The 57,671-nt window shown below is 64.3% G+C and carries 48 protein-coding genes and 5 tRNA genes (2 of these 53 running past the window's edge); 19 read left to right on the forward strand and 34 right to left on the reverse strand.

Translation table 11 applies throughout. The annotated features are described in order from the left end of the window. The 9 genes from bamA to rpsB all read right to left on the reverse strand — a co-directional run. Positions 1-2,021 carry the 5' portion of an outer membrane protein assembly factor BamA gene (gene bamA, locus B0G81_RS17145; RefSeq protein ID WP_106279641.1) on the reverse strand. 283 nt of this gene lie to the left of the window's left edge, so the window shows 2,021 of its 2,304 coding nt (coding positions 1-2,021); it begins with the start codon at positions 2,019-2,021; its stop codon lies off the left edge, out of view. 67 nt (positions 2,022-2,088) lie between these two features. Then, positions 2,089-3,474, reverse strand: coding sequence for an RIP metalloprotease RseP (gene rseP / locus B0G81_RS17150; protein WP_134137762.1), 1,386 nt, complete (start codon positions 3,472-3,474; stop codon positions 2,089-2,091). 7 nt (positions 3,475-3,481) lie between these two features. Continuing rightward, positions 3,482-4,687, reverse strand: a complete 1,206-nt coding sequence (locus tag B0G81_RS17155; protein ID WP_106279639.1) for a 1-deoxy-D-xylulose-5-phosphate reductoisomerase — start codon at positions 4,685-4,687, stop codon at positions 3,482-3,484. Positions 4,688-4,697: 10 nt separating this feature from the next. Then, positions 4,698-5,519, reverse strand: coding sequence for a CDP-archaeol synthase (locus B0G81_RS17160; protein ID WP_116117587.1), 822 nt, complete (start codon positions 5,517-5,519; stop codon positions 4,698-4,700). Continuing rightward, on the reverse strand, positions 5,513-6,295 hold the full coding sequence (gene uppS / locus B0G81_RS17165) for a polyprenyl diphosphate synthase (protein ID WP_134137763.1): 783 nt from the start codon (positions 6,293-6,295) through the stop codon (positions 5,513-5,515). Before uppS ends, B0G81_RS17160 begins: the two co-directional genes overlap by 7 nt. Positions 6,296-6,358: 63 nt before the next feature. Beyond that, complete coding sequence (gene frr / locus B0G81_RS17170; protein WP_012433445.1) at positions 6,359-6,919, reverse strand: ribosome recycling factor; 561 nt, start codon at positions 6,917-6,919, stop codon at positions 6,359-6,361. Between the two features lie 100 nt (positions 6,920-7,019). After that, entirely contained in the window at positions 7,020-7,733 is a 714-nt protein-coding gene (gene pyrH, locus B0G81_RS17175) for a UMP kinase (protein WP_012433446.1), read from the reverse strand. 221 nt (positions 7,734-7,954) lie between these two features. Continuing rightward, complete coding sequence (gene tsf, locus B0G81_RS17180) at positions 7,955-8,836, reverse strand: translation elongation factor Ts (RefSeq protein ID WP_106313372.1); 882 nt, start codon at positions 8,834-8,836, stop codon at positions 7,955-7,957. Positions 8,837-9,041: 205 nt separating this feature from the next. Then, positions 9,042-9,794: a 30S ribosomal protein S2 gene (rpsB, locus tag B0G81_RS17185; RefSeq protein WP_012433448.1), complete on the reverse strand. Its 753-nt coding sequence runs from the start codon at positions 9,792-9,794 to the stop codon at positions 9,042-9,044. A gap of 472 nt (positions 9,795-10,266) precedes the next feature. On the opposite strand from rpsB, the gene map reads away from it, so the two are divergent. Genes map through B0G81_RS17200 form a run of 3 tightly spaced genes read left to right on the forward strand, consistent with a single transcriptional unit; the run spans position 10,267 to position 15,702 of the window. Continuing rightward, positions 10,267-11,076, forward strand: coding sequence for a type I methionyl aminopeptidase (map, locus tag B0G81_RS17190; protein WP_116117591.1), 810 nt, complete (start codon positions 10,267-10,269; stop codon positions 11,074-11,076). Positions 11,077-11,106: 30 nt separating this feature from the next. After that, the gene (locus B0G81_RS17195) at positions 11,107-13,686 is read left to right on the forward strand and encodes a [protein-PII] uridylyltransferase (RefSeq protein ID WP_134137764.1); all 2,580 of its coding nucleotides are present in this window, start codon (positions 11,107-11,109) and stop codon (positions 13,684-13,686) included. Between the two features lie 6 nt (positions 13,687-13,692). Next, positions 13,693-15,702: a pseudouridine synthase gene (locus B0G81_RS17200; protein WP_134137765.1), complete on the forward strand. Its 2,010-nt coding sequence runs from the start codon at positions 13,693-13,695 to the stop codon at positions 15,700-15,702. Positions 15,703-15,825: 123 nt separating this feature from the next. On the opposite strand, the gene def is transcribed toward B0G81_RS17200, so the two are convergent. The 5 genes from def to B0G81_RS17225 form a co-directional block, all read right to left on the reverse strand. Further along, the gene (gene def, locus B0G81_RS17205; protein ID WP_134137766.1) at positions 15,826-16,359 is read right to left on the reverse strand and encodes a peptide deformylase; all 534 of its coding nucleotides are present in this window, start codon (positions 16,357-16,359) and stop codon (positions 15,826-15,828) included. Further along, positions 16,356-18,422, reverse strand: a complete 2,067-nt coding sequence (gene ligA, locus B0G81_RS17210) for an NAD-dependent DNA ligase LigA (protein ID WP_134137767.1) — start codon at positions 18,420-18,422, stop codon at positions 16,356-16,358. The genes def and ligA overlap by 4 nt, the downstream gene beginning before the upstream one ends. Before the next feature lie 191 nt (positions 18,423-18,613). After that, complete coding sequence (locus B0G81_RS17215; RefSeq protein ID WP_121307633.1) at positions 18,614-19,894, reverse strand: cell division protein ZipA C-terminal FtsZ-binding domain-containing protein; 1,281 nt, start codon at positions 19,892-19,894, stop codon at positions 18,614-18,616. A gap of 116 nt (positions 19,895-20,010) precedes the next feature. After that, the gene (gene smc, locus B0G81_RS17220) at positions 20,011-23,529 is read right to left on the reverse strand and encodes a chromosome segregation protein SMC (RefSeq protein WP_134137768.1); all 3,519 of its coding nucleotides are present in this window, start codon (positions 23,527-23,529) and stop codon (positions 20,011-20,013) included. A 148-nt stretch (positions 23,530-23,677) separates the two neighbouring features. Further along, positions 23,678-24,673, reverse strand: a complete 996-nt coding sequence (locus B0G81_RS17225; protein WP_134137769.1) for a DMT family transporter — start codon at positions 24,671-24,673, stop codon at positions 23,678-23,680. Between the two features lie 524 nt (positions 24,674-25,197). Here B0G81_RS17225 and dapC point away from each other — a divergent pair. The 6 genes from dapC to cls all read left to right on the forward strand — a co-directional run bounded on the left by dapC (position 25,198) and on the right by cls (position 31,773). Further along, positions 25,198-26,415 (forward strand): succinyldiaminopimelate transaminase, encoded by a 1,218-nt coding sequence (gene dapC / locus B0G81_RS17235; protein ID WP_134137771.1) that lies wholly within the window; start codon positions 25,198-25,200, stop codon positions 26,413-26,415. 69 nt (positions 26,416-26,484) lie between these two features. Continuing rightward, complete coding sequence (gene dapD, locus B0G81_RS17240) at positions 26,485-27,312, forward strand: 2,3,4,5-tetrahydropyridine-2,6-dicarboxylate N-succinyltransferase (RefSeq protein ID WP_012433460.1); 828 nt, start codon at positions 26,485-26,487, stop codon at positions 27,310-27,312. Continuing rightward, the gene (locus B0G81_RS17245) at positions 27,312-27,677 is read left to right on the forward strand and encodes an ArsC family reductase (RefSeq protein ID WP_134137772.1); all 366 of its coding nucleotides are present in this window, start codon (positions 27,312-27,314) and stop codon (positions 27,675-27,677) included. The genes dapD and B0G81_RS17245 overlap by 1 nt, the downstream gene beginning before the upstream one ends. 211 nt (positions 27,678-27,888) lie before the next feature. Beyond that, positions 27,889-29,028: a succinyl-diaminopimelate desuccinylase gene (gene dapE / locus B0G81_RS17250; protein ID WP_116117599.1), complete on the forward strand. Its 1,140-nt coding sequence runs from the start codon at positions 27,889-27,891 to the stop codon at positions 29,026-29,028. A 16-nt stretch (positions 29,029-29,044) separates the two neighbouring features. Then, the gene (gene prmB / locus B0G81_RS17255; RefSeq protein WP_106279611.1) at positions 29,045-29,929 is read left to right on the forward strand and encodes a 50S ribosomal protein L3 N(5)-glutamine methyltransferase; all 885 of its coding nucleotides are present in this window, start codon (positions 29,045-29,047) and stop codon (positions 29,927-29,929) included. A 392-nt stretch (positions 29,930-30,321) separates the two neighbouring features. After that, entirely contained in the window at positions 30,322-31,773 is a 1,452-nt protein-coding gene (gene cls / locus B0G81_RS17260; protein WP_106279609.1) for a cardiolipin synthase, read from the forward strand. Positions 31,774-31,784: 11 nt separating this feature from the next. Here cls and B0G81_RS17265 read toward each other — a convergent pair whose 3' ends face one another. Next, positions 31,785-32,264 carry a glutathione peroxidase gene (locus B0G81_RS17265; protein WP_106279607.1) on the reverse strand — a complete coding sequence of 160 codons (480 nt, stop codon included), beginning with the start codon at positions 32,262-32,264 and terminating at the stop codon, positions 31,785-31,787. A gap of 134 nt (positions 32,265-32,398) precedes the next feature. Here B0G81_RS17265 and B0G81_RS17270 point away from each other — a divergent pair, with 134 nt between their 5' ends. Next, positions 32,399-34,351: an ATP-binding cassette domain-containing protein gene (locus B0G81_RS17270; RefSeq protein WP_134137773.1), complete on the forward strand. Its 1,953-nt coding sequence runs from the start codon at positions 32,399-32,401 to the stop codon at positions 34,349-34,351. A gap of 12 nt (positions 34,352-34,363) precedes the next feature. Here B0G81_RS17270 and B0G81_RS17275 read toward each other — a convergent pair whose 3' ends face one another. Continuing rightward, positions 34,364-34,621 (reverse strand): hypothetical protein, encoded by a 258-nt coding sequence (locus B0G81_RS17275; RefSeq protein WP_134137774.1) that lies wholly within the window; start codon positions 34,619-34,621, stop codon positions 34,364-34,366. Between B0G81_RS17275 and B0G81_RS17280 the strand changes: the two genes are divergently transcribed. After that, the gene (locus B0G81_RS17280) at positions 34,608-35,651 is read left to right on the forward strand and encodes a CaiB/BaiF CoA-transferase family protein (RefSeq protein WP_134137775.1); all 1,044 of its coding nucleotides are present in this window, start codon (positions 34,608-34,610) and stop codon (positions 35,649-35,651) included. The two genes, B0G81_RS17275 and B0G81_RS17280, sit on opposite strands and share 14 nt — an antisense overlap. 207 nt (positions 35,652-35,858) lie before the next feature. Here B0G81_RS17280 and B0G81_RS17285 read toward each other — a convergent pair whose 3' ends face one another. From B0G81_RS17285 to alr, 3 genes are all read right to left on the reverse strand, one after another. Then, the gene (locus B0G81_RS17285; protein WP_134137776.1) at positions 35,859-36,137 is read right to left on the reverse strand and encodes a DUF2866 domain-containing protein; all 279 of its coding nucleotides are present in this window, start codon (positions 36,135-36,137) and stop codon (positions 35,859-35,861) included. 143 nt (positions 36,138-36,280) lie between these two features. After that, a complete protein-coding gene (gene radA / locus B0G81_RS17290; protein WP_106279602.1) occupies positions 36,281-37,657 on the reverse strand; it encodes a DNA repair protein RadA in 1,377 nt (458 codons plus the stop codon). Positions 37,658-37,760: 103 nt separating this feature from the next. Next, the gene (gene alr, locus B0G81_RS17295) at positions 37,761-38,831 is read right to left on the reverse strand and encodes an alanine racemase (RefSeq protein WP_106279600.1); all 1,071 of its coding nucleotides are present in this window, start codon (positions 38,829-38,831) and stop codon (positions 37,761-37,763) included. Positions 38,832-39,052: 221 nt separating this feature from the next. Between alr and lplT the strand changes: the two genes are divergently transcribed. Both lplT and thiD read left to right on the forward strand, forming a co-directional pair. Continuing rightward, entirely contained in the window at positions 39,053-40,360 is a 1,308-nt protein-coding gene (gene lplT / locus B0G81_RS17300; RefSeq protein WP_106279598.1) for a lysophospholipid transporter LplT, read from the forward strand. Between the two features lie 59 nt (positions 40,361-40,419). Then, positions 40,420-41,226 carry a bifunctional hydroxymethylpyrimidine kinase/phosphomethylpyrimidine kinase gene (gene thiD, locus B0G81_RS17305; protein WP_134137777.1) on the forward strand — a complete coding sequence of 269 codons (807 nt, stop codon included), beginning with the start codon at positions 40,420-40,422 and terminating at the stop codon, positions 41,224-41,226. A gap of 7 nt (positions 41,227-41,233) precedes the next feature. On the opposite strand, the gene B0G81_RS17310 is transcribed toward thiD, so the two are convergent. From B0G81_RS17310 to tsaB, 4 genes are read right to left on the reverse strand one after another with little or no spacing between them, the layout of a single operon-like run. After that, on the reverse strand, positions 41,234-42,196 hold the full coding sequence (locus B0G81_RS17310) for a DUF1853 family protein (RefSeq protein ID WP_134143150.1): 963 nt from the start codon (positions 42,194-42,196) through the stop codon (positions 41,234-41,236). Positions 42,197-42,231: 35 nt separating this feature from the next. Beyond that, complete coding sequence (locus B0G81_RS17315) at positions 42,232-43,452, reverse strand: uracil-DNA glycosylase (RefSeq protein WP_134137778.1); 1,221 nt, start codon at positions 43,450-43,452, stop codon at positions 42,232-42,234. Further along, a complete protein-coding gene (gene rimI, locus B0G81_RS17320; protein ID WP_012433475.1) occupies positions 43,439-43,933 on the reverse strand; it encodes a ribosomal protein S18-alanine N-acetyltransferase in 495 nt (164 codons plus the stop codon). The genes B0G81_RS17315 and rimI overlap by 14 nt, the downstream gene beginning before the upstream one ends. After that, positions 43,930-44,868 carry a tRNA (adenosine(37)-N6)-threonylcarbamoyltransferase complex dimerization subunit type 1 TsaB gene (gene tsaB, locus B0G81_RS17325; protein WP_134137779.1) on the reverse strand — a complete coding sequence of 313 codons (939 nt, stop codon included), beginning with the start codon at positions 44,866-44,868 and terminating at the stop codon, positions 43,930-43,932. Before tsaB ends, rimI begins: the two co-directional genes overlap by 4 nt. Positions 44,869-45,208: 340 nt before the next feature. Here tsaB and B0G81_RS17330 point away from each other — a divergent pair, with 340 nt between their 5' ends. The 3 genes from B0G81_RS17330 (at position 45,209) to aceA (ending at position 49,417) form a co-directional block, all read left to right on the forward strand. Then, positions 45,209-45,478 (forward strand): acyl-CoA-binding protein, encoded by a 270-nt coding sequence (locus B0G81_RS17330; protein WP_012433477.1) that lies wholly within the window; start codon positions 45,209-45,211, stop codon positions 45,476-45,478. Between the two features lie 532 nt (positions 45,479-46,010). After that, a complete protein-coding gene (locus tag B0G81_RS17335) occupies positions 46,011-47,651 on the forward strand; it encodes a DEAD/DEAH box helicase (RefSeq protein WP_134137780.1) in 1,641 nt (546 codons plus the stop codon). Positions 47,652-48,112: 461 nt separating this feature from the next. After that, a complete protein-coding gene (gene aceA, locus B0G81_RS17345) occupies positions 48,113-49,417 on the forward strand; it encodes an isocitrate lyase (RefSeq protein ID WP_106279587.1) in 1,305 nt (434 codons plus the stop codon). A 247-nt stretch (positions 49,418-49,664) separates the two neighbouring features. On the opposite strand, the gene B0G81_RS17350 is transcribed toward aceA, so the two are convergent. Together B0G81_RS17350 and B0G81_RS17355 are read right to left on the reverse strand one after the other, a co-directional pair. Next, the gene (locus B0G81_RS17350; protein ID WP_012433480.1) at positions 49,665-50,099 is read right to left on the reverse strand and encodes a universal stress protein; all 435 of its coding nucleotides are present in this window, start codon (positions 50,097-50,099) and stop codon (positions 49,665-49,667) included. 181 nt (positions 50,100-50,280) lie between these two features. Beyond that, complete coding sequence (locus B0G81_RS17355) at positions 50,281-51,183, reverse strand: LysR family transcriptional regulator (RefSeq protein WP_134137782.1); 903 nt, start codon at positions 51,181-51,183, stop codon at positions 50,281-50,283. 151 nt (positions 51,184-51,334) lie between these two features. Between B0G81_RS17355 and B0G81_RS17360 the strand changes: the two genes are divergently transcribed. Both B0G81_RS17360 and aceB read left to right on the forward strand, forming a co-directional pair. Next, on the forward strand, positions 51,335-52,150 hold the full coding sequence (locus tag B0G81_RS17360) for a haloacid dehalogenase type II (RefSeq protein ID WP_134137783.1): 816 nt from the start codon (positions 51,335-51,337) through the stop codon (positions 52,148-52,150). Positions 52,151-52,232: 82 nt separating this feature from the next. Then, on the forward strand, positions 52,233-53,843 hold the full coding sequence (gene aceB, locus B0G81_RS17365) for a malate synthase A (protein WP_134137784.1): 1,611 nt from the start codon (positions 52,233-52,235) through the stop codon (positions 53,841-53,843). Between the two features lie 209 nt (positions 53,844-54,052). On the opposite strand, the gene B0G81_RS17370 is transcribed toward aceB, so the two are convergent. Then, positions 54,053-54,454, reverse strand: a complete 402-nt coding sequence (locus B0G81_RS17370; protein WP_106279579.1) for a gamma-glutamylcyclotransferase family protein — start codon at positions 54,452-54,454, stop codon at positions 54,053-54,055. Positions 54,455-54,541: 87 nt separating this feature from the next. After that, positions 54,542-55,036: a ribonuclease E activity regulator RraA gene (gene rraA / locus B0G81_RS17375; RefSeq protein ID WP_134137785.1), complete on the reverse strand. Its 495-nt coding sequence runs from the start codon at positions 55,034-55,036 to the stop codon at positions 54,542-54,544. Positions 55,037-55,210: 174 nt separating this feature from the next. Between rraA and B0G81_RS17380 the strand changes: the two genes are divergently transcribed. After that, the gene (locus B0G81_RS17380; RefSeq protein ID WP_116117614.1) at positions 55,211-56,110 is read left to right on the forward strand and encodes a helix-turn-helix transcriptional regulator; all 900 of its coding nucleotides are present in this window, start codon (positions 55,211-55,213) and stop codon (positions 56,108-56,110) included. Positions 56,111-56,146: 36 nt separating this feature from the next. Here the strand turns inward: B0G81_RS17380 and B0G81_RS17385 are convergent, their stop codons facing one another. The 7 genes from B0G81_RS17385 to gltX form a co-directional block, all read right to left on the reverse strand. After that, positions 56,147-56,611 (reverse strand): GNAT family N-acetyltransferase, encoded by a 465-nt coding sequence (locus tag B0G81_RS17385; protein ID WP_116140486.1) that lies wholly within the window; start codon positions 56,609-56,611, stop codon positions 56,147-56,149. Positions 56,612-56,753: 142 nt separating this feature from the next. Next, positions 56,754-56,830: transfer RNA gene (locus tag B0G81_RS17390), tRNA-Asp, on the reverse strand. Between the two features lie 94 nt (positions 56,831-56,924). After that, positions 56,925-57,000, reverse strand: a tRNA-Glu gene (locus tag B0G81_RS17395). Positions 57,001-57,061: 61 nt separating this feature from the next. After that, positions 57,062-57,138: transfer RNA gene (locus B0G81_RS17400), tRNA-Asp, on the reverse strand. Between the two features lie 97 nt (positions 57,139-57,235). Continuing rightward, a tRNA-Glu gene (locus B0G81_RS17405) sits at positions 57,236-57,311 on the reverse strand. 155 nt (positions 57,312-57,466) lie between these two features. Further along, a tRNA-Ala gene (locus B0G81_RS17410) sits at positions 57,467-57,542 on the reverse strand. Between the two features lie 122 nt (positions 57,543-57,664). Further along, a protein-coding gene (gltX, locus tag B0G81_RS17415) for a glutamate--tRNA ligase (RefSeq protein ID WP_134137786.1) crosses the window boundary here: on the reverse strand, positions 57,665-57,671 show its end. It continues 1,403 nt past the right edge of the window; only the last 7 of its 1,410 coding nucleotides appear in the window; the start codon falls outside the window, past its right edge; its stop codon occupies positions 57,665-57,667.

Here is a 57,671-nt window from a genome sequence, read left to right on the forward strand (position 1 = left end):
ATCGGGTCGTTCGTCTTGGCGTCGCGCGGACCCAGCGAGCTCGGCTCGTAGCCCCGCACCGAACCGATACCGCCCGCATAGTAGTTCTTGAAAATCGGATAAGGCTTGCCGCCGAGGCCGTTACCGTAACCGCCCTGGAAGTTGAAGCCCAGCACGAACCCGCGCGAGAACGAATAATAGTACTGCGCGTTGATGTCGGCCTTGTAGTACTGCGTGCCGCCGATCGGCGTGCCGTATTCGGCGTTCGCCTGCGTGAAGTAGCCGCGGCTCGGCACCAGCGCGCTGTCACGCGCGTCGCGCGACCAGCCCACCGTGATCGGCACGTTGTTCGACACGCGGCCGAATTCATGCACGTAGTCGATGTAGCTCTGCGGCGTGTTCGCGTCGATATCCAGCTGGTTCTGCTCGAGGCCGGCGCCGAAGTACACCGTGTCGACTTCCGAGAACGGAATACCGAACTTCAGGTCGCCACCGATCGTGACGATCTTGAAGCTCGAATCCGTGGAGTAGTACAGCGGCTGGTACGTACGGTAGTAGACGTCGGTAATGCGCTTGATGCCGTCGACCGTGAAGTACGGGTCGACCTGCGTGACCGTCAACGTACGGTACGTCTTCGCGGTATTGATGTTCACCGAGAGACTCGTGCCCGAGCCGAACACGTTGTCTTGCGACACGCCGGCCGAGAGCACCACCTTGTCGGTCGACGAGAAGCCCGCACCCAGCGTGATCGCGCCGGTCGGTTTTTCGGCCACCTTGACGTCCACATCGACCTGGTCCGGCGTGCCTTCCACGGGCACCGTGGTCACGTCGACATCGGTAAAGTAGCCGAGACGGTTGATCCGGTCTTTCGACAGCGCGAGGCGGTTCGAATCGAACCACGAGCTTTCGAGCTGGCGCATTTCGCGGCGCACCACTTCGTCACGCGTACGCGTATTGCCGACCACGTTGATGCGGCGCACGTAGACGCGGCGGCTCGGATCCACCTGCAGCGTCAGGTCGACCTTATGGTTGGCCTGATCGATCTGCGGCTGCGCGTTGACCGTGGCGAACGCATAGCCGTATTCGCCCAGCTTGTCGACGATAGCCTTGGTGGTGGCCTGCAGCTTTTCAGCCGAGAAGCGGTCGCCCGGTTTGATCTTGATGAGCTTGGCCAGCTCCGGCTCGCGATCGAGCAGATTGCCCGCCAGCTTGATATTCGAAATCGTGTACGGTTCGCCTTCGTGCAGCGTGACCGTCAGATACATGTCCTTCTTGTCCGGCGTGATCGACACCTGGGTCGATTCGATGTTGAACTCGAGATAGCCGCGATTCAGATAATACGAGCGAACGTTTTCGAGGTCGCCGGTCAGCTTGTCTTTCGCGTACAGGTCGTTCTTCGTGTACCACGAGAACCAGTTCGGCGTGGACAACTGCATTTCGTCGCGCAGCGTGCCCGTGCTGAACGCCTTGTTGCCGATGAAGTTGATCTGGCGGATCTTCGCGCTCGGACCTTCGGCCACCGAGAACAGCACCGACACGCGATTGCGGTCGATCGGCGTGATCGTGGTGGTGACTTCAGCGGCGTAGTAGCCGCGCGTCAGATACTGACGCTTCAGTTCCTGCTCGGCCTTGTCGACCAAGGCCTTGTCGTAATAACGGCCTTGCGACAAACCCACGGCGCGCAGCGCCTTGGTCAGATTTTCCTTGTCGAACTCATGAATGCCGGCGAAGTCGATCGTGCCGATGGCCGGACGTTCCAGCACCTGCACGATGACGACGTTGCCTTCGGTCGCGATCTTGACGTCGTTGAAGAAGCCCGTGGCATACAAAGCGCGGATGGCTTCCGATGCCTTGTCGTCGCTGAAGGTGTCGCCTTGCTTGATAGGCAGGTAGGCAAACACGGTACCAGGTTCGACGCGTTGCAATCCCTCGATCCGGATGTCTTGCACCACGAAGGGCGTCGTTGCGTGAGCAACCAGCCCATGCGCGGCGAACGCCGCGGCTATAACCGTCTTTGGAACAAAGCGATGAGGTTTAAACAACGTGCTTCCCCAGTGTGTATAGCTGCATCAGGTCGGGCGGTCGCCATCGTGAACGCCGCCGAACACTTTAAAAATGGATTAAACGAGCCAGATCGTTGAACAGCGCGATCGCCGACAACGCGACGATGCAGGCGAGACCCGCCCTCTGAAAAACGAGTTGCCAGCGATCGGAGACAACTTTACCGGTAACAGCTTCAACCAAATAATATAACAGATGACCCCCGTCCAATACCGGAATTGGTAACAGGTTCAGTACACCAAGACTAATACTGACAAGGGCCAGGAACGACAGGAATGCAGAAGGACCTAGACGTGCGCTCTTTCCTGCGTAATCCGCGATCGTCACCGGACCGGAAAGATTTTTCAGCGATGCCTCGCCTACGATCATCCTGCCGAACATGCGCACCGAGTAAACCGCGAGATCCCACGTGCGGCGCGCGCCCAACTGCAAGCTTTCAACCGGACCGTAATGCACGTCGATCGACGGCACCTGCGTGGCCAGTTCCGCGCCGATGCGGCCGATCTGCTGCCCGGTCGTTTCATCGCGCTGTGCCTGCGGCACGATGTTCACGTCTTCGAGCTTGTCCGCTGCCTTACCGCCGCGCTCGACCTGCAGCGTCACCGCTTTGCCGGCGTGCGATTTTACATAAGCGATGAAGGCCGTGGCGTTATCGGTCGGAATACCGTCGACGGCACGCAGACGATCGCCGGCAACGAGGCCGGCCTTTTGCGCCGCGCTGCCCGGCTGCACGCCCGCGACCGTCAGCTTGCCACCGCCCGGCTCGAAACCGAGATGCGACATGAAGTCGTCGTCGACATCTTTTTCGCTGAGGCCGCGTAGATCGAGCTGAAAATCCGACGTACCGTGCGCATCTTTCGCGCTCAGCACGACGCGCTTGTGATCGAATGCCGCACCCAGCAGCTTCCAGCGAAGATCCGACCAGGAGCGCACCGGCTCGGATTCGCCGGCGTTCTCGGCGCGCACGGCAACGATCGTTTCACCGCCGTCGAAACCGGCAACAGCCGCGGGCGTATTCGGCGCGGGCGCCGCGATCACCGCCGCCGGCTCCGTCACGCCACTGGCGAAGACGAGCGCGAACAGCACGATAGCCAGCAGGAAATTCGCGACCGGACCGGCCGCGACAATCGCAAAACGGCGCCACACGGATTGCCGGTTGAACGCATGCGGCAAGGCTTCGGCGGGAATCGGCTCAGCGCCCGTTTCGCGCTCGTCGAGCATCTTCACGTAGCCGCCGAGCGGCAGCGCGGCAATGGTCCATTCGGTGCCCGTCTTCGGACTCACCCACTGGAACAGCGGCTTGCCGAAGCCGATCGAAAAGCGCAGCACCTGGACGCCGCACAGGCGCGCCACGCTGTAATGCCCGTATTCGTGGACGACCACGAGTACGCCAATCGCGACCGCGAAGGCGAGCAGTTCGATCAGCAGGTTCATGAGCGCCTCACTGGACGGCGCGTTCCGTGCGACGGGCGCCGTCGGGCAGACGCGCGATGAATTCGGCAGCGGCGCGGCGCGCGGCGGCATCCGCTTCGATCACGTCTTCGAGCGCGTGCGCGCTGCGGTTCGGCAACGCGCTGAGCACCGCGTCGACCACCTGGGCAATCGCCATGAAACCGATCTGGCGCGCGAGGAACGCTTCAACCGCGATTTCATTCGCGGCGTTCAGCGCCGCGCTCGCCAGGCCGCCCTCGGCCAGCGCCTTCACTGCGAGAGCAAGACACGGAAAGCGCGTGTAATCCGGCTTTTCGAACGAGAGGGACGCGACCTGCAGCAGATCGAGTTGCGCCACGCCCGAATCGACGCGATCCGGAAACGCCAGCGCATGCGCGATCGGCGTGCGCATGTCGGGATTGCCCAGTTGGGCGAGCACCGAGCCGTCGGCGTAGGACACCATCGAGTGAATCACGCTTTGCGGGTGAATCAGCACCTCGATGCGCTCGCCCGGCAGATCGAACAGCCAGTGTGCCTCGATCACTTCGAGGCCCTTGTTCATCATCGTGGCCGAGTCGACCGAAATCTTGCGGCCCATGACCCAGTTCGGATGCTTACAGGCTTCGTCCGGCGTGACGTCGACGAGCGTCGCCGGTTCGCGCGTGCGGAACGGGCCGCCCGACGCGGTCAGAATGATCTTGGAGACGCCGCCGTGCAGCGCGGCCTCGCGCGGCAGGCACTGGAAAATTGCGTTGTGTTCGCTGTCGACCGGCAGCAGCACGGCGCCGTTGTCGCGCACCGCGTCCATGAAGATCGCGCCGGACATGACCAGCGCTTCCTTGTTGGCGAGCAGGATGCGTTTGCCCGCGCGCGCTGCGGCAAGACTCGGCGCCAGGCCGGCCGCGCCGACGATCGCCGCGACCACCGTATCGCAGCCGTCGCTCTTCGACACGTCGACGAGCGCTTGCGGTCCATACGTGACCTCGGTCTTGCAACCCGCTTCGCGCAGTTTCGCCGCGACGCTGGCAGCCGTATCGGCGTCGCCGACCACTGCGACTTCGGGCTGAAAGCGCAGGCATTGCTCGACGAGCTTGTCGCCGTTGCGATGCGCGCTCAGCGCATAAACCGAAAAGCGCTCGGGATGACGCGCGACGACGTCGAGCGTGCTGTCTCCAATCGAGCCCGTGGAACCGAGCAATGTCAGACGTTTTTGCATATCTCTTTCTCTAGCCGAGCAGCAGCATGGCAAGCGGCAGCACCGGCAACAAGGCATCGATGCGGTCGAGCACGCCACCGTGCCCCGGCAACAGGCCGCTTGAATCTTTCACACCGGCCTGGCGTTTCATCATCGATTCGAACAGGTCGCCCACCACGCTGAATGCCACCAGCAAGGTCAGCGCGAGCAACGTGCGCACGGCGCCCCAATGCGCCAGCAGCGCAGAATACAGGGTCGGCTCGAACGCATGCAAAAAGACCGCCGCCGCCGCGACGATCATCACCACCAGCCAGCCGCCGATCGCGCCCTCCCAAGTCTTACCCGGACTGATGGCAGGCGCCAGCTTGTGTTTTCCGAACGCTTTTCCGGAGAAGTATGCGCCGATATCGGCCAGCCATACCAATAGCAGCAGCGACAGCACGAACGGCACACCCTGCATGCGTGCGGCGACGAGAGCATGCCAGCACGCGACGAATACCACAATGCCGGCAAGAAACAGGAAGGAACGCCAGGCGCCCTGCGCGAGCGTGGGCTTGCGCAGCAGCACGAACGGGCCGGCGATCACCCAGAAAATAGCGGCCGCTTCAAAGAGCGGCCTGGCTTGTTCGATGCCGGTACCGAGGCGCGTGCTTGCCACCAGCGCCACCGCGGCGATCAGCGCGTAAATGACCGGGCCCGCGCCGCCCAGCTTGAGCAGGCGCGCCCACTCCCACGCGGCGAACACGACGACAAAAGCGATCAGCGCGCCGAACGCGCCCACCGGCGCGAACAACGTGACCGGCAGGAACACTGCCAGCAGGATGATCGCCGTGATGACACGGGTTTTTAGCATGGAAGCGAATCGACGTTTTGCGATTGCGGCTCGAGTTGAGCACTGGTGCGGCCGAAGCGGCGTTCGCGCTCCGCGTACGAAGCGATGGCGTGACCGAGCGCGTCGGCGTCGAAATCCGGCCAGAACGTGTCGGTGAAGTAGAACTCGGTGTAGGCGAGTTGCCACAGCAGGAAGTTGCTGACGCGGCGCTCGCCGCCGGTGCGGATGAAGAGATCCGGCTCCGGCGCATAAGCCATGGAGAGGTGTTTGGCGAACGAATCCTCGGTCACCTCGACCGCCTTGCCCGCCAGCGCCGACTGTTCGGCGAGCTTGCGGGTGGCCTGCATGATGTCCCAGCGGCCGCCGTAATTCGCGGCAATCGTGAGTGTGAGACGGGTATTGCGCGCGGTCTTGGTCTCCGCGCGCTTGATCAGGTCGCGGATGCGCGTGTCGAAGCGGGCCAGGTCGCCCACCACGCGCAAGCGGATGCCGTTCGCATGCAGCTTGCCGATCTCGCGCTCCAGCGCGGTCACGAACAGGCGCATCAGGAACGAGACTTCCTCGTTCGGACGGCGCCAGTTTTCCGAACTGAAAGCGAACAGCGTCAGATATTCGACACCCTGACGGGCGCACGCCTCGACGGCCGCACGCACCGCGTCGACGCCGCGCGTATGGCCCGCCACGCGCGGCAAGCGCCGCTGGGTGGCCCAACGGCCGTTGCCGTCCATGATGATCGCGATATGTCGCGGCACCGCGGCGACATCAGGCACGCGCACGGTTGAGCTGGTATAGGTCATGGCCGTCGGGACAGTGACTGCAAATAAAAGAAGTGGAGGACGTGAGCAGCTGAGCGGCCGGCCTCAGACCGTCATGATCTCGGCTTCTTTCGTCACGACGAGCTTGTCGATTTCGGCGACGAACTTGTCCGTCAGTTTCTGCACGTCGTCGCCTGCACGACGTTCGTCGTCTTCCGAAATTTCCTTGTCTTTCACGAGCTTTTTCAGTTGCTCGTTGGCGTCGCGGCGCAGATTGCGCACCGCGACCTTGGCCGTTTCCGCTTCGCTCTTGACCACTTTGGTCAGTTCGCGGCGGCGTTCTTCGGTCAGCGCGGGCATCGGCACGCGGATCACGTCGCCTTGCGTGGCCGGGTTCAGACCCAGGTCCGATTCGCGGATCGCCTTTTCGACGACCTGCACCATCTTCTTTTCCCACGGCTGCACGCCGATCGTGCGTGCGTCGATCAGCGTCAGATTCGCGACCTGCGAAATGGGCACCGGCGAACCGTAGTAATCGCACTGGATGTGATCGAGCAGGCCCGTGTGCGCACGGCCCGTGCGGATCTTCGACAGGTCGTTCTTGAACGCGTCGATGGAGCGCTGCATCTTTTGTTCAGCGCCCTTCCTGATATCAGCCACAGACATTTTTAAACCTCCGAACCTTCAAAACGGTGCGAGCCGGCCAGCGCGCGCAAGATGCGGCGGCCCGGGCTCGCGCTAAAGCCCACGTTATGTGAACGAGAGTTTACACGTGGACGAGGGTACCCTCGTCGTCGCCTTGTACGATGCGCTTGAGCGCGCCCGGTTTGACGATCGAAAACACCCGGATCGGCAGTTTCTGGTCGCGGCACAGCGCGAATGCCGTGGCGTCCATCACCTGCAGATTGCGGCCGATCGCCTCGTCGAAACTGATCGTGGTGTAACGCGTCGCGCTCGGGTCTTTCTTCGGGTCGGCGGAATACACGCCGTCCACCTTGGTTGCTTTCAGCACGACTTCCGCGCCGATTTCCGAGCCGCGCAACGCGGCGGCCGTGTCGGTCGTGAAGAACGGGTTGCCGGTGCCGGCCGCGAAAATCACGACTTTGCCTTCTTCGAGCTGGCGAATCGCGCGGGGCCGGATGTATGGCTCGACCACCTGGTCCATGCGCAGCGCCGATTGCACGCGCGCCTCGATGCCGGCGTGGCGCATGGCATCCTGCAGCGCCAGCGCGTTCATCATGGTGGCCAGCATGCCCATGTAGTCCGCCGTGGCGCGATCCATACCCGCCGCGCCGCCCGCGACGCCGCGGAAAATATTGCCGCCGCCGATCACCACGGCCAGCTGCGTTCCGAGACGGACCACTTCGGCCACGTCCGCCACCATTCGTTCGATGGTCGCGCGATTGATGCCAAAGGCATCGTCGCCCATCAGAGCTTCACCGGAGAGTTTGAGCAGGACGCGTTTATAGGCAGTGGGCATAGGGGTATCCAGATCGCGCAGAACAGGGCAACAACAAGGGACTAATGTAGGGGTGAAATGCTGATTCGGGCAAGCGTCGCCAAATTGACGAACCCTGGGTTCGCCAGTGGCGGCCGCGCGGCGAGGGTCAACCCGCGCGCAGCCTTGCGACGCCGCCGACCGCGGCAAAGTCTTGCTCCGCCGCGGGTCCAACGATATAACAGTTGCTGCTTAGGTAAGACTTATTGTTGCTTTGCAGCAGCGACTTGAGCGGCCACTTCGGCTGCGAAGTCGTCCTGCTTTTTCTCGATGCCTTCGCCGACCACGAACAGCGCGAACTTCTGCACGCTCGAGTTGCCGGCCTTCAGCATCTGTTCGATCGTCTGCTTGTCGTTCTTAACGAACGTCTGGTTCAGCAGCGACACTTCCTTCAGGTACTTCTGCACGCTGCCGTCGACCATCTTGGCGACGATTTCAGCCGGCTTGCCCGATTCGGCGGCCTTCTGCTCAGCAATGCTGCGTTCCTTGGCGATCAGGTCCGCCGGCACGTCGTCCGACGACAGCGAAACCGGCTTCATCGCGGCGATGTGCATCGCGACGTCCTTGCCGACCTGCTCGTCCGCGCCGGTGTACTCGACCAGCACGCCGATACGCGTGCCGTGCAGGTACGCTGCCAGCTTGTTCGAGGTTTCGAAGCGCACGAAACGGCGGATCGACAGGTTTTCACCGATCTTGCCGACCAGCGCCAAGCGCACTGCGTCGACCGTCGAGCCGTCCAGCGGGAGTGCCGCCAGCGCTGCGACGTCAGCCGGATTTTGCGTGGCGACCAGTTCAGCGACTTTCTTCGAGAAACCCAGGAAGTCGTCGTTCTTCGAAACGAAGTCGGTTTCGCAGTTCAGCTCGACCAGCGAACCTGCGTTGCCGCCGATGAACGAGGCAACCACGCCTTCTGCCGTCACGCGCGATGCAGCCTTGCTGGCCTTGTTGCCCAGCTTCACGCGCAGCAGCTCTTCAGCGCGCGCCATGTCGCCGTCGGCTTCCGTCAGCGCCTTCTTGCATTCCATCATCGGCGCGTCGGTCTTTGCGCGCAGTTCTGCAACCATGCTTGCGGTAATTGCCGCCATCATTTGCTCCTTGAGTTCCGTCTGTCACACACCGCCCGCACTTCGATGCCGGCGGCAAGAATTCGTTTCAGCGTTTACCGTATTTTTTACGGAGGACGCGTTGAGCGCTGCGCCGGACACTGCCGGCAGCGCCCCACTACAATGTCGCGGCTTAAAAAAAGGGGGCCTGTAGAAAGCCCCCTTTTTTGCCGGACACGGGGCAGCTTTACGCTTCCGAGTTGACCTCGACGAACTCGTCGCCGTCGCCACCACGTGCAGCTTGCACCACTTCGTTGACCGCGTTCGCACGGCCTTCGACGATCGCGTCAGCCACGCCAGCCGTGTACAGAGCGACAGCCTTCGAGGCGTCGTCGTTACCCGGGATCACGTAGTCGATGCCTTCCGGCGAGTGGTTCGTGTCGACCACGGCGATGACCGGAATGCCGAGCTTGTTCGCTTCGGTCACGGCAATCTTGTGGTAGCCGACGTCGACCACGAAAATCGCGTCCGGAATGCCGCCCATGTCTTTCACGCCGCCGATCGACTTGACCAGCTTGGCCATTTCGCGTTCGAACAGGAGCGCTTCCTTCTTGCTCATGCGTTCGGTTTCACCGGCTTCCAGCGCTGCTTCCATGTCCTTCAGGCGCTTGATCGAGACCTTCAGCGTCTTGAAGTTGGTCAGCATGCCGCCGAGCCAGCGTGCGTTGACGAACGGCATGCCGGCGCGCTGCGCTTCTTCAGCGATCGTGTCGCGCGATTGACGCTTCGTGCCGACGAACAGGATCGTGCCGCGATTGGCTGCCAGTTGACGCGCGTACTTCAGCGCGTCGTTGTACATCGGCAGCGTCTTTTCGAGGTTGATAATGTGAATCTTGTTGCGATGACCGAAAATGAAGGGAGCCATCTTCGGGTTCCAGAAGCGCGTTTGGTGACCGAAGTGGACACCGGCTTCCAGCATTTGACGCATGGTAACTGCCATGAAAATCTCCGCGAGGGTTGGGTCTTAAGCCGGCTGCCGTATCGGCCGCGCTGCCATCTCTCTGGCTGAACGCGACGGACACCCTGGGTGCGCCGGCTTGCGAGTCTGCTGCGTGCACTGCCTTTTGTTGCCTTTTCGTTGCCTTCTTATGCTCTGCTTTCGCTTCTGCATGACCTCATAGTGCAGGCAACCGGCGCTATGAGAAGCCAATCGTGCCGCTTTTTTGCCCACATGGACAAATATTGCAAGACAGAGATCGACTTAGCCAAAGATTATAGCACGCGACTATTGCACGACTCAACCTGCCCGGTAGCCCCGTTGATGGCCTGCGGGTTGCACCCGCGCGAGCGCCGGCCGCCTTGAACGAGCCCGCACGCGAGCCTGAGAAAGCCGCCGGTCCGGCCGCAAAAGCCTGCGGCGGCCGGAATATGGTGCGATAATCCTGCAATAAATCGCATTTCAGGCCCGACTCATGGCTATTACGCTCAAAAACGAACACGATATCGCGCAAATGCGCGTCGCCTGCAAACTGGCAAGCGAAGTGCTCGACTACATTACTCCGTTCGTCACCGCCGGCATCACGACCGGCGAACTCGACCGTCTGTGTCACGAATACATGCTGAAGGAACAGGGCACGGTTCCGGCGCCGCTGAACTATCAGCCGCCCGGCTATCCGCCCTACCCGAAGGCCACCTGCATTTCCGTCAACGACGTGATCTGCCACGGCATTCCAGGCGACAAGACGCTGAAGAACGGCGACGCTCTCAATATCGACGTCACCGTCATCAAGGAAGGCTATTTCGGCGACACCAGCCGCATGTTCATCGTCGGCGAAGGCTCGATCATGGCGAAGCGGCTCGTGCAGACCACCTTCGAATGCATGTGGCTCGGCATCGACCAGGTGCGCCCGGGCGCGCATCTCGGCGATATCGGTTACGCGATCCAGAAACATGCGGAAAGCCATGGCTACAGCGTGGTGCGCGAATACTGCGGCCACGGCATCGGCACGGTATTCCACGAAGACCCGCAGATACTGCACTACGGCCGTCCCGGCACCGGGCTCGAACTGCAAACCGGCATGATCTTCACGATCGAGCCGATGATCAACGCCGGCCGCCGCGACATTCGCACCATGCCGGACCAGTGGACCGTCAAGACCAAAGACCGCAGCCTGTCGGCGCAGTGGGAACATACGATCCTCGTCACCGAAACCGGCTACGACGTGCTGACCGTCTCCGCCGGCACGCCCGCGCGCCCGCCGGTCGTCGCGGCCACGGCCTGACCGACTTCCCACCTCTGCGCCTCCCTGCCAATGAGTAGTGTTCCAGCCGTCGCCCAATCCCCTGCCACGTCGCTCAAGGCGGAGTACAAAGTGGCCAAAGCCCAACTGCTGGAACGCTTCAGGACGGCCACCAACGTCGACGCGTTGATGGCCTCCTTGGCGCGCGCCACCGACGACTCCCTGCGCGCCGCCTGGAACACCTGCGAACTGCCGCCCGAACTGGCGCTAGTGGCGGTAGGCGGCTACGGGCGCGGCGAATTGGCGCCGCATTCCGATATCGACATTCTGGTCCTGCTGCCCGACGCGCCGATCGGGCACCTCGAGCCACGCATCGAACGCTTTATCAGCCTCGCATGGGATTTGGGGCTGGAACTCGGCAGCAGCGTGCGCAGCGTGTCGCAATGCCTCGAAGAAGCCGCCAACGACGTCACGGTGCGCACCTCGCTGCTCGAGGCACGGCGCATTACGGGCAGCGCTGAGCTGTTCGACGACTTCGCGAAGCGTTACCGCGAAGCGCTCGACCCGAAAGCCTTCTTCCAGGCCAAAGTGCTGGAAATGCGCCAGCGCCACGCGAAATTCCAGGACACGCCCTACTCGCTCGAACCCAACATCAAGGAAAGCCCGGGCGGCCTGCGCGATCTGCAACTGATCCTGTGGATCACCCAGGCGGCCGGCTTCGGCAGCAGCTGGCGTGAACTCGAAGCACGCGGCCTGATCACCGAGCGCGAGGCGCGCGAGCTTCGCCGCAACGAGAGTTTCCTGAAGGCGCTGCGCGCACGGCTGCATGTGATTGCCGGGCGTCGTCAGGACATCATGGTGTTCGACCTGCAAACGGCGGTGGCCGAGAGCTTCGGCTACAAGCCGACCGCGACCAAGCGCGCGAGCGAACAGCTGATGCGCCGCTATTACTGGTCCGCCAAGGCGGTCACGCAGCTCGCCACGATCCTGATCCAGAACATCGAAGCGCAGCTCTTCCCCAGCACGAGCGGCATTACGCGCGTGCTGTCGGACCGCTTCGTCGAAAAGCAGGGCATGCTGGAAATCGCCAGCGACGACGTGTTCCAGCGCGAGCCGAACGCGATCCTCGAGGCCTTCCTGCTGTACGAACAGACGCCCGGCGTAAAGGGCCTGTCGGCGCGCACGCTGCGCGCAATTTACAACGCCCGTGACGTGATGGACCAGCACTGGCGGCGCGATCCGGAAAACGGCCGCCTCTTCATGGACATCCTGAAGCAGCCGGCCGGCATCACCCACGCGCTGCGATTGATGAACCAGACCAGCGTGCTGGGGCGTTACCTGCTGAATTTCCGGCGCATTGTCGGACAGATGCAGCACGACCTGTATCACGTCTACACCGTCGACCAGCACATCCTGATGGTGCTGCGCAATCTGCGGCGCTTCGCGGTGGCCGAACACGCGCACGAATATCCGTTCTGCAGCCAGTTGATCGCCAACTTCGACCGGCCGTGGGTGCTGTACGTCGCGGCGCTGTTTCACGACATCGCCAAAGGCCGTGGCGGCGACCATTCCACGCTCGGCATGGCCGACGCGCGGCGCTTCTGCCGCAATCACGGCATCGAGGGCGAGGACGGCGAACTGGTCGTGTGGCTGGTTCAGCAACATCTGACCATGAGCCAGGTCGCGCAAAAGCAGGACACGAGCGACCCGGAGGTCATCAAGCGGTTCGCCGAACTGGTCGGCACCGAGCGTCGCCTGACGGCGCTCTATCTGCTGACCGTGGCCGATATTCGGGGCACCAGCCCGAAAGTCTGGAACACGTGGAAAGGCAAGCTGCTGGAAGACCTGTACCGCGCCACGCTCGCCGTACTGGGCGGCGCACGGCCGGATGCGCATTCGGAGCTGAAGTCGCGTCAGGAGGAGGCGCTCGCGCTGCTGCGCCTCGAAACCGTGCCGGAAGGCGCGCAGAAGGCGTTGTGGGACAAGCTCGACATCGGCTATTTTCTGCGCCACGACGCGGCGGATATCGCGTGGCAAACACGGGTGCTGTACCGCCACGTGGAAACGCCCACGCCGATCGTGCGGGCCCGTCCGTCGCCGATCGGCGAGGCGCTCCAGGTGCTGGTGTACGTGAAGGACCAGCCGGATCTGTTTGCCGGCATTTGCGCGTATTTCGACCGCAACGGCCTGTCGGTGCTCGATGCGCGGGTCAGCACGACTCGACACGGGTACGCGCTCGATAATTTCCTCGTCGCGCATACCGAAGAAGACGTGCATTATCGCGATATTGCCAATCTGGTCGAACAGGAACTGACCGCCCGCCTCACCGGTGACGGCACCCTGCTCCCCGGGCCGTCGAAAGGCCGTTTGTCGCGGCTGTCGCGGACCTTCCCTGTTACCCCGCGCGTCGATCTTCGGGCCGACGAGCGCGGCCAATACTACATCCTGTCCGTGTCGGCGAACGACCGGCCAGGCCTTCTTTATTCGATCGCGCGTGTGCTGGCCGAGCATCGGGTCGGCGTCGCTTCGGCGCGGATCAATACGCTCGGCGAACGCGCCGAAGACGTGTTCCTGCTGGATGGACACGGTCTGTCGGATAGCCGCCTGCAAATTCAGGTCGAGACCGAACTGCTGCGCGCGATCGCAGTGTGAGATTTCATGCGAGTCAAATTAACAGCCAAGCACCCGCGGCCGGCTTCGTCCGAACGCGCCCCTGTCCGTACCGGCAGCACGTCGGCGCGTAAGCCGACGCGCCCGGCGGGACCCAGGCCGGCGACGCCGGCTCCCGGCGGGGCGCGGGATGAACGCGCCGGCGCGGCCGGCGGCGGTAAGCGGCCGGCGGGCGCTGGCAAGCCGGCCGGTGCCGGCGCACGTCCTGCGCGTCCCCCTAGGGCTGAAGGGTCGTTTTCGCGCGAGCGGGACGCCGGTGGCGCGCCGCGCGCGGCGTCGGATCGACCGCCGCGCCGCGAGGGCGCGAGTGGTGCGCCGCGTCGGTTCGAAGGCGGCGGCGATCGTGCTCCGCGCCGGGATGATGGTGAGCGTGCGCCGCGCCGCTTTGAGGGTGGCGGCGATCGTAGCGAACGCGCGCCGCGCAGGGCTGACGGTGAACGGGCTCCGCGAAGGTTCGAGGGCGGTGGTGATCGACCGGAACGCGCGCCGCGCCGATTTGAAGGCGCAGGCGAAAGCGCCCCGCGCCGTTTCGAAGGCGCCGCGGACCGCGGTGACCGCGCGCCACGTCGTGAAACCGGTGATCGAGCCGAACGCGCGCCCCGCCGCTTCGAAGGCAGCACGGATCGCAGCGAACGCCCGCCGCGTAGCTTCGGCGAGCGCGCCCCGCGCCGCGACGACGGCGAACGCCGTCCGTTCAGCGGAGCACGTCCGGGCGCAGGCCGTCCGTCGGAAGGCGCTCCGCGTGGACAGCGTCCGGAACGCCGTGAACGCGACGCATCCGACCGCCCGCGTTTCAGCAGCGACCGTGGTGCTCCGCAAGACCGCCGAGGCGGCGAGCGCGGGCCGCGCAGCGATAGCGCGCCGCGCCGTTTCGAAGGCGAACGCGGTGCATCCGATCGTGGCGATCGCAGCTTCGCCAAGCCCGTCAAAACCGGCTTCAGCGACCGCGCAGACCGCCCGGCACGCGCTCCGCGTGACGAGCGTGGCGAGCGCGCCCCAGCCAAACGCGAATTCGGCGACCGTCCGGCGCGCAGCGCTGAGCGCAATGAACGCAGCGAGCGCGGCGAGCGCGGCGAGCGCCCGGCCCGCAGCTTCGACAAAACGCCGCCGGCCGCTGGCCGCCGTTTCGGCGACGACCGTCCCGCGCGCGCCGACAAGCCGCGTGGCGCGGCCCGAGCCGAGCGCGCCGACGAAATCGATGCCGCTCCGCGCACCCCGCGTCGCGATTACGAAGACGCGCCAGGCATGCTGCGCCTGTCCAAGCTGATGTCCGAACTCGGCATGTGCTCACGCCGCGAAGCCGATGAGTGGATCGAAAAAGGCTGGGTGCTGGTGGACGGCGAGCGCATCGACACGTTGGGCACCAAGGTCCGACCGGACCAGCGCATCGAAATCGACCCCGCCGCCGAGGCCGCGCAATCGAGCCAGGTGACGGTGCTGATCCATAAGCCGGTGGGCCTGGTCTCAGGTCAGGCGGAAGACGGCTATCAGCCGGCCATCACGCTGGTCACGCCGGAGAATCGCTGGGAAGGCGATCAATCGGACATCCGCTTCTCCGTCGCGCATTTGCGCCAGCTTGCGCCGGCCGGCCGCCTGGACATCGATTCGACGGGCCTGCTGGTGCTGACGCAAGACGGTCGGATTGCCAAGCAACTGATCGGCGGTCATTCGGAGATCGACAAGGAGTATCTGGTGCGCGTGGCATTCGGCGAGCACACCACCGACGTCGAAAGCCACTTCCCGCCGGAAAGTCTGGAGTTGCTGTGCCACGGCCTCTCGCTCGACGACGTGCCGCTGAAGCCCGCGCAAGTGAACTGGCAGAACGGCGAGCAATTGCGTTTCGTGCTGCGCGAAGGCAAGAAGCGCCAGATTCGCCGCATGTGCGAATTGGTCGGCCTCGAAGTGATCGGCCTGAAGCGCGTACGCATGGGCCGTGTGATGCTGGGCGCGCTGCCGCCGGGCCAATGGCGTTATCTGTCGCCGGACGAGTCGTTCTGAAGCCGCGCGCCTGACCGACGCCTCAACAAAAAACCCCACGCAATCGCGTGGGGTTTTTTTATCCCTGCGCTGCGCCAAGCCGAATACGCCAGCGCCGCAGTGCCCGAAGCAGCACAAGCCGCCTCAATCGTCGCTATTCGGATCCATATCCGGAAACAGCACTTCCGTGAAGCCGAACTTCGCGAAGTCGTTGATCCGCATCGGATACAGCTTGCCGATCAGGTGGTCGCACTCGTGCTGCACGACGCGCGCGTGAAAGCCCTCGGCGACACGGTCGATCGGCATGCCGTATTGATCGAAGCCGTGATACTTGATCATCGAAAAGCGGCTCACCGCGCCACGCAGCCCCGGCACCGACAGACAGCCCTCCCAGCCCTCTTCCATATCCAGCGAGACCGGCGTGATGGTCGGGTTGATCAGCACCGTTTCCGGCACCGGCGGCGCGTCAGGATAGCGCTCGTTGTGCCCGAAGCCGAAGATCACCACCTGCAGATTCACGCCGATCTGCGGCGCGGCAAGGCCCGCGCCGTTCGCGTCGTGCATGGTCTCGAACATGTCTTTGACGAGCTCATGCAGCTCGGGCGTGTCGAAGTGATCGACCGGATCGGCAATGCGCAAAAGGCGCGGATCGCCCATCTTGAGAATTTCGCGGATCATAACTGCCCCTCCAGGAGCTTACGCATACCATCTTCGTCGAGTACGGGAACGCCGAGTTCCTCAGCTTTCGCCAACTTGCTGCCCGCATCGGCGCCCGCCACCACATAGTCCGTTTTCTTCGATACGGAGCCGGCCACTTTCGCGCCGGCAGCTTCCAGCATTTCCTTCGCCTCTTCGCGGGCAAGGCTCGGCAAGGTGCCGGTCAGCACGACCGTCTTGCCGGCCAGCACGCCCACAGGCGCTTTCGGCGCGGGCGGGCCTTCGGGCCACGTGACCTTGCCCGGCGCGCGCAACTGCTCGACCACCGTGCGGTTGTGCTCCTCGGCGAAGAACTGATGAATCGACTCGGCGACCACTGGCCCCACGTCGTTGACCTCGAGCAAGGCTTCGACCGAGGCGTCCATGATCGGGTCCAGCGAGCCAAAGTGCTTGGCGAGATCTTTCGCCGTGGATTCGCCCACATGCCGGATGCCGAGCGCGTAGATGAAGCGCGCCAACGTGGTATGCCTGGCTTTTTCCAGCGAATCGAGCAGGTTCTGCGCGGACTTTTCGGCAAAGCGGTCGAGTTCGGCGAGCGTCGCAAAACCGATGTTGAACAGATCGGCCGGCGTACGCACGAGGTTCTGTTCGACCAGTTGGTCGATGATCTTTTCGCCGAGGCCGTCGATATCCAGCGCGCGCCGCTGCGCGAAATGCCAGAGCGCCTGCTTGCGCTGCGCGGGACAGAACAGGCCGCCGGTACAACGCGCGATCGCCTCGTCCGGCAAGCGCTCGATATTCGAGCCGCACACCGGACATTGCGTGGGCATCACGAATTCGCGGGCGTCGGGGGGACGCCGGTCGAGCAGCGCGCTCACCACTTCGGGAATCACGTCGCCGGCACGCCGCACGATCACCGTGTCGCCAATGCGGATATCCTTGCGGCGCACTTCGTCTTCATTGTGCAGCGTGGCATTCGTAACCGTCGCGCCGCCGACGAACACCGGCTCCAGCCGCGCCACCGGCGTGATCGCGCCGGTCCGGCCGACCTGCACGTCGATCGCGACGAGTTTGGTCAGCGCCTCCTGCGCGGGGAATTTGTGCGCCAGCGCGAAGCGCGGCGCGCGCGACACGAAGCCGAGCGCGTCCTGTTCATCGCGACGATTGACTTTGTAGACCACACCGTCGATGTCGTACGGCAGCTTCTCGCGTTTCTCGCCGACGCCGTGGAAAAAGCCCAGCAAGCCCTCGGCGCCCTGCACCACGGCTCGCTCGCTATTCACCGGCAAGCCGAGTTCCTTGTACCAGTCGAGCAGTTCGCTATGCGTGGCCGGCATTTCCATGCCTTCGAGCACGCCAATGCCATAAGCGAAAAACGACAGCGGCCGTTGCGCGGTGATCTTCGAGTCGAGCTGCCGCAAGCTGCCCGCCGCGGCGTTGCGCGGATTGGCGAATTCCTTCTGTTCCGCGGCCCGCTGGCGTTCGTTCAGACGCTCGAAATCGCGCTTGAACATCAGCACTTCGCCACGCACGTCGAGTACGCGCGGGACACGTTTGCCCTTGAGCTTGAGCGGAATGGAGCGAATCGTGCGAACGTTCCCGGTGACGTTCTCGCCGGTCGTGCCGTCGCCGCGCGTGGAGGCTTGCACGAACGCGCCGTCGACGTAACGCAACGAGATGGCGAGGCCGTCGAATTTCAGCTCGGCCGCGTAGTCGACCGGCACCGGCGGCTCGCTCGCGTTCTTGCCGAGCGCGTCGCCGACGCGCTTGTCGAACGCGACGATGTCTTCGTCGGCGAAACCGTTGTTCAGCGACAGCATGGGCTGGTCGTGCACGACCGGCTCGAAGCCGCTCGCCGCCTCGCCGCCCACGCGCTGGGTGGGCGAATCCGGCACGATCAGGTCCGGATGCTCCGTCTCGATACTCTCCAGTTCCTTGAACAGCTTGTCGTATTCCGCGTCAGGCAAATCCGGCTGGTCGAGCACGTAGTACGCGTAGTTGGCGCGTTCGAGTTCCGCGCGCAGCCACGCGGCACGCTCGGCCGGGGCGTTGGTTGCGGGATGTGAGGCGGAGGTTCGGGCCATGCTGTCGGAAGGTTCTTCAGTGAAGTTCAGACATTGGATTATCGCAGGAAGCGTGCCCCTTTACATCGGCCGAATGGCCAGTTTAGGCGCGTTGCGCGTCGGCTCGAAATGCGCACGTGAAGCCGCGGCCTGAAACGACGACGGCCGCACATTGTGCGGCCGTCGGAGACAGCGGTAAGACGTAAAAAAATTTACTGGCTGAACAACCGCCGCGTGGCCGGCGAACCCGCCGGAATGCCCGCCTGCTCGAGCTTCGCGTAAAGCGTCATCAACTGCTTTTCGATCGCGAGCAGCGCGGTTTCCGGCAACGGACGGCGGCCGTCGTCGACCACCCGCCCGCCGATGCGCTCGGCCAACGATTTCGCGTAGTCGCACATCAGACGGAACGGCAGGATGTCTTCATCGGCCACCGGCACGTCGAGCACCAGCGTGATCATCTGGCCGCCCTTGTAGGTGAGGTCGTCGCGCAAAAAGTTGGTGTCGCCGAATTGCAGCATGAACACCGGGCTTTGCCGCGCGTCGAGCTTGACGAACCGCGTACCGTCGCGCGAAAGCAGCAGGCCGTCTTGTGAAGCGACCGCCTGCACGTAGTTGGCGGACCACGGCGCGCCGTCGGAGAGCACGTTGATCGACAATTGCGCGTCGCACTGCGCGGCAAAACCGTCGAGTTCGCGCGCCATCGCGACCGTTTCGAGCATGTCCGGGAATTCCGGCGACGCATCCAGTGCGTCGGCAAACTGCTGCACGCCGGTCACGAACTCGGAAAACTCCAGTTCGTTGAGGGCGCCGCTGCGATTGGCCAGTTGCGCGGCCGCGCGCAGCTCTTCATAGCGCGCGCCGTTTTGCAGCAGTTCCCACGCGCCGCCTTCGAGCTTGCCTTCGATATGCACCGGCTTGCTGCCCGCGCGGCGCAGACGCTGCGCGAGCGGAATCACCTTGTCGCCCGCGACCGGACCGTTCAAACGGATCGGCACGATGCAGTCGATGCGCCGATCGACAATAGCCGGCGGCGCCGACGAGATCGTCGTGGCGGCCGGCAGAATCGGTTCGACGGGTTCGCCGGACTGGCGGGCTTGCGCGGTCTCGGCGCTCGCGTCGCGTTCGGCTTCGGCCACGCCCTCGGCTTCCGGATAGCCGTTCGGCGTGGTCGTCTCGGCCTGAATATCGGCCGCCGTGTCGAGCGGCGCCGTACCTGCCGCCTGGCCACCGAACGTTGGTTCGACGCGCGCCGCCGTGCCTGGCTCCGCCGCCTCCGCGCCCACTACGGGCTCACGGCGCGTCGTCGGCCGGGCCGGCTCGATGAACGGGCTCTGTTCCTCCTGATCGTCCCGCGCGAGATTTTCGGCGGTGTCGGCCGGCATCGGCCGCGGCATCTTCCGGCGCACCTTCGCGCTCTGCCACGCGTTGTACACGACCACGCCCCCGACCACCACGGCACCCGCGCCGATCAAACCGAGTGTCAACTCGTCCATGCATGCTCCATCAGCAATTCTTTTATCTGCGCGGCTTTGCGCCCGCCCCACGTATCGCGCGACCACCGGCCGCTGCGCTGAACGCGGACACCCGCGAGGCTCAATTCAAATCAAACTCAAACAATATTCTGGGCGAAACCGGCGGCCGATTCCATGTCGACGGCAACGATCCGCGACACGCCCTGCTCCTGCATGGTCACGCCGATCAACTGCTGCGCCATTTCCATCGCGATCTTGTTGTGCGAGATGAACAGGAACTGGGTCTTGTCCGACATCGCCCGCACGAGGTTCGCGAAACGTTCCGTGTTGGCGTCGTCGAGCGGCGCATCCACTTCGTCCAGCAGACAGAACGGCGCCGGATTCAACTGGAACATCGCGAACACCAGCGCGGTCGCCGTCAGCGCTTTTTCGCCGCCCGACAGCAGATGAATGGTCGAATTCTTTTTGCCCGGCGGCTGCGCCATCACCTGCACGCCGGCGTCGAGAATTTCGTCGCCGGTCATGATCAGCTTCGCCTGGCCACCGCCGAACAAACGCGGGAACAGTTCGCCGAAATGCTGGTTCACCTGGTCGAAGGTGCCTTGCAGGAGCGTGCGCGTTTCGGCGTCGATCTTGCGGATGGCGTCTTCGAGCGTTTCGATCGCGCTGTTCAGGTCGGTGGATTGCGAGTCGAGGAATGACTTGCGCTCGGTCGCCGCCTTCAGTTCGTCGAGCGCGGCCATGTTGACCGGGCCCAACGCGGTGATGGCGTTGTTGATGCGCGTGACTTCGCCTTGCAGGTACGACGGCTTCATGTCCGGCGTGAGCTTGGCCTGCAGTTCAGCCTCGTCGACACCGGCAGCGGCCAGTTGCTCGATAAACTGCTCGCCGTTCAGGCGCGCCGCCTGTTCCTTCAACTGCAATTCGTTGATGCGGTCACGCAGCGGCTGCAGCGCGCGCTCGGCGGTCAAACGCGTTTCGTCGGCTGCACGCAGCTTGGCGGTGAGATCGTCCAGTTCGAGGCGCGCGGCATGCAGCGCCTCTTCCTTGACGGCGCGAATATCGAGCGCGTCCTGCAAGCCGGTGTGTGCGGTCTGCTCGTTGATGGTTTCCAGTTCGGCGCGCGCATCTTCCAGCGACGCCGCCACACGCTCGCTCTGCTCGTGCGCGACCTGAATGCTGCGCTTCAATTCGTCGATGCGGTTCGCCATGTTGCGCGCCGCGAAGCGCGCGTCGGTGGCGGCACGGTCGAGATCGCGCGCCTGGCCGCGCGCGGCGGTAAGTTGCTCGTCGAGCGCCTCGAACGCCAGTTGATGATCTTCGAAACGCGCCTGCAATTCGGCAAGTTCGCCATCGTGACGCTCGAAGTTCGCTTCCGACTCCGCGCGCATGGCGCGCTGCTCTTCGATCTGCGCGGTGATCTCCGCGAGTTCCTCGCGAATCTGCGTGCTGCGCTGGGTGTAACGCTCGTGCGCCTGGGTGAGTTTGAGCACGTCCATTTGCAGGGCGTGCACGCGCTGCGTGGCGCGCTCGGCCTGTTGACGCACATCGGTCAACAGCTGGGCGGCTTGCGTGTGAGCGGCTTCGGCGCGTATCGCCGCGGCCTTCGCTTCGTCGGCGAGCAAAGCTTGCGCGCGAACCTGGCGCGCCAGATTTTCGATTTCCTGCTGACGGGCCAGCATGCCGGCCTGCTCGGAATCGGCGGCATACAGTTGCACGCCGACGCGCGTCACCACATGCCCCGCCTTGACGACGAACGAACCACCTTCCGGCAGTTGCGAGCGCATGGCGAGCGCCTGCTGCAGATCGTCGGCGACGAACGCGAGGCCGAGCCAGTCGTTCAGCACCGCGCGGATGCCCGCATCGTCGATCCGCACCAGCGACAGCAACGGCCGCAGAGCGGGCGGCGTGGCGGCCGGCTGGCCGGCGACGGGCGGCGCATAGAAGGCGAGCTTGGCGGGCGGCGCGTCGGTGGCGAAGGCCTTGACCCAATCGAGGTTCGACACTTCCAGCGCGGCGAGCCGCTCGCGCAGCACAGCCTCCAGCGCGGCTTCCCAACCGGCTTCGACATGCAGCTTTTTCCACAGACGGGGCAGGCTGCCCAACTCATGCTTTTCGAGCCACGGCTGGATCTTGCCTTCGGTCTGAACGTTTTCCTGCAACTGCTTGAGCGCGGCCAGGCGCGCGTCGAGCTGATGAATCTGGGCGCTTTCCGCCTGCACGCGTTCCTGCGCGGTGCGGCGTTCGCCGTCGAGGCGCGGCAGCGTTTCCTGCGCGTCGGCCAGACGCGTTTGCGCATCGTGCAGGATTTCCTCGTGCTCGGCGAGCTGCATGCGCAGGTCTTCGAGCTGCGCTTCGTCGGGGGCGTCGAGACCGCCCGCTTCCGACTTCAACCGCTCATGACGCGCCTGCAGTTGCTGCAATTGCTGATCGGCATTGCGCTGATGCGCGGCTTCGAGCTTGAGCGCCTGTTCGGTCTGCGCGATACCGCCGCGTTCGGCGTTCAACTCGGTTTGCGCATCGCGCCAGCGCGCTTCGAGCGCGGGCATCGCGTCGTGCCTGGCGGCGGCTTCGTCTTCGGCGAGTGCGGCTTTTTCTTCGGCGACGGCCAGTTGTTCCTCGGCGTCTTCGAGATCGTCTTGCGCTTTTTGCGCCTGCGATTGCCACTGCTCACGCTGCGCGTTCAGCGCGGCGATCTGCGCCTGCACGCGATTGCGCGATTCGACGATGAACTTGATCTCGGCTTCGAGCCGGCTGACTTCCGAATTCGCCTCGTAGAGCGCGCCTTGCGCACCTTGCATCGCGTCGCTGGCGGAATAATGGGCGACGCGCAGCGTTTCGAGTTGCGCTTCGACTTCGCGCAGCCTGGCGGTATGCGCTTCGAGATCGATCTGGGCCTGTTCGATCGCGCGTTGCTGGCGTTCCTGCTCGCTGCCGGCTTCATTCTTGCGCAACAGCCACAACAGCCGCTGCTTCTCTTCGCCGTCGGTCTGCAGTTCCTTGTAACGCGTGGCGACCACGGCCTGCGCTTCGAGCTTCTCCAGATTCGAACTGAGTTCCCGCACGATATCTTCGACCCGCGTCAGATTCTCGCGCGTGTCGTGCAGACGGTTCTCAGTTTCGCGGCGGCGTTCCTTGTACTTCGACACGCCCGCGGCTTCTTCGAGAAACACGCGCAGCTCTTCCGGCTTCGCCTCGATCAGGCGCGCGATCATGCCCTGCCCGATGATCGCGTACGCGCGCGGCCCGAGGCCGGTGCCGAGGAAGATGTCCTGAATGTCGCGGCGGCGCGCCGGCAGATTGTTGATGTAGTAGCTCGAGGTGCCGTCGCGCGTGAGCACGCGCTTCACGGCGATTTCGGCATACTGGCCCCACTGGCCGGCGGCACGGCCGTCGGCGTTGTCGAACACCAGTTCGACGCTGGCGCGGCTACCCGGCTTGCGCGCGGTCGAGCCATTGAAGATCACGTCCTGCATCGACTCGCCGCGCAGCTCGGAGGCGCGCGATTCGCCGAGCACCCAGCGCACGGCGTCGATGATGTTGGACTTGCCGCACCCGTTCGGTCCCACCACGCCGACTAGCTGGCCCGGAACCTGGAAATGCGTGGGATCGACGAATGACTTGAAGCCAGCGAGTTTGATCGAGGTCAGACGCACGGCGATTTCGCTGTTTGAAAAGGGAAAAAATAGGTGGCTCGTGAAGGCCGCGCCAGCCGTTCGCCGACAGAGCGATACGGCCCGCGAACCCTCGCGCCTCGGGTGCCGGCTTCATGCATCGAGGCATGCGCCGGCTAATGAGGGGCAATCATACCATCGCGCGTGGGCGGTTTTTGCCGTCCTTACGGTCGTCGGGTCCGGCATCGCGTCCGTCGGTGAGACTGACCTCCTGAATGGCCGGATCGGGCGGCATGGCCTTGGTCCGATGCACCCAGCTGGACAGCGCCGAAGCCAGCACGATGCACACGCCGCCCGCCCACTCGCGCGGGCCGGGCGTCTCGCCGGCGAAGAGCCACGCGGACAGCGCTGTGACCACGATCTCGAACAGCATGATGATCGAGGCCCGGTTGGCCGGCACGCGCGCGAGACCGTACTGCACCAGCATATTGTTCGATGCCAGCAGAAAGCCGAGACCGAGCACCAGCCAGGCCGCCGTGCCGAGATGCGCGCCGGTGGGTGGCGCGGGCATGGCCTCGAACAGGGAAGCGCAGGCGCTGAACAACGCCGCACCGCCGAAGATCGTCGCGGTGCGCATTTCCGGTTTCATGTCCGGCAGTACGCGGCTCGTCTTAAGAATCAGCACGTTGCTCATGGCGAAGCCCATGCCGCCCGCGAGGCCCGCCCATTCGGCGAGATTGCCGGGCACGGGGATGCCGAGTTGCGGCGACCACAGCATGGTCATCGCGCCGGCCAGCGACAGCGCGGCGAGGCCCGCGCCCGCCCAGGTCAAGCGTTCATGCAGGATGAAGTGCGCGAAGAGCGCGGTCCACGCCGGGGTGAGATAGAACAGCAACAGCACGCGCATCACCTGGCCGTGAATCGAGCCCCATACGAAGCCGAGGTTGGTGATGCCCGCTGCCAACGCGAGCGCCGGCAGCAGCCAGTGCCAGCGCACGGTCTTGAGCGCGCGATAGCGCACCAGCAGCACGAACAGGCAGCCGGCGCCGCTCGTCAGCGCGCTGGCCGCCGTGCCGGTCACGCCGAGCGCATTCAGCATGCGCAAGGGATACCAGATCATCCCCCACACCGACGCGCCCAGCATGATCGCGAGCGTCGGCCAACCGTTGCGAAGCCAGCTGGTCATGGTGCGGTGCTCCTTGCGGAGGTGCTCGGGGTGTGTCTGTCGCGGATCGCGATGCCCGTTGCGGGGGCGCTGGGGGCTTTCCTTCCGTGGACCGCGGCGCTCCTGCGCCTGTTGTGTCCGGATGTCTCCAAAACTGCTGCGTACATTGCTGCTCCTGCTTCTTCTTGCGCGAATCGTCGGCGGCTCGCGTCGTTCCCGCTGCAGCGCATTGCCTGCGCCGCCTGGCGGGTTGCGCCGTTGCTCAACGGCGCGATGTCCTTCATCTGCTCAATGCTTCACTTGCCTTCACCGCGCTACCGTGGATCGCCTGCGCGACGCCGCCGTGTCATGCATACCCGCAAACCGCCACGCCACCGTATGGCCGCCATGCCGGCTTGCCACGCTATAATCATTCGCCCGCCGCTGCTGCCGGCCGTTCAGCGTGTTTTGTACGTTTTTACCGCCGCCGGCGCGTGCCCCGCTTTTTGCTGCATGCTTTTCCGCAGCCGTCTCTCGCTCATCTTCGATCAGGCTCGATCCGCCCAGTGAATCCGCTCCTCGACTCCCTTCAGCCCTACCCGTTCGAAAAGCTGCGCGCGCTTTTCGCGGACGTCACGCCGAGCGCCGGCCTCGCGCATATCAGCTTCGGCATCGGCGAGCCGAAACATCCCACGCCCGAATTGATCCGTGACGCCGTGGTGGCTTCGCTCGGCGGCTTGTCGTCGTATCCGGCCACGATCGGCTCGCCCGCACTGCGCGAATCGATCGCGAAGTGGGCCACGCGGCGCTACAACCTGCCGCCCGTCGATCCGGCCACCCAGGTGCTGCCGGTGTCGGGTTCGCGCGAGGCGTTGTTCGCGCTCGCCCAGACCGTGCTCGACCCGAAAAAGAATGCTGACGGCGAGCCTGCGATCGTACTCTGTCCGAACCCGTTCTACCAAATCTACGAAGGCGCCGCGATTCTGGCCGGCGCGCAGCCGTACTTCGTGAATAGCGACCCGGCGCGCAACTTCGCCTGCGACTATTCCGCGGTGCCGGCCGACATCTGGGCGCGCACACAACTGCTCTATGTCTGCTCACCGGGCAATCCGACCGGCGCGGTGCTCACGCTCGACGACTGGCGCGAGCTGTTCGCGCTGTCGGACCGCTACGGCTTCGTGATCGCCTCGGACGAGTGCTACTCCGAAATCTATTTCGACGAAGCCAACCCGCCGCTCGGCGGCCTGGAAGCGGCGCACAAGCTCGGCCGCGGTTTCGAGCGTCTCGTCATGCTGTCGAGCCTGTCCAAGCGCTCGAACGTGCCGGGCATGCGCTCGGGCTTCGTCGCGGGAGACGCGGCGATTCTCAAGGATTTCCTGCTATACCGGACATACCACGGCGCGGCCTTGTCGACGGTGTTCCAGAGTGCCAGCATCGTGGCCTGGAACGACGAGGCGCACGTGCGCGAGAACCGCGCGAAGTACGTGCAAAAGTTTTCCACCGTTAAGCCGATGCTCGCCGAGGTGCTCGACGTGCGCCTGCCGGACGCCGCGTTCTACCTGTGGGCAGACGTCTCGCGCACGGGCCTCACGGACACGGAGTTCGCCCAGCGCCTCTACGCCGACTATAATGTGACGGTTCTGCCGGGCTCGTTCCTCGCGCGCACTGCGCACGGCGTGAACCCCGGCCGCAATTTCGTGCGCATGGCGCTCGTCGCCGGCGTCGACGAATGCACGCAGGGCGCGCAGCGAATCGTCGACTTTTGCCGTGCGCTGGCGGGTTGAGTTTTCGTCATCGCCACCCCGCGCACCGCAGCCCTCCTTCAGACTTCAACTCTTCGATAAAGCACGCATATGTCGCAACAACTTCAGCAGATCATTGACACCGCCTGGGAAAACCGCGCCGAACTGTCGCCGAAGGCCGCTCCGGCCGACGTGCGCGAAGCCGTCGCCCACGCCATCGAGCAACTGGACAAGGGCCTGCTCCGCGTCGCGGAAAAGAAGGACGGCGACTGGGTCGTCAATCAGTGGCTGAAGAAAGCCGTGCTGCTGTCGTTCCGCCTGGAAGACAACGCGCCGATGCCGGCTGGCGGCTACAGCCAGTTCTACGACAAGGTGCCCTCGAAGTTCGCCAACTACACCGCTGAAGACTTCGCCGCCGGCGGCTTCCGCGTGGTGCCGCCCGCCATCGCGCGCCGCGGCTCGTTCATCGCGAAGAACGTCGTGCTGATGCCGTCGTACACTAACATCGGCGCGTATGTCGACGAAGGTTCGATGGTCGACACGTGGGCCACCGTCGGTTCGTGCGCGCAGATCGGCAAGAACGTGCACCTGTCGGGTGGCGTGGGCATCGGCGGCGTGCTGGAGCCGCTGCAGGCCAACCCGGTCATCATCGAAGACAACTGCTTTATCGGCGCGCGTTCGGAAGTGGTGGAAGGCGTGATCGTCGAAGAAAACTCGGTGATCTCGATGGGCGTGTACCTCGGCCAGAGCACCAAGATTTACGACCGCGAAACCGGTGAAGTCACGTATGGCCGCATTCCGGCGGGCTCGGTGGTGGTGGCGGGCAATCTGCCGTCGAAAGACGGCACGCACAGCCTGTACTGCGCCGTGATCGTCAAGAAGGTCGACGCCAAGACGCGCGCGAAGGTCGGCCTGAACGAGCTGCTGCGAGGCGACTGATGGCGCGCGGCACGAAAACCGTCGTCTACGGCATCCCGAACTGCGACACCGTGAAGAAGGCCCGCGTGTGGCTGGAAGAGCACGGCGTCGAGTTCGAGTTCCACGACTTCAAGAAACATGGCGTGACCGAACCGCTCGTGCAGGACTGGCTGAAAGACGTGAAGCTCGAGGCCTTGCTGAACCGGCGCGGCACCACGTGGCGCGCGCTGTCCGACGACATGAAAGCGGCCGCGGACACGCAGTCGGGCGCGATCGCGTTGATGATCCACAAGCCGTCGGTGATCAAGCGGCCTGTGCTGGTGGTCAACGGGCGCGTCAAGTCGCTCGGTTTTTCCGCGGACGAGTACACCGCGCTGTTCGCGTGAGTGTTCGCGTGAGAGCGGCGCGGTTCGTCTGATCGGCGCGCGAAGCTGAACGTCGGAGTGGCTAGCCGGCGCGTACGCAAGTCTCGGCGCGCGCCGAACGCAACACGCGGTAAAACGCGGCCTCGGCCGCGTGACTCAAAAAGCTGTTGCCGGCTGCGGTGTTCAACCGCCAGCCGGCATTTTTTCATTTCAAAGTGGCTGTATCGAATCCATGTCCGGCACCCTCGCCCTTACCGAACAACTGATCGCGCGCGCGTCTGTCACGCCCGACGACCAGCATTGCCAGCGCCTCCTGATCGAGCGCCTGTCCGCGCTCGGCTTCGAGCACGAGACCATCGAATCGAACGGCGTGACCAACCTGTGGGCCGTCAAACGCGGCGTCGACGGCACCGCGGGCAAGCTGCTCGCGTTCGCCGGCCACACAGACGTGGTGCCGACCGGCCCGCTCGAACAATGGCGCTCGGCGCCGTTCGAGCCGACCCATCGTGACGGCAAGCTCTATGGCCGCGGCGCGGCGGACATGAAAGCGTCGATCGCGGGCTTCGTGGTCGCGAGCGAGGAGTTCGTCGCCGCGCATCCGGCGCATCGCGGCTCGATCGCCTTCCTGATCACGAGCGACGAAGAAGGCCCCGCCACCGACGGCACCGTGAAGGTCGTCGAAGCGTTGCAGGCGCGCGGCGAGCGCATGGACTATTGCGTCGTCGGCGAACCGACTTCGAGCGCGCAGTTCGGCGACATGGTGAAGAACGGCCGGCGCGGTTCGATGTCGGGCAAACTGATCGTCAAAGGCGTGCAAGGTCATATCGCCTATCCGCATCTGGCGAAGAATCCCGTGCATCTGCTCGCGCCCGCCTTGGCCGAACTCGTCGCCGAACGCTGGGACGACGGCAACGAATATTTCCCGCCCACCACGTGGCAGGTGTCGAACATTCACAGCGGCACCGGCGCCACCAACGTGATTCCGGGCCATGCGGACGTGATGTTCAACTTCCGCTTCTCGACGGCGAGCACCGTGGAAGGTCTGCAGGCCCGCGTGCACGCGATCCTCGACAAGCACGATCTCGACTACGATTTGCAGTGGACCGTGAGCGGGCTGCCGTTCCTCACGCCGCGCGGCGATCTGTCGAACGCGCTCGCCAAGGCGATCAAGGACGAAACCGGCGTGAGCACGGAACTGTCGACCACCGGCGGCACCTCGGACGGCCGCTTTATTGCGCGCATCTGCAAGCAGGTGATCGAGTTCGGCCCGCTGAACGCCAGCATCCACAAGATCGACGAACATATCGAAGTCGCACACATCGAGCCGCTGAAGAACGTGTATCGCCGCGTGCTCGAACAACTGATCGCCTGAACCAAGGACTATTGCGATGACGCTCCCGTTTTCCACCGTTCGCGACCTGCTGCGTTTCGCGGTCTCGCGCTTCAACCAGGCCGAGCTCTCGTTCGGCCACGGCTCGGCCAATGCCTACGACGAAGCCGTTTATCTGGTCCTGCACACGCTGCATCTGCCGCTCGACCTGCTGGACCCGTTTCTCGACGCGCGCTTGACCGCGGCTGAAATCGACGCCGTGCTGAACGTGATCGAGCGCCGCGCCACCGAACGCGTGCCGGCCGCCTACATCACGCAGGAGGCCTGGATGCACGGCTTCCGCTTCCACGTGGACGAACGCGTGATCGTGCCGCGTTCGTTCATCGGCGAACTGCTGCAGGATGGTTTGCAGCCCTACGTGGAAGATCCCGAGCAGGTGAGCGCCGTGCTGGAGTTGTGCACGGGTTCCGGCTGCCTCGCGATTCTCGCCGCCCACGCGTTCCCGAATGCGGATATCGACGCCGTGGATCTGTCGGCGCCCGCGCTGGAAGTCGCCGCGCGCAACGTCACGGACTACAAGCTCGACGACCGCGTCGCCCTGTTCGAAGGCGATCTGTACGCGCCGCTCGCGGAGCGCCGCTACGACGTGATCATCAGCAACCCGCCGTACGTGAACGCGGCGTCGATGCAGGATCTGCCGGCTGAATACAAGCACGAGCCGGACATGGCGCTGGCGGGCGGCGTCGACGGCATGGACATCGTGCGCCGGATCATTGCCGAGGCGCGCAACTGGCTGACCGACGAAGGCGTGCTGGTCGTCGAAATCGGCAACGAGCGGCAGCACGTTGAAGCGGCGTTCGGCGGGCTCGATCTCGTCTGGCTCTCGACCAGTGCCGGCGACGACAACGTGTTCCTGATCCAGGCGGCTGATTTGCCGGTTTGAGGTCTTATCGCTTCTTCGGGATGCGGTGCGCGCAGCGGGGTTGTCTTGCCGTGCGCACCGCGCCTGGGCGAAGCTGCTTTTCCGGGCGTTCGCAATCGCGCCCATCGCGGAATGTCGCGCTTCCGAGCGAAGCGTCCCGCACGAGCGCTCCCTTCGAACCGACATCTCGACTAGGCTCCCCGGGGCCCAACTCGCGCGCATCCGGCTTGGCAAACGCAAAAATGTTTTGCCCGCATCGCCCACGCCTCATTCAGGCACGCGTCCCTGAAACCCGACCGCAGCTCGACCATTCCCCACCCCCAACGCACACACGTTCGGTAAGATGGGCGCGGTCAGCTGCCCGGCGCTCATCGAGCCGGCCCAGGCAGCGCTTCGCCAACCCAACGCCGCCTATGCAATTCGACCTGCTTCACATCGGCACGCTGGTCGCCCTCTGCCATATTCTCGGCGTGGCCGCGGCATGTCACGCGATTCTCAACACGCGCACTTCGCAAGGCGCGATTGCGTGGGCCGTGTCGCTGGTCGCGATGCCTTATCTGACGCTGGTGCCATACCTGTTCCTCGGCCGCAGCAAGTTCGCCGGCTACGCGGACGCGCGCCGCGTCGAAAACGAACTGCTGCGCACGCGCGCGCATCCGCCGGAATGGGACACGCGTGCTTCGTCAGCGGGATTGCCGACGCTGGAACTCGGCGGCCGGCTCGTGCATTCGCTCACGCGCCTCGGCGGCATGCCGTTTCTGCCTGGCAACTCGGTGCGCACGCTGGTGAACGGCGCGGCCACCTTCGAGGCGATCTTCGACGCTATCGAGCACGCGCGCCGCTACGTGATCGTGCAGTTCTTCATCGTGCGCGACGATGCGCTCGGCGAGATGCTCAAAGACGCGCTGATCGCGAAAGCGCAACAAGGCGTGCGCGTCTACTTCCTGTACGACAGCATCGGCAGCTTCGATCTGCCGCACCGCTACGTGGCGGCGCTGCGCGCGGGCGGCGTGGAGACGCATCCGTTCGCCACCAATCGCCGCTTCGTCAACCGTCTGCAACTGAACTTCCGCAATCACCGCAAGATCGTTTCGGTGGATGGCGAACGCGCGTTTGTCGGCGGACATAACGTGGGCGTTGAATATCTCGGCGGCAAGCCGCCGCTCTCGCCGTGGCGCGACACCCATATCGAAGTGCGCGGGCCGGCGGTCGCCAGCATCCAGTTCGTGTTCACGGAAGACTGGCATTGGGCCACGCAGCAGTTGCCCGAGTTCGACCTGCCGCCCTTTCCGGTCGCCGACCCCGCAGCGGGGCAAGGCATGCACTGCCTCGTCGTGCCAAGCGGTCCCGCGGACAAGCAGGAGACCTGCTCGCTGTTTTTCGTCGAAGCGATCAACGCGGCGCGCGAACGGGTCTGGATCACCTCGCCCTACCTGATCCCCGACGAGTCCGTGTTCGCGGCGTTGCGGCTCGCGGCGCTGCGCGGTGTGGACGTGCGCATTCTGATTCCGAGCCGACGCGATCACCTGGTCGTGTTCGCCGCCTCGAAACTCTATGCCTACGACTCGTTGCGTGCGGGGATCCGGATCTTCCGCTACCAGCCGGGCTTCCTGCATCAGAAGGTCGTGCTGATCGACAGCGTGGCCGCGGCAATCGGCAGCGCGAATCTCGACAACCGCTCGTTCCGGCTGAACTTCGAGATCATGGTACTGACCGTTGACCGCGCCTTCGCCAAAGAGGTCGAAACGATGCTGCTGGCCGACTTCGCCGAATCGCGCGAAATCGACCGCAACGAATACCGCAAGGCTACCGCTTTGAAACGCGTGTTAATGCATGTGGCGCGTCTCTTTTCGCCCATCCTGTAGCGGCCGCCGCCTCACAGCAGCTTTTCGATGTCTTCGGTGATCGCCTCGGGCTTCGTCAGCGGCGCATAGCGCTTCACCACGTTGCCGTCGCGGCCGATCAGGAACTTGGTGAAATTCCACTTGATCGCTTCGAGGCCGAGCAGCCCCGGCGCCTCGCCCGTCAGATAACTGAACAGCGGATGTGCGTTCGCACCGTTCACGTCGACCTTGTCGAACATCGGGAACGTGACGCCGTAATTCTTTTCGCAGAAGCTGCCGATCTGCGCGGCGTCGCCCGGCTCCTGCTTGCCGAACTGGTTGCAGGGAAACCCGAGCACCGTGAGCCCGCGTGCGGCGTAGGTGTCGTACAGGTTCTGCAAGCCCGCGTACTGCGGCGTGAACCCGCATTCGCTCGCCGTGTTGACGATCAGCAAAACCTTGCCTTCATACTGCCCAAGGCTGACTTCCTCGCCACCCAACGTGCGTGCCGAAAACGAATAAATCGATGTCATATGCTCCCCCGTGAAAGCCGTCAGTCTATGCCAAAAGTCTCGCCGGTACAGTCGGCCGAATGGCCGATCCCGGTTGAGCGCCCGGTGTCGGGCCCGGCAGTCTAAAATAGCGGTTTTCTTCAGCCGGCCTCTTCGTGATCCGCTTTAACCAGTTCAGCCTCGCGCGCGGCACCAAGCCGCTCTTCGACAACACCACGTTCACCCTCAACCCTGGCGAGAAGGCCGGCCTGGTGGGGGCGAACGGCGCGGGCAAATCGACGCTGTTCGCCGTGCTGCTCGGCGAACTGCACGCTGACGGCGGTGATTTTTCGATCCCACCGAACTGGCAGATCGCCCACGTCGCGCAGGAAACGCCCGCCGTGGACAAGACCGCCCTCGCCTACACGCTGGACGGCGACGCCGCCTTGCGCGCGATCGAAGCGGCGATCGCCGCCGCCTCCGCGGCGCATGACGGCGCGGCCGAAGGCGAAGCGCACGCTGCGTTCGCCGACGCCGACGGCTACACCGCGCCGGCGCGCGCCGAAGCCCTGCTGCTCGGCCTCGGCTTTACGCTCGACCAGACTCGCGAGCCCGTCAGCAGTTTCTCGGGCGGCTGGCGCATGCGGCTGAATCTGGCTCAGGCGCTGATGTGCCGCTCCGATCTGCTGCTGCTCGACGAACCGACCAACCACCTGGATCTCGACGCGATCGTCTGGCTGGAAGACTGGCTGGCCCGTTATCCGGGCACGCTGATCGTGATCTCGCACGACCGCGAATTCCTCGATTCGGTCTGCAATGTCACGCTGCATCTGGAGCAGCAGCAGATCAAGCGCTACGGCGGCAACTACTCGCAATTCGAAGTGCTGCGCGCGCAGCAGATCGCGTTGCAGCAGAGTGCGTACGAAAAGCAGCAGCGCACGGTCGAGCATTTGCAGAGCTACATCAACCGCTTCAAGGCGCAGGCCACCAAGGCGCGCCAGGCGCAGAGCCGCGTCAAGGCGTTGGAAAAGATGGAGCTGATCGCGCCGGCGCATGCGTCCTCGCCATTCACGTTCGAATTCCGCACGCCCGATTCCGCGCCGAACCCGATGATGGTGATGGAAGACGTGCGCTGCGGCTACCGCAGCGAAGGCGAACCCGCGGTCGAGATTCCCATCGTCGATCACGTCATGCTGTCGATCCAGAACGGTCAGCGCATCGGGCTGCTCGGCGCGAACGGCCAAGGCAAGTCCACGCTGATCAAGACGCTGGCCGGCACGCTCAAGGCGCTCGGCGGCCATGTGCGCGAAGGCAAGGGGCTGCGTATCGGCTACTTCGCGCAACATCAGCTCGAAACGCTGCGTCCGGACGACACGCCGTTGCAGCACCTCGCACGTCTCGCACCGGACACGCGCGAACAGGAATTGCGCGACTTCCTCGGCAGCTTCAATTTTTCCGGCGAGATGGCGACGTCGAAGATCGCGCCCTTCTCCGGCGGCGAAAAAGCCCGCCTCGCGCTCGCACTGATCATCTGGCAAAAGCCGAACCTGCTGCTGCTCGACGAACCGACCAACCATCTGGATCTCGAAACACGGCACGCGCTGACCATGGCGCTCGCGCAGTTCGAAGGCACGCTGATTCTGGTGTCGCACGACCGGCATCTGCTACGCGCCACGACGGATCAGTTCATGCTGGTCGCGAAACATCGTTTGCAGGAATTCGATGGCGATCTCGACGACTACCGCGACTGGCTGCTGCAACACGCGGCCGAACAGCGCGCGGCGCTCAAGGCGAATGCAGCGGCGAGCGGCGGCAATGGCGGCGACAGCGGCCCGGACGGCGTGAACCGCAAGGAACAGCGACGCATCGAGGCGGAAACGCGTCAGAAGCTTGCGCATCTGAAAAAGCCGCTGCAAAGCCGGATCACGAAGATCGAAAAGGAAATGGACGCGCTCAACGCGGAGAAGGCGACGCTCGATGCATTCGTCGTCGACCCGGCAAGTTACGAGCCCGAGCAGAAAAGCAAACTGACGGAGGCGATCCGCCGTCAGGCAGATGTGAACGCGCGCCTCGAAGCGCTCGAAGCCGAATGGCTCGAGACTCATGAGGAACTCGAACAAATCGGCTGACGGCACGCTGTTTCAGGTCCGCGCCGGCATCGACGGGAGCTTGGCTTTGTCATCCGGGAATTCATCCGTTTCAACGCCTAGGGCGTCGGCTGGGGCGGCGGCGGCGGCTTCGGCTACTTCATCGGCGGCGACTTCGGCCGCGTCTTCGGCCGCATCTTCGACTGCCGCCTCGGCCAAGTCTTCGGCTACTTCACGGGCAGCGGGTTCGGCCGGTTCGGCGGCCGCCTCCGCGCCGCCCGCGTTACAGGGCTTGCGCGTGCTCGACCTCACGCGCCTGCTGCCAGGCCCGGTCGCCGCCCTGCGGCTCGCCGAACTGGGCGCCGACGTGCTGAAGATCGAAGCGCCCGGCGCTGGCGACCCCACTCGTACGATGATGCAGTCGTCGAGCGATCGCGTGGCGGGGCGGCCCGGCGCGTTTTACCGGCTGGTGAATCGCGGCAAGCGCGAAACGCGCCTTGACCTCAAGTCCGAGGCGGGACGCAACGTGCTGTGCGCGCTCGCCGCCGAAGCGGACGTCCTGATCGAAAGTTTCCGGCCGGGTGTGATGGAGCGGCTGGGCCTCGGCTACGAAACACTGCACGCGCTCAATCCCCGGCTGGTTTACTGCGCAATCAGCGGATACGGCGCGAGCGGTCCATTCGTCGACCATGCCGGCCATGATCTGAACTACATCGGCTACGCGGGCGTGCTCGATCAACTGGCGGGCCGTGACGGCGCGCCGATCCTGCCGAATTTCCAGATTGCCGACCTGCTCGGCGGCGCCCTCAGCGCGGTCACGCAGATTCTCGCGGCGCTATGGCATGTGTCGCGCGGCGGCGAAGGCCGCTTCGTCGATGTCTCCATGACGCACGTCACCTACGCGCACAACGTGGTCGCGCAGGTCGCGCTCGCCAACGACGGTGCGGCACCTGCCGCCGGCGCCGGCCTGCTGAACGGCGGCGTGCCTTGCTACAACCTGTACCGCACGCTCGATAACCGCTGGCTCGCGGTCGGTGCGCTCGAACTGAAGTTCTGGGAAACGCTCTGCATGGCGCTCGACCGGCCTGAATGGGCCACGCGCCATTGGAGTCTCGGCCAGGCGATCGGCGGCCCGGACGCCGCCGCGCTCACGCAAGAACTCGCCGAGGCGATCGGCAAGCGTCCGCTGCAAGAATGGGTTTTGCTGCTGGAGCCGCTCGACTGCTGCGTCTCGCCGGTGCTGACGGCGGCGGAAGCGGCGCACCATCCGCTGCTCAATCCGCAGGCTTATGAGGCGGCGAGCGCAGACGGTGCCGACGAGGAAGACAGGCTGATCAGGTAGCGCGCGCGGGCTAGCCCGGGCTGCTCAGTAACACGGCGCTTGATACGGAGCGCGTTCGCTCCGGTAGGCTGATCGGCCTCACCAGCCGCATTGGCGGCGTTGGCTTCGTCGCACCGTTTGCGGCATTGCCCTCAAGTGGCATGCCCGGTAACCGGTCCACGAAACCGCTCGCCACCCCCGCACCCGCAGGTCCGCGCCGCACAAACCTCAGCGCCGCGCTACCGCCTGCCGCGGCAAAGTCTGACGCGGCGTCTTTTCATCGTCGTACAGCACGTGCTTGCGGCCTTCCACATGACGATTGATCGTCGCGCGGACTTCGGCGGCCGTGGCATCTTCGGCCACTACCCGCCGGGAAATCTGCCCTTCGGTGTCGATCCACTCGACGATCCGACAAGCGCCGCCCCATGGCTGGCGAATAGGCTCGGAGACGCGGCAGCCGCGCACCTGTATCGGCTGTTCGGCTACGGTTTCATATGACTGTTTCAAGGCGCGATCCTTTTTCGGGCATCAGAAGGGATGCATACCCTTGCAGCTTAGGAAAAAGGAATGTCGGGTAGGTTACAGCCAATATGGAGATATTTACCGGTCATTACAGAACGTCGGGCGCCGCCAGGCGCCCGAACCCCGGTCTATTCAAGCGTGCGGACCCGGTCGATGGCCTGTTCGATCCGTTCGACCGCAACGACCTGTAAGCCTTCGATTGGCTGTTTCGGCGCATTGGCCTTGGGAATCACCGCAACCGAAAAGCCCAGCTTGGCGGCTTCCTTCAGGCGCTCCTGACCGCGCGGCGACGGCCGGATCTCGCCGGCGAGGCCCACTTCCCCGAACACCACTAGCCCCTTGGGCAGCGGCTTGTTGCGCATGGACGAGTGAATCGCGAGCAGCACGGCCAGGTCGGCGGCGGGCTCGGTGATCTTCACGCCGCCCACGGCGTTCAGGAACACGTCCTGATCGAAGCACGCGATGCCGGCATGCCGGTGCAGCACCGCCAGCAGCATCGCGAGCCGGTTTTGCTCCAGACCGACGGCGAGGCGCCGCGGGTTCGGCGCGTTGGCCGAGTCCACAAGGGCCTGCACCTCGACCAGCAGCGGCCGCGTGCCCTCCTGCGTCACCAGCACGCAGGAACCCGGCACCGACTGTTCGTGCTGCGACAGAAACAGCGCCGACGGATTGGCCACGCCGCGCAAGCCGCGCTCGGTCATGGCGAACACGCCGAGTTCGTTGACCGCGCCGAAGCGGTTCTTGATCGCGCGCACCAGACGGTACGAGGAATGCGTGTCGCCTTCGAAGTACAGCACCGTGTCGACGATGTGCTCGAGCACGCGCGGCCCGGCCAGCGCGCCTTCCTTGGTCACGTGGCCGACCATGATGATGGTGGTGCCCGACTGCTTGGCAATGCGCGTGAGTTGCGCCGCGCACTCGCGCACCTGGGCGACCGAGCCCGGTGCGGATGTCAGCGCGTCGGAATAGACCGTCTGGATCGAGTCGATCACCGCGACATCGGGCCGCTGCTCGGCGATCGTCGCCTGAATTTTTTCGAGCTGGATTTCCGCCAGCAATTGCAGCTCGCTTGCCTTCGAGCCGGGCTCCAGCAACGAAAGCCGTTGCGCGCGCAACGCAATCTGCGCGGCCGACTCTTCGCCGCTGATATAGAGCGCGCGTTTGTCGGCGGCGATCTCAGCGAGCGATTGCAGCAACAGCGTCGATTTGCCGATGCCCGGATCGCCGCCGATCAGCACCACGCCGCCCGGCACCAGCCCGCCGCCGAGCACGCGGTCGAACTCGCTCACGCCGGTGGAAAAGCGCGGCACGTCGGATGCATCGATATCGGCGAGACGGCGCACGGGCGCGCTCTTCGCGAGCGACTGGAAGCGGTGCGTGGACGGCGCTTCCGCCACCGACTCGACCAGCGTGTTCCATGCATTGCACGAGGGGCACTGCCCGGCCCATTTCGGCGATTGCCCGCCGCATTCACTGCAGATGTACAACGTTTTGGGTTTTGCCACGCGTTATTGCCTGTGTTGCTGTTCTTTGGGATTGAAACGCTTGCTGCGGGGCCGGGCGCGCGCCGGTTTGCGTGCCTGGTTTGCGTGCCGGGGCTGCGCGCCCTTACTCCGCCCGCACCGGCACGCGCGGCGCCACCGCGCACATCAACTCATAGCCGATGGTGCCGCACGCCTGCGCGACGTCGTCGATCGGCAGCGAGGTGCCCCACAGCTCGACGCGCGAGCCGACGTTGGCGGTCGGCACCGGTGTCAGGTCGACGGTGAGCATGTCCATCGAGACGCGCCCGACGACCCGCGTGCGCACGCCGTCGACGATCACCGGCGTGCCTTCCGGCGCGACGCGCGGATAGCCGTCCGCGTAGCCGCACGCCACCACGCCGATGCGCATCGACCCGCGCGCCTTGAAAGACGAGCCGTAGCCGACCGTATGGCCTTCGGCAAGTGTCTGCACGGCGATCAGTTCCGAGGCGAGCGTCATGGCGGGCTGCAGGCCGGTGCCTTCGATCGCCGCCGTGACGCCGGACGGCGATGCGCCGTACATGATGATGCCCGGGCGCACCCAGTCGAAATGCGTGGCAGGATGCCACAGCGTGGCCGCCGAGTTGGCAAGGCTGCGTGCGCCGGCAATGCCTTGCGCGCCGCGCTCGAACGCCTGCACCTGATAGTCCACGCCGCGATCGCCGTCGGCGTCGGAGAAATGGGTCATCAAAGTGATCTGACCGACGCCCTGGGCAGCGCGCGCCCGTTCCCAGGCGGCGCGGAATTTTTCCGGCGTGTAACCGAGGCGATTCATGCCGGTGTTCATCTTCAACTGGATATTGACCGGTTTGGACAGGCGCGCCATTTCGAGCATGCGCAACTGTTCGTCCGAATGCAGCGCGGTGGTCAGGCTGTAGCGGTCGATCACGTCGATATCGGTCGGACGAAAAAAGCCTTCGAGCAGAAGAATTGGGCCGGCCCAACCCAATTCACGCAACTTCACGGCTTCTTCGAGGTCCAGCAACCCAAAGCCGTCGGTTGCGCGCAGGCCCGGAAAAACGCGCGCAAGGCCGTGCCCGTATGCGTTGGCCTTGACGACGGCCCAGATTTTGGATTTCGGTGCATAGCGCCGGGCAACGGCGAGATTATTGGCGAGAGCGGAGGTGTGAATCGTGGCTGAGAGCGGGCGCGGCATGGGATATTTTCGTAAAGACGCTTGCGAATCAGCGGCTTACAGTGCGTTTTCAGCGCTCCGTAGCCCGCTGGGCGGTGCGATCAAGGATTCTGCTAGTCCGAATGCATCTATTTTCATGATATAAAGCCGTGCGCACAACCCATTTCGACGAACGGCATAAGCCCGGACGCTCAACCAGCGGCCGGGGCGGACAGACCGCAGCGAGGACAGCATCGCATCAGATGAAAAAAGGTTTTTACACCATCATGGCCGCGCAGTTTTTTTCGTCGCTGGCCGACAATGCGCTTCTGATCGCTGCTATCGCACTGCTGAAAGATCTTCACGCCCCGAACTGGATGACGCCGCTGCTCAAGCTGTTCTTTGTGCTGTCGTACGTCGTTCTCGCCGCGTTCGTGGGCGCCTTCGCCGATTCCCGTCCGAAAGGACGCGTGATGTTCATCACCAATACCATCAAGGTCGTCGGTTGCATCACGATGCTGGTGGGCGCGCATCCGCTGCTCGCGTATGGGATCGTCGGCTTCGGCGCGGCGGCCTACTCGCCCGCCAAATACGGCATTCTCACCGAGCTGTTGCCGCCTGACCGGCTGGTCGCGGCGAACGGCTGGATCGAAGGCACGACCGTCGGCTCGATCATTCTCGGCACGGTGCTCGGCGGGGCGCTCATCAGCCCGCATATTGCCGCGCCGATCCTGCGGCACCACATACCGTCCGTCAACACGCCCGCCGAAGCCGCGATGCTGGTCATCATGGCCATCTACGTTATCGCGGCGCTGTTCAATCTGCGCATTCCCGACACCGGCGCGCGCTATCCGAAACAGGAACGCGGCCCGATCAAACTCGTCACCGATTTCGCCGACTGTTTCCTCGTGCTGTGGCGTGACAAGCTCGGCCAGATTTCGCTCGCCGTGACGACGCTGTTCTGGGGCGCGGGCGCGACGCTGCAATTCATCGTGCTGAAATGGGCTGAGGTGTCGTTGAACATGTCGCTGTCCGAAGCGGCCATTCTGCAGGCAGTGGTGGCCGTGGGCGTGGCGGCCGGCGCGATCTTCGCGGCCTCGCGCGTGCCGCTGAAGAAGTCGCTGTCGGTGTTGCCGGTCGGCATCATGATGGGCATTGCCGTGATGCTGATGGCGTTCTATACACGCGACCTGTTCCCTGCCCACTGGGGCATTTATTTCGGCCGCGTGCACTTACCGGGCTATCTGATCGTCGCGTATATTTTCCTGATGATCGTCGGCGGCCTGTCGGGCTTTTTCGTCGTGCCGATGAACGCGCTGCTCCAGCATCGCGGGCACGTGTTGCTGTCGGCCGGTCACTCTATCGCCGTGCAGAACTTCAACGAAAACCTCTCCGTGCTCGTCATGCTGTGCCTCTACGCCGTGCTCGTGTGGCTCGACGTGCCGGTCACGGCGGTGATCGTGCTATTCGGCACCTTCGTCTGCGTGATGATGTGGTTCGTGATGCGGCGCCACCAGGCCAACCAGCGCGCGTTCGACTCGGTCGCGCTGATCGGCGAAGTCAAGCACTGATTCGCGGCGGGTCGTCCGCTCACGTCGCGGCCCGCGCCTTCCTCCTTCCTCGCTTTGCCATGACTCAACCGATTCCCAATGTGCTGACGATCGCCGGTTCCGATTCCGGCGGCGGCGCCGGCATTCAAGCCGACCTCAAGGCTTTCTCGGCACTCGGCGCGTACGGCGCGAGCGTGATCACCGCGCTCACCGCGCAAAACACGCGCGGCGTCACCGCGATTCACGCGCCGGACCCCGGCTTCATTACCGCGCAACTCGATGCGGTGTTCGACGACATCCGCATCGACGCCGTGAAGATCGGCATGCTGGCGAACGCGCCGATCGCGCGCGCGGTCGCCGATGCATTGCGCCGTCACAAACCGAAGCACATCGTGCTCGACACGGTGATGATTTCGAAGAGCAACCACGCGCTGCTGCTGCCGGACGCGGTCGCGGCGGTGCGCGATGAATTGCTGCCGCTCGCCGATCTGCTGACGCCCAATCTGCCGGAAGCGGCCGCGCTGCTCGGCGTGCAAGCCGCGACCGACGAAGCCGGCATGGTCGAGCAAGGCGAAGCGCTGCGCTCGCTCGGCGCACGCGCGGTGCTGATGAAGGGCGGCCATTTGAGCGCCACGGATAGTCCGGACTGGCTGGTGCAGGAAAGCGGCACGCTTCGTTTAGGCGGCCCGCGAGTGCCGGTGAAGAATACGCATGGGACGGGCTGCACGCTGTCGTCGGCGATTGCGGCGCTGATTCCGCAGCGAGGCGATCTCGCGAGCGCCGTCGCCGATGCCAAGCAGTATTTGACCGGCGCGCTGCAGGCGAGCGATCGGCTCGACGTCGGCGGTGGCGTGGGGCCGGTGCATCATTTTTATCGGTGGTGGTGAAGCGCCGCTACTGCCGCGCGTAGTGTCGCGCCAACTCGGGCCACTCGTCGGGCACGATAAAGCCGCGCGAGCGCTCGATCAGATTGCCTACGCTGTCCTCGACGAACGCGCCCACCATCGCCGGTCCGTGCTGATGCAACGTTTGCCCCGCGAGCGTCTTGGCATCGACGAATGCGAGGCCCGCGGTCCGCACCTCAAGAGGTGCATGGCGTCGCGGCGCCAGCCATTCCAACCGCGGCAATGTCCGCCATTTCTCCGCATGCGCCGCCGCGAACGCCGGCCAATCACTGCGTGTCACCCACCAGCCGCGACCATGTGCCGGATCGAGTTCGACCGGATCGACCGACGTTTCGCCATGCCGATAAAACAGCCAGCCTTTGATGAACATCTGCGGCGTCCACGGACCCGCGTAGCCGACCGAGGCAAACTCCTCACGCGCGCTCAACGGCAACTGATGATTCAGCACATGCGCGAGTTTCAGATCGAAGCGGTCTTTCAGATTCGGGCCGACGTAGTCGGATAACTGCGCGCGCCCATCGCCGGCATGCAGATAGCACTTCACGGCCAGCTCCCAATGAAGCCGCGTGCCCTGCCGCGTCTGCACCAGAAAATCGCATTCGCCGAGTGTGACGCCCCCGCGCCGTAGCGGCACGCCCGCCGCCACCAGCCGCGCCGCCGGCCCATGCTGCAGGAACCAGCCGAGCAGCCGTTCGGCGTAGCGGCCGAGGCGCGTGATGCGCGTCGCCGCGAGTTCGTGGTGCAGGGGTTCAGGCGCGGCGTCGAGCGCGCGCAGCCAGTCGAGGGTCGCCTGTGCTTCTTGTAGCGTGTCGAAGGGATTCGCCAGCGCGCCGACCGGTGGTTGCGGACGCAACAGATCGGCGCTCAGCAGCAGCCAGGCGAGATCGCGCACGGCGGCGTCGCGCAAGGTGTCGAGCAGCGCATCGCGGCTCGCGGCATCGATGCCGGGCATCGCGGCGGAACCGATCGCCGGACCCTCGCCGGACTTCACTTCGACGCGTTCGACGGTGTGCCGCCGGCCGCCCGCCACGTGTCGCGCGCGAGGCACAGGTCGGCCCAGGCTTTCGCCTTATCGGGCAGGCTGCGCAACAGATACGCCGGGTGATAGGTGACGATCACAGGCACGCCTTCGTATTCGTGCACGCGGCCGCGCAGCGACGAAATGCTCGCCTCGGTCTTCAGCAAACTCTGCGCCGCGAAGCGGCCGAGCGCGACGATCAGCTTCGGCTTGACCAGCGCGACCTGACGTTGCAGATACGGCTCGCAACGCGCGACTTCGTCCGCTTCGGGATTACGGTTGCCGGGCGGCCGGCACTTGATCACGTTGGCGATATAGACGTTGGTGTCGCGCGCGAGCGTCAGCGAACGCAGCATGTTGTCGAGCAGCTTGCCGGCCTGGCCCACGAACGGTTCGCCCAAACGATCCTCGTTCTCACCCGGCGCTTCGCCGATCAGCATCCAGTCGGCGCCGCGATCGCCGACGCCGAACACCGTATTCGTGCGCTTCTCGCACAGACGGCAAAGCTGGCAGGCGGCGACGCGCTCGCTCAGCGCGTCCCAGTCGAGCGTGTGGATTGCCGGCGCCGCAGGGGCTTCGCGGCGTGCGTCCGCGGGAGCCTGGGTCGGCAGATCGTCGAACCAGGCGAAATCGTCGTCGGGTGGCGCGTCGAATGCCGGCGGCTCGGCGCTGCGGAGTTGCTGGGGCCGTGCCGACTGCGGTACTTGCAGCTCGCTTGTCTCGACCGACGCTTGCATCCGGCCTTGCATCGGGTCTCGTGAAGGCTGCCCTTGAGGTTCGGCTTGCGCACTGCTCTGCATGGAGCGCGGCGACTCGCGTGAGCGCGTTTCAGCCGTCGGCTGGCGATCAGCGAACCGATCGCGTGCCCCGGCCGCGGGTGATGCCTGATCCGGACGTCCAGACGCGCCGCGTTCGCCTGGCGCTGGCGCCGCGTTGACTTGCTGAACGTCGGCGGCGCGCACCGCGGGCTGCGGGGTTTCCTGCGCACGAGCAACGGGCGGCAGCCCTGGCGACGCCCCACGCGCATCATCACGACGTGCATCCGGTGCGGCCGGCACAGCCGCGCCCTGCCCGACCACGGCCGCCGCTTGCGCCTGCGGCTCAGCGACCGGCTCCTGCGCCGCCATACCCCGACGTACCCACAGCGGTGTGAGTCCGAACTCTTCCAGAACCGATTCATGCAGCGCCATCTGCGCCCTCCGTGGCAAACGAGAAACGCATCACGATGGCGTCCTCCCGGCTGCGATGCCGCGCCGGATAATAGTTTTTGCGCCGGCCGATCGAAGCGAAGCCGAAGCGCTCATAAAGCCGGATCGCCCGATGATTCGACGGCCGCACTTCCAGCAACAGCCCCTCGAGTTTTTCAGCGCGGGTAATGCGCACGGCTTCGCGCAGCAGCGCGAGCCCGGCGCCGGCGCCTTGCGCCGCGGGCGTCACGCACAGATTGAGCAGATGCATTTCGTCGACGACCGGCATCAGCACGCAATAGCCGATCAAGGTACCCGTGACATGGCGCAGACAGACGCCGAAATAGCCGTTGCGCAGCGAGTCGCCAAAATTGCCCCGGCTCCAGGGAAACTCATATGCGATTTTTTCGATGGCGGCGACTTCGTCCAGATCGCCTTCAGTCATCGGCGACATGTAGCGGTCCGCGAGCAACACGCCACTCATTGCCGGCCCTCGCCTTGCGCTGCGTCGTGCGCGAGTCGGGCGGCCTGCTCGGCCCTGGCGGCTTTTTCGGCTTTTTCGGCTTTTTCGGCTTTTTCGGCTTTTTCGGCTTTTTCGGCTTTTTCGGCTTTTTCGGCTTTTTCGGCTTTTTCGGCTTTTTCGGCTTTTTCGGCTTTTTCGGCTTTTTCGGCTTTTTCGGCGACCCGTTCGGCGGTGGTCTGGGCGACCTTGTCCCGCACGTATTCCGGCGCCGCCTGATCGGCGGGCACCGTGCGGCCCGCCCGCAACGCACGCAGCGCGGCGTGCGCGAGCGGCACGGCATGCGGCAACGCTTCACTGTCGACGCTGCGCGCCGCGGCGACCGCGGGCAGTCGCGCGCCGAACGCCGCGGCGGCATTGCCCGCCAGCGTGAAGGCGACGTCGGGCAAAACGAGCCGGTCCGGCGCATCGAGCGAAGCCGCCTGCAGCGTGCGCCATTCACCTTGCGCGTCGTCCCACGCGTAGTCGGCCCAATAGATTTCGTCCATGCGGGCGTCGAGCGCGGCGAGCACGCGCGTCGCCGACGGATCGCGCAGGCGGGCGCTCTCGGCACAGGCGAGCAGCGTGCTGACCGGCACGACCGGCAGATTCAGGCCAAACGCGAGGCCTTGGGCGACACCGGTTGCCGTACGCAACCCGGTGAACGAGCCGGGACCGGATCCGAAGGCGACGGCGTCGCAGTCCGCCAGTGTCAGGCCGGCTTCGTCGAAAAGTTCGCGGATGGCGGGGAGCAGGCGCGTGCTGGAAACCGCGCCGGTTTGCTCGTGGCGCACCCACAGTTGCGGTTCGGCGCGAGCCTCTTCAGGCGTCGCGCCGGCCGCGTTGCCGGCGGCGGACAGAAGCGCTACCGAGCAGAATTCGGTCGAGGTATCGAGGGCGAGGAGCACAGTTTGAGTCATGGACCGTATTGTAATCGGCACGGCGCGCGCAAATGTGTTTTGGCACGCGCCGTGTTTTGGCACGCGCCGAGGTGGCTCGGGTCGCGCGAAGGTGGTTTGCCGCGCGCCAAGTGGTTTGGATCGCGCGAAAGCGGTCCACCTCGCGCGAGGCGCATATGGCTTGCGCCCAGCAGCGGCCCAGTTTGCGCCCAAACCGGGTTCGCCTCGCGCCCGAGCCTGTCCGTCTTGCGCCGCATCGCCGGCCGGCGTTTGGAATGAGCCCTCGGCCCCTGCCGGGGCATCCAGTTGTTATGATCGTCAGCCGAGTTCAATCCTGATCCCGCCTGGCGGGCAAACGACAATGACCGACATCGACACCCAGTTCACCCAAGCCCACGAAGACGTCCAGCAACTGCCGGAGCGTCCGGGCAATCTCACGCTGCTGCGCCTTTACGCGCTCTACAAACAGGCCACCCGCGGCGACGTTCAGGGCGACAAACCCGGCTTCACCGACATCGTCGGCAAATACAAGTACGACGCGTGGGCCGCGCTCAAAGGCACCGCGCAAGACGCCGCGAAGCAGCAATACGTCGAGCTCGTCGAATCGCTCAAGAGCGGCGCGTCGGCCTGACTGGTCCAGATCGACGCCGGGCGGCTACTGGCGAACGATTGCCTGCTCCGCCCCCGGCCAACGGCGAATCGCCCTGAACCGCGCCGGCACGACGATAGCCGGCCGGCGCAGCCGCCTGACGAGCCGCTCGAACAGCACCCCGGCACAAACTTTTCCGCGAGGAAAATTCCTAATAGTGGCGCAGTGCAGCAAAAGGCTATACAATGCTGCCTGCGCTTCACTGCTTTGCCCGGCTTTCCTCTAGCGGCCTTTGCGGCGCAGCGCCTCGTAGCGTTTAGCTCCAATCCAGTTTAGAACCTGTCCCCTCCTGCCTAGCCCCTCCGGGCGATCATGTCCCAGGCTGGCGGCACGCCGTGTTGGCATGTCGCATCCGATACAGCTTCTAACGAAAAGCTCGCCTTCATTGCCGCGAGCTGCCCCCGTTTTTCGATTTGCTCGCTGCTTCTTTGCTCGCTGAATCCGACGACTTGGGTATGCCGATTGGCGCCGACGTTTTAATTCCGTGTGTACCAAGGATTTACCAAGGATTCTCATGACTTCGAGCAATACCCCCAGCAGCCCGTTGAACGCCATCGCCGATCAAGCCCTCGGTCTCGAAAGCCGCGACGCAGCACCCGCACAAGCCGCAGCCGTTGCTGCCGCTCCGGAAGCCGTCGCAGCGGAAGCCGCAGCGCCGACCGGCCCGTCGTTCGCGTCGCTCGGTCTCTCCGCGGATGTCGTCTCCGCGCTGACCGCCGCTGGTTATCAGAACCCGACTCCGGTTCAGCAACGCGCAATCCCGGCTGGCATCGCCGGCCGCGATCTGATGGTCTCGAGCCCGACCGGTTCGGGCAAGACCGCCGCGTTCATGCTGCCCGCCATCGAACGTTTCTCGCAACTGCAAAAAGCACAAGCCAGCCAGCCGCGCGAACCGCGTCCGGCTGACGGCGCCCGCACGCGTCGTCCGCAACCGGTTGCCCGTCCGACCATGCTGGTTCTGACGCCGACCCGCGAACTCGCCATGCAGGTCACCACCGCCGCCGCCACGTACGGCAAGCACCTGAAGCGCTTGCGCACCGTCAGCATTCTGGGCGGCGTTGCTTATGGTCAACAGCTGATGCTGCTGGCCAAGAACCCGGAAATCCTGGTTGCTACGCCGGGCCGTCTGATCGACCACCTGGAACGCGGCCGTATCGATCTGTCGCAACTGCAGATCCTCGTGCTCGACGAAGCCGACCGCATGCTCGACATGGGCTTCATCGAAGACATCGAAACGATCGTTGCCGCTACGCCGGCTTCGCGTCAAACCATGTTGTTCTCGGCCACGCTCGACGGCAAGATCAGCTCGCTGACGGGCCGTCTGCTGAAGGATCCGGAGCGTATCGAGATCGTTCAGCGTCTGGAACAGCGCACCAACATCGCGCAAACCGTCCATTACGTGGATGACCGCGATCACAAGGATCGTCTGCTCGACCATCTGCTGCGCGACGAAGGCCTCGACCAGGCAATCGTCTTCACGGCAACCAAGATGGACGCGGACCAATTGGCCGGCCGTCTGGCCGATGCCGGTTTCGAATCGGCCGCCCTGCACGGCGATCTGCCGCAAGGCGCGCGCAACCGCACGATCCGTGCGCTGCGCGAGCGCCGTGTGCGCGTGCTGGTGGCCACGGACGTCGCCGCTCGCGGTATCGACATTCCGGGCATCACGCACGTGTTCAACTACGACCTGCCGAAGTTCGCCGAAGACTACGTGCACCGCATCGGCCGTACTGGCCGTGCCGGCCGCTCGGGTATCGCGGTGAGCCTCGTGCATCACGCCGAACAAGGCGCGTTGAAGCGCATCGAGCGTTTCGTGCGTACTCCGCTGCCGGTCAATGTCGTCGAAGGCTTCGAGCCGCGCAAGTCGGCTCCGTCGGGTAACGGCCGTCCTGGCTTTGGCGGCCGCGGCCGTCCGGGCGGTGGCAACGGCGGTGGCCGTCGCTTCGGCAGCGGTTCGGGCAAGCCGGCCGGCAACGGCGGCGGCGCGCGCAGCGGTAGCGGCACTGGCGGCGGCTGGGCCGGCAAGTCGGCTGGCGGCGGCTCGCGCGAAGGCGGCTTCGGCGGCGGTTCGCGTGAAGGCTACGGCGGTTCGCGCGACGGCGGCTACGGCGCACGCCGCAGCGACGGCCCGCGTACGGCGCGTCGCGGCAGCTAATTACTGAGACGGGCGCACTCTGCATCAGGGCTTCGGCCCGTTGCGGCGCTCATCCAGTACTGTCAGCAGTCAGCTTGAAAAAAGACCCGAACGGCTTCTCGCCGTTCGTCAGTCGGAAGAAACCGGTGCTCAGGCGCCGGTTTTTTTTCGCCCGTCAGTCGGCGCGCCCCAAATTTCACGATGTGGAAAATTTTTTTGCGTCGTAAAAAATCGTGCTGCACGGCACAAGAGCGCCCATTGCAAGATGGAAAAAGTCGTTTCTTAATGCGAAACGCGCATCGTAATTCATTGAATTTAAACATAAATAAATATTCAAAAAGGCCGTCCGGGCGGCTGTTGCGCGACCATTGATTTGCCTAGACTCTTATACAAGACTTCACGAAACGAAACGCCTCAACCGGCCGGCCGCTTCGACGAAGAAAAGAGTCACCCCATCCATACAGGCAACCAAGGAGCACACCATGTCCCGTCAAGAACAAGTCAAGCAACTCCAACAGCAATGGGAAACCGATCCGCGCTGGAAAGGCGTGAAGCGCAGCTACACGGCGGAAGACGTGATCCGCCTGCGCGGTTCGGTGCAAGTCGAGCACACGCTCGCCAAGCGCGGTGCGGAAAAGCTCTGGGAGAGCGTGAACAACGAGCCGTTCGTGAACTCGCTCGGCGCGCTGACCGGCAATCAGGCCATGCAGCAGGTCAAGGCCGGCCTCAAGGCGATCTATCTGTCGGGCTGGCAAGTGGCGGGCGACGCGAACGTCGCCGGTGAAATGTACCCGGACCAGTCGCTGTACCCGGCGAACTCGGTGCCGCTCGTCGTGAAGCGCATCAACAACACGCTGACGCGCGCCGACCAGATCCAGTGGTCGGAAGGCAAGAATCCGGGCGACGAAGGCTACGTCGATTATTTCCAGCCGATCGTGGCGGACGCGGAAGCCGGCTTCGGCGGCGTGCTGAACGCATTCGAACTGATGAAGGCGATGATCGAAGCAGGCGCTGCGGGCGTGCACTTCGAAGATCAACTGGCTTCGGTGAAGAAGTGCGGTCACATGGGCGGCAAGGTGCTCGTGCCGACGCGTGAAAACATCGCCAAACTGACGGCCGCGCGTCTGGCCGCCGATGTCTCCGGCACGCCGACCGTGCTGCTGGCGCGCACCGATGCGGAAGCCGCCGACCTGATCACGTCGGACATCGACGACAACGACAAGCCGTTCCTGACGGGCGAGCGCACGGTGGAAGGCTTCTACCGCACCAAGCCGGGTCTTGAACAGGCGATCTCGCGTGGCCTCGCCTACGCGCCGTACGCCGACATGATCTGGTGCGAAACCGGCAAGCCGGACCTCGAGTTCGCGAAGAAATTCGCCGACGCGATCCACAAGGAGTACCCGGATCAACTGCTGTCGTACAACTGCTCGCCGTCGTTCAACTGGAAGAAGAACCTGGACGACGCGACCATCGCCAAGTTCCAGCGCGAACTCGGCGCGATGGGCTACAAGTTCCAGTTCATCACGCTGGCCGGCTTCCACGCGCTGAACTACTCGATGTTCAACCTCGCGCACGGCTATGCCCGCAACCAGATGACGGCCTTCGTCGAAATGCAGCAGGCTGAATTCGCTGCCGCCGAAAAGGGCTTCACCGCGGTCAAGCATCAACGCGAAGTCGGCACGGGCTACTTCGACGCCGTGACGCAAACGGTCGAGCGCGAAGCATCGACGACCGCGCTGCACGGCTCGACGGAAGACGAACAGTTCTTCGACAAGAAGGTCGCGTAAAGCAAGCACGCGGTCTGATCGCTGGAACAAGGCAGATAGACGAAAAGCGGCGCCGTCAGAGAGCCGTCGTCACAGGGAGGAGCAAGGCCGTCGGGGCTGAAGTCGAATCGCACCCGACGGCCGAAGTCTCGCAGCGGAACTTGGAGAGCTCGCAGCAGCAGTGGAGAGAAAGCCAGCACAACGGATTGTGCGGCGAACACAGCGCGCGCCGGCCTCACCGCCGGCGCGTTTTTTTTCGCCCGCGATTTTAGCGATACACGATCACCGGAATCTTCGTATGCGTGAGCACCCGCTGCGTTTCGCTGCCGATCAGCAGGCTGCCCAAACCGCGGCGGCCATGCGAGGCCATGAAGATCACATCGCAGCCGCCCTGCTCCGCCGCTTCGATGATGCCGAGATACGGCGCGGGATGCACGCTGGTCCTGCTGTCGACCGTGACGCCGACACGGCGCGCGGCCATCTCCACCTCGCGCAGATGCACGCGCGCTTCGCGCTCGCTGCGCTGCAGGAATTCAGAGGGCGGTTCGACCACGACGTCGGAGAACGGCGAGTACGGGTATTGCGGCAGACACGCGTAGGCGGTCACGTGGGCATTGACGGCTTGCGCGAGATCGATGGCGCCGTCGATTGCCTTGCGCGACAGGTCGGAACCGTCGGTCGGAACCAGGATGTGCCTGAACATGATGCCCTCCGTCGCCGACCGCGCAGAGCGCGGCGTCGGCGTCCAACGAGGCTCGGCTTACAAGCCGCTTGAATCGATTGTAGGTCGCGGAATTGAGCGTATGAATCTGTTGAGGGTCTGTCCGCATATCGGAAACCCCTTGTGCGCTGCGTGCCATCCGCTGCGCGCCTGGCCTGCGCAGCTAACCCCAGTAGTCAGGGCGACCATACGTATGCTTGAGAAAGTCCAGAAACAGTCGCACGCGCAGCGGCAAGTGACGGCGCTGCGGAAACACCGCGTGAATGCCGATGGGCGGCGCGGCGAATTCGTCGAGCACGCTGACGAGCCGCCCGGCCGCGATGTCCGTGCCGACTTCCCACCACGAGCGCCACGCGAGTCCGTAGCCTTCGAGACACCATTCGTGCAGCACCGCGCCGTCGGAGCATTCCATCGTGCCGGACACCTTGATCGACACGACCTTGTCGCCCTGCTGGAACATCCAGCCGCGCTGCTGGTTGGCGCTCGCGCCGAGCGCGAGACAGTTGTGATGCGCGAGATCGGCGAGGCTGTGCGGCGCGCCGCGCCGGCTCAGATACGACGGCGACGCCACGCAGACACGGCGGTTCTCGCCGAGCTTGAGCGACACCAGCGACGAGTCCGGCAACTCGCCGAGACGCACCGCACAGTCGAAACCCTCGTTGACCAGATCGACGAGGCGATCGGACAGGTCGAGCGTGATCGACACGTCCGGATGCGCGACCGTGAAGGCCGGCACCAGCGGCGCGACGTGCCGCCGCCCGAAGCCCGCGGGCGCGGACAGCCGCAAATGGCCGCTCGCCTTGACGCCACCGGCCGACACGCTGGCTTCGGCGTTTTGCATCTCGTGAATGATGCGTTGGCAGTCTTCGAGAAAGGCCGAGCCTTCGAACGTCAGCGTGATCTTGCGCGTGGTGCGCACCAGCAATTTGACGCCGAGGCGCTCTTCGAGCGCGTCGATGCGGCGGCCAATGATGGCCGGCGCGACGCCTTCGGCCGAAGCCGCGGCAGACAGGCTGCCTTTCGCCGCGACGGTCACGAAAGTCTCGATCTGCTTGAAACGGTCCATGAGCGATGGGAGCCGCGTCTAGGCGGGAAAGTGGTCGGTGCGCGTCAGATTAGGTGGATGAAAGTAAAAGATCAAGTGATGTTTAGCCTCTTTTTTAGCGCCCGGCATCACTAATACAATCCGTCCTGACCTCTGACAGGAGTGCACGGCAATGTCGGCCACAACGACACTCTCCCCAAAAGCAGTAATTTTCGACGCCTACGGCACGCTTTTCGACGTGCATGCGGTGATCGCCGCCGCAGAGCAGATGTTCCCCGGCCGCGGCGACGCGCTCTCGCAGTTGTGGCGGCAAAAACAGATCGAATACACGCAGTTGCGCACGCTCGCCGATTCCGCGGACGCACCCGGCGCGCATTACCGCCCGTTCTGGGACATCACGCTCGACGCGTTGCGCTTCGCCGCAAAAAAACTTCAGCTCACGTTGGGCCGCACGGCCGAGAAGCGTCTGATGGACGAATACGCGTGCCTGTCCGCTTTCCCCGATGCCGTGCCCGCGCTGCGCCAGTTGCGCGAAGCTTCACCTGACTCAGCGGCGCGCGCGGGCGGTGAATCCGCCCCGCCTCCACGCCTCGCGATTCTCTCGAACGGCAATCCGCAAATGCTCGACGTCGCCGTGAAGAGCGCCGGCATGACGCGCCTGTTCGACCGCGTTCTCTCCGTCGACGCCGTGCGCGCCTACAAACCCTCGCCCGCCGCTTACGCGCTCGGCACGCAAGCCTTCGACGCGCTGCCGCGCGAGATCGTCTTCGTGTCGTCGAACGGCTGGGACGTAGCAGGCGCGACGTGGTTCGGCTTCACCACTTTCTGGCTCAACCGGCAGAACGCCCCAGCCGAAGAACTGGGCGTCACGCCGCATGGCGCGGGCGGAGGCATGGCCGATCTGCTCGCTTTTCTGAAGAACCCCGCGTCGCCCGGCCGCAGCAGCGGCGCCGGCGGCAGCCGCACGCGCCACAGCCCTGGCGCATGACGGTTACTGCTGGCTAACGCGACGCACAACTACCGCATCTCAACATTTGCACCTTTGCAATCTGACCGACCAAGGAGAAAACATGGCAAGCCCGCAGTCCTCGCATTCATCGTTGCAGTTGCCGCAGGGCATGGAAATCACGGCTGACCTCAAGCCGGGCTATGACGCGATCCTCACGCGCGAAGCGCTCGAACTCGTCGCCGCGCTGCATCGCACATTCGAGCCGCGACGTCAGCAGTTGTTGCAGGCGCGCGCGGAACGCACCAGGCGCCTCGACGCCGGCGAGCGCCCCGACTTCCTCGCCGAAACGAAAAGCGTGCGTGAAGCCGACTGGAAAATCGCGCCGCTGCCGCAGGATCTGCAATGCCGCCGGGTGGAAATCACCGCTCCGGTCGAGCGCAAGATGATCATCAACGCGCTGAATTCGGGCGCGGATTCGTACATGACCGACTTCGAGGATTCGAATGCGCCGAGCTGGGATAACCAGATCACCGGCCATATCAATCTGAAGGACGCGGTGCGCCGCACGATTTCGCTGGAACAGAACGGCAAGTCGTACACACTGAACGACAAGGTCGCCACGCTGATCGTGCGTCCGCGCGGCTGGCATCTCGACGAGAAGCACGTGAAGGTGGACGGCAAGCGCGTGTCGGGAGGCATCTTCGATTTCGCGCTCTTCATGGTGCACAACGCGAAGGAACTGGTGGCGCGCGGCTCGGGGCCGTACTTCTATCTGCCGAAGATGGAAAGCCACCTCGAAGCGCGTCTGTGGAACGACATTTTCGTCGCCGCACAGGAAGCCGTCGGCGTGCCGCGCGGCACGATTCGCGCGACGGTGCTGATCGAAACGATCGTCGCCGCCTTCGAAATGGACGAGATCCTGTACGAGCTGCGCGAACACAGCTCGGGTCTGAACGCCGGCCGTTGGGACTACATCTTCTCGGCGATCAAGAAGTTCAAGGCCGACCGCGACTTCTGTCTGGCCGACCGCTCGCAGATCACGATGACGTCGCCGTTCATGCGCGCCTACGCGCTGCTGCTGCTGAAGACTTGCCATCGCCGCAATGCGCCGGCGATCGGCGGCATGAGCGCGCTGATTCCGATCAAGAACGATCCGGCCGCGAACGAAAAGGCGATGGGCGGCGTGCGTTCGGACAAGGCGCGCGATGCCGGCGACGGTTACGACGGCGGCTGGGTCGCGCATCCGGGCCTCGTGCCGATCGCGATGGAAGAGTTCGTCAAGGTGCTCGGCGACAAGCCGAACCAGATCGGCAAGCAACGCGACGACGTGCTCGTCACGGCCACCGACCTGACGGACTTCCGTCCGGAAGCGCCGATCACCGAAGGCGGCCTGCGCAACAACATCAACGTCGGCATTCACTACCTGGGCGCGTGGCTCGCGGGCAATGGCTGCGTGCCGATTCACAATCTGATGGAAGACGCCGCCACCGCGGAAATCTCGCGCTCGCAGGTGTGGCAATGGATTCGCTCGCCGAAGGGCAAGCTCGAAGACGGCCGCAAGGTGACGGCGGAGCTGGTGCGCGAGTTGGCGGCGCAGGAACTCGAGAAGGTAAAGCAGGCCGTGGGCGGCGACACGAGGCCGTATGAGCGCGCTGCGCAGATCTTCGAAGAAATGTCGACGTCGGAACAGTTCACCGACTTCCTCACGCTGCCGCTGTACGAGGAAATTTGAGGCTGGCGTCAGGCCTCGTGGATGCATCGGGCGCAGTCATTCAAATGCACTCCGATGCATTAACAACGGACGACGCAGTAACAAGCCCGCCTTCGCGCGTCTTTAGCATGCGGCGTGAAATGGCTTGAGTTGCAAGGCTGACCGACCGGACGGCCCGACAGGCGTATGCCTGCCGGGCCGTTTTTTTATGCACCCGTAACGCCGCCTGGTCAGCGCGTGCTGCGGTGCTCGATCCAGTCGCCCGATTTGATTTCAGGCAAGCCCTTCACCACATTCGGCGCAACCGGATAAAAGCGGCAGTTGACGACGTTGCCGTCGACTTTCACCATCACTTCGCGCGCAAGGAAACGGTCTTCGACGCCTGGATAGACCGCCTCGATTTCATCGAGCACGGCGACCAGTTCGTCTTCGATCTCGTAGACGTCGCCGATCACGTCGACGCCGGCTTCGTCGACCACGAGGCCCGGATACGAGCCGAAGTCGAATAGGTGGCCACGCACCGTGGCCGTGCCGAGCAGATTGGGCGCCGCGATCTCGTTGCGCGCCGCGGCGTGGCGGATGTCGTTCACTTCACCGGCGCGCAATGTGCCGTATACAAAGACGGTCTGCATCGTCGTTTGCTCTCCTTGAATCAGGTTTGGGTGGGTTCTGTTTCCAGTTCTGTTTCCGGCTCTGTTCGAGCTCGAGTCCCGGCTGGTTCAGTTCAGCGCCGCGCTCGCCACGAGCACGCCGTCGATATCCACGTAGATCCATTCACCGGGACGCACGAGCGCGCCGGGCAATTGCACCGCCACGTCGCGTTCACCGGTGCCGAGCTTCTGGCCGCGCCGTGGTGAAGTGGTCAAAGCCGCAATGCCGACGTTCACCTCGTTGAGTTCGAGCGCATCGCGCACACAGCCGTTCAGGACGATGCCCGCCCAGCCGTTCTGTTCCGCGATTTGCGCGAGATTGCCGCCGACCAGCGCGCAACGCAGGCTGCCGCCGCCGTCGATCACCAGCACACGGCCCGCGCCCTTCTCTTCGAGCGTGGCCCGCACGAGCGCGTTGTCCTCGAATACCTTCAGCGTCACCGCCTCACCGCTGAAACACTCGGCGCGGCTGAACAGGTGGAAGACCGGCTCGAGCACACGCAACGTGCCGAGCGCCAGCTGGTCCTCGTGCGCGTCGCACAAGTCCGCGGTGGCAAAGCTCATGGCGTTCTCCTCGGGTCCGTAATCGGGACATTATGCAACGCCCTGTCCTTTGCAACACCTACAATGAGAAGCCCGCGGCGGTTTGTCCGCCCGCACGGGGGTTTGCCTTGCGGCGCTTTCGGCGTACCTGGAGCGCGCGCTGCCCGCGTTCCGTTATCGGGATCGATCTTCACCATGACTTCGTCCGCCGACTCAAACCTGTCGAGCCTCGTACGCTTCGCCGATATTCCGCCCGAGTTCCAGCCGAACGAAACGCATCCGATCCGTGTGCGCTCGCGGCAGATGCCTTCGGGCTGGCGCATCGCACGTCACACGCATGCGTGGGCGCAGGTGGCCTATGCGTCGCGCGGCGTGCTGCGGGTCGCGACGACCGGTACGACGTGGATGGTGCCGCCCTCGCGGGCAATCTGGGTGCCGCCGCACGTGACGCACGAAGTGGTCGCCGTCGAAGACGCGTTCCTGCGCACGCTCTACATCACCGAAAGCACGGTGCCTGCCGGTCTCGATACGCCACGCGTGGTCGAAGTCTCGGATCTGCTGCGCGAAGTGATTGCCGCGCTCGACACGCCCGGCATCTCGGCTACGCGCGAGCGGTTGCTGGGCGCCCTCGCACTCGACGAACTGACTCGCTCGGAGCCGCTGCCGCTCTCCGTGCCGATGCCTAACGAAAAGCGTCTGCGCGCGCTGTGCGAAGCGGTGATTGCCGACCCGACGCATGGCGAGTCGCTCGAACAATGGGCGTCCAGCGTGGGCGCGAGCACGCGCACCATTGCGCGGCTGTTTCGTCAGGAGCTGGGCGTGAGTTTTTCGCAGTGGCGCCAGCAGGCGATTCTGGCGCGCGCGATCCCGCTATTGAGCCAGGGGCGGCCGCTTTCGCATGTCGCATTGGAACTGGGCTATCAAAGTCAGAGCGCGTTCTCTGCGATGTTCCGCCGTGCCTTCGGAGAAAGTCCGCGCGCGTTTATCGAGCGTGGCTCGGAACATCGGGCGGCGCATGGCGAGCACGGCGAGACAGACGTGGACGACGAGACGGCGCGGGATCGCGCGGATGCAGAGAGCGATGCGGAGCGTTGAGTGAGTGTGTAAAACCGCGGCGTCACACGCCTCGCCTCAAACCCGTCGCGCCAGATGGCGAATCGCACCCAGTTGCGCAAGACGCGGCCCGGCCAGCTTGTAGCCTTTGCGCTGATAGAGGCGGGCCGCAGGGTTGTCGACGAACACACGCAATTGCAACTCGCGCAGGCCGCGCTCGCGTGCCCATTGATGCGAGACATCGAGCAGATACGTGCCGGCGCCGAGCCGGCGATGGCCTTCGGCAATCTGCACGTCGCGGATATGCAGCGAATCGCCCTCTTGTGTGATGCGCAACACGCCGATCGGCGCGCCGTCCATTTCGAGAATGAAATTCTCCGACTCGCGCCAGCTGCCGAGAAACAGATCGCCACGCCAGACGAGATGATGGCGATGGTAGTAGCCGCCCATGTTGTTGCGTGTCAGCGCCTCGGCGAACTCGAAATCGTCCATGCTGGCTTTGCGCAGATGAAACGGTAACGGAGCTTCGGTGGGATCGAACATGGCGGGGCGACAAGGGAGAGTCGGGTCAACGGTAAAACAGGCCGCGCACGCTGGCAATGGCTGTTTGTCCCGAGCATACCCAGGCGCGCCGGACAGTGGAATAAAAAAAGCCCACTTCTTTCGAAGTGGGCTTTCTCAAATCTGGCGGAGCGGACGGGACTCGAACCCGCGACCCCCGGCGTGACAGGCCGGTATTCTAACCAACTGAACTACCGCTCCAGATTTTCTTGCACCGCGGCTGATGAGACTGGCTCATTCACCGCTGCGTTACCGCTGCACCGTTCAAACTTCCAACCGAACGACGCCGATTTGCTGGCGTCCCCTAGGGGATTCGAACCCCTGTACTCACCGTGAAAGGGTGATGTCCTAGGCCTCTAGACGAAGGGGACAACGTACTGCTTACACCTTTAATGAAAAAGCCCGTTCAAGTTCGTATGAACGGGCTTTGTCTGGCGGAGCGGACGGGACTCGAACCCGCGACCCCCGGCGTGACAGGCCGGTATTCTAACCAACTGAACTACCGCTCCAGTTTGCCTATCAATGACTTGCGAGCGTTGGTTTTCTCTCTGCAAGCTGTGCCGCTTACTACTCGAATAAATCGAACACTAAAGCGACGCTGATGTTTGGCGTCCCCTAGGGGATTCGAACCCCTGTACTCACCGTGAAAGGGTGATGTCCTAGGCCTCTAGACGAAGGGGACATAATCTTTTCAGATTTGTCTTTATCTTGCTGCTAACTCACGCTAACTTCTGCTTCGCCAGCAGCAAAGACCGATATTCTAACTACGTTACCGCTGTTTGTGAAGTCTTTTTTGCTACAGGTTCCACACTTCGGAACAACTTCACTCTGCTCTGATGGTGGAGGTAAGCGGGATCGAACCGCTGACCTCTTGCATGCCATGCAAGCGCTCTCCCAGCTGAGCTATACCCCCCTTGCAGAACAGAAACGAGATTCTAGAGGCCAATTTGCGCTTTGTAAATACCCTTTGAGCAATTGCATGCGACTTTTTTCCAAAGCCGCATGCAAACCCGCTCAAGGCACGCGCGAACGCGCTCAGACC

This window comes from Paraburkholderia sp. BL6665CI2N2, from assembly GCF_004366535.1.
In the GTDB taxonomy this organism is placed as follows: domain Bacteria; phylum Pseudomonadota; class Gammaproteobacteria; order Burkholderiales; family Burkholderiaceae; genus Paraburkholderia.

Bases quoted from the DNA above. Each gene is read 5' to 3' on its own strand.
- B0G81_RS17385 (WP_116140486.1), bottom strand. From the start codon at position 56,611: ATGTTCGATCCCACCGAAGCTCCGTTACCGTTTCATCTGCGCAAAGCC.
- cls (WP_106279609.1), top strand. From the start codon at position 30,322: ATGCAATTCGACCTGCTTCACATCGGCACGCTGGTCGCCCTCTGCCAT.
- B0G81_RS17360 (WP_134137783.1), top strand. From the start codon at position 51,335: ATGTCGGCCACAACGACACTCTCCCCAAAAGCAGTAATTTTCGACGCC.
- B0G81_RS17335 (WP_134137780.1), top strand. From the start codon at position 46,011: ATGACTTCGAGCAATACCCCCAGCAGCCCGTTGAACGCCATCGCCGAT.
- dapD (WP_012433460.1), top strand. From the start codon at position 26,485: ATGTCGCAACAACTTCAGCAGATCATTGACACCGCCTGGGAAAACCGC.
- thiD (WP_134137777.1), top strand. From the start codon at position 40,420: ATGACTCAACCGATTCCCAATGTGCTGACGATCGCCGGTTCCGATTCC.
- rimI (WP_012433475.1), bottom strand. From the start codon at position 43,933: ATGAGTGGCGTGTTGCTCGCGGACCGCTACATGTCGCCGATGACTGAA.
- B0G81_RS17370 (WP_106279579.1), bottom strand. From the start codon at position 54,454: ATGCAGACCGTCTTTGTATACGGCACATTGCGCGCCGGTGAAGTGAAC.
- prmB (WP_106279611.1), top strand. From the start codon at position 29,045: ATGACGCTCCCGTTTTCCACCGTTCGCGACCTGCTGCGTTTCGCGGTC.
- B0G81_RS17225 (WP_134137769.1), bottom strand. From the start codon at position 24,673: ATGACCAGCTGGCTTCGCAACGGTTGGCCGACGCTCGCGATCATGCTG.
- B0G81_RS17350 (WP_012433480.1), bottom strand. From the start codon at position 50,099: ATGTTCAGGCACATCCTGGTTCCGACCGACGGTTCCGACCTGTCGCGC.
- pyrH (WP_012433446.1), bottom strand. From the start codon at position 7,733: ATGCCCACTGCCTATAAACGCGTCCTGCTCAAACTCTCCGGTGAAGCT.
- dapE (WP_116117599.1), top strand. From the start codon at position 27,889: ATGTCCGGCACCCTCGCCCTTACCGAACAACTGATCGCGCGCGCGTCT.
- frr (WP_012433445.1), bottom strand. From the start codon at position 6,919: ATGTCTGTGGCTGATATCAGGAAGGGCGCTGAACAAAAGATGCAGCGC.
- B0G81_RS17315 (WP_134137778.1), bottom strand. From the start codon at position 43,452: ATGGCGCTGCATGAATCGGTTCTGGAAGAGTTCGGACTCACACCGCTG.
- B0G81_RS17330 (WP_012433477.1), top strand. From the start codon at position 45,209: ATGACCGACATCGACACCCAGTTCACCCAAGCCCACGAAGACGTCCAG.
- uppS (WP_134137763.1), bottom strand. From the start codon at position 6,295: ATGACCTATACCAGCTCAACCGTGCGCGTGCCTGATGTCGCCGCGGTG.
- aceA (WP_106279587.1), top strand. From the start codon at position 48,113: ATGTCCCGTCAAGAACAAGTCAAGCAACTCCAACAGCAATGGGAAACC.
- ligA (WP_134137767.1), bottom strand. From the start codon at position 18,422: ATGGCCCGAACCTCCGCCTCACATCCCGCAACCAACGCCCCGGCCGAG.
- aceB (WP_134137784.1), top strand. From the start codon at position 52,233: ATGGCAAGCCCGCAGTCCTCGCATTCATCGTTGCAGTTGCCGCAGGGC.
- B0G81_RS17160 (WP_116117587.1), bottom strand. From the start codon at position 5,519: ATGCTAAAAACCCGTGTCATCACGGCGATCATCCTGCTGGCAGTGTTC.
- tsaB (WP_134137779.1), bottom strand. From the start codon at position 44,868: ATGACTCAAACTGTGCTCCTCGCCCTCGATACCTCGACCGAATTCTGC.
- B0G81_RS17195 (WP_134137764.1), top strand. From the start codon at position 11,107: ATGAGTAGTGTTCCAGCCGTCGCCCAATCCCCTGCCACGTCGCTCAAG.
- B0G81_RS17355 (WP_134137782.1), bottom strand. From the start codon at position 51,183: ATGGACCGTTTCAAGCAGATCGAGACTTTCGTGACCGTCGCGGCGAAA.
- rseP (WP_134137762.1), bottom strand. From the start codon at position 3,474: ATGAACCTGCTGATCGAACTGCTCGCCTTCGCGGTCGCGATTGGCGTA.
- rpsB (WP_012433448.1), bottom strand. From the start codon at position 9,794: ATGGCAGTTACCATGCGTCAAATGCTGGAAGCCGGTGTCCACTTCGGT.
- B0G81_RS17265 (WP_106279607.1), bottom strand. From the start codon at position 32,264: ATGACATCGATTTATTCGTTTTCGGCACGCACGTTGGGTGGCGAGGAA.
- B0G81_RS17200 (WP_134137765.1), top strand. From the start codon at position 13,693: ATGCGAGTCAAATTAACAGCCAAGCACCCGCGGCCGGCTTCGTCCGAA.
- map (WP_116117591.1), top strand. From the start codon at position 10,267: ATGGCTATTACGCTCAAAAACGAACACGATATCGCGCAAATGCGCGTC.
- tsf (WP_106313372.1), bottom strand. From the start codon at position 8,836: ATGGCGGCAATTACCGCAAGCATGGTTGCAGAACTGCGCGCAAAGACC.
- B0G81_RS17380 (WP_116117614.1), top strand. From the start codon at position 55,211: ATGACTTCGTCCGCCGACTCAAACCTGTCGAGCCTCGTACGCTTCGCC.
- B0G81_RS17215 (WP_121307633.1), bottom strand. From the start codon at position 19,894: ATGGACGAGTTGACACTCGGTTTGATCGGCGCGGGTGCCGTGGTGGTC.
- alr (WP_106279600.1), bottom strand. From the start codon at position 38,831: ATGCCGCGCCCGCTCTCAGCCACGATTCACACCTCCGCTCTCGCCAAT.
- def (WP_134137766.1), bottom strand. From the start codon at position 16,359: ATGATCCGCGAAATTCTCAAGATGGGCGATCCGCGCCTTTTGCGCATT.
- B0G81_RS17155 (WP_106279639.1), bottom strand. From the start codon at position 4,687: ATGCAAAAACGTCTGACATTGCTCGGTTCCACGGGCTCGATTGGAGAC.
- lplT (WP_106279598.1), top strand. From the start codon at position 39,053: ATGAAAAAAGGTTTTTACACCATCATGGCCGCGCAGTTTTTTTCGTCG.
- B0G81_RS17245 (WP_134137772.1), top strand. From the start codon at position 27,312: ATGGCGCGCGGCACGAAAACCGTCGTCTACGGCATCCCGAACTGCGAC.
- B0G81_RS17310 (WP_134143150.1), bottom strand. From the start codon at position 42,196: ATGCCCGGCATCGATGCCGCGAGCCGCGATGCGCTGCTCGACACCTTG.
- rraA (WP_134137785.1), bottom strand. From the start codon at position 55,036: ATGAGCTTTGCCACCGCGGACTTGTGCGACGCGCACGAGGACCAGCTG.